Source organism: Verrucomicrobiota bacterium JB022 (assembly GCA_030673845.1).
GTDB lineage: Bacteria > Verrucomicrobiota > Verrucomicrobiia > Opitutales > Oceanipulchritudinaceae > WOUP01.
On sequence record JAUTCQ010000020.1, the window covers coordinates 115,344 to 171,078 of the forward strand.

Consider the following 55,735-nt stretch of genomic DNA (forward strand, 5'->3'; position numbering starts at 1 on the left):
GGAAAGCTCGTATATCCGAACAGCCATGTATTAATTATAAAAGGTCAGCTCTGCGTTTCAGTCAATGGGCGGATGCGCTTAGGCACCCGCGCTGTTGCGGTAGTCGGAGACGATTTGCACCAGCGCCTCGGCGTCTTCCGTCGTAAAGCCGAGTTCTTCGAGGTCGTCCGCTTCGACGCCTTCGAAGGCTTCGGGCGAGGTGAAGCCGTTCTGGACGAGGAAGATCGCCACATCGCGGTTGATGTTGGGCAGTTGCGTCCAGCGGGCGATACCGGCCTCCAGCTTGTCGTCGAAGCCGGCTTCGCGATGTTCTTCCTTCGCGATGTCGAGCTTCCAGCCGAGGAGGCGGTGGGTCAGTCGGGCGTTCTGGCCGTGGCGACCGATCGCGATGGAAAGGTCTTCTTCCGACACTTCAAAGTAGATGCGACTGTGGGCTTCGTCAAGGCGCACGTTTTTCGGGCGGGCGGGCTTGATCGCTTCTTCGAGGAAGCGCACCGGGTCGGCATCCCACTTGATGATGTCGATCTTTTCGCCGCCGAGCTCACGCACGATGCTCTTGACGCGGGCGCCGCGGGCGCCGACGCAGGCGCCGACGGGGTCGACCTTGTCGTCGTTGCTGCGCACGGCGATCTTGGTGCGGTAGCCGGGCTCGCGGGCGATGGATTCGATGACGACGGTGCCGTCGGCGATTTCCGTCACCTCAAGCTCGAAGAGGCGGCGCACAAACTTGGGGCTGGCGCGGCTGAGGATCAACTCGGGGCCACGGTTGGTGGCTTCGATGCTCGCGAGGAGGCAGCGGATGCGTTCGCCGGGGGCGTAGTCTTCCCCCCGCACGCGTTCGCGTGGCGGCAGGATGGCTTCGGCCTTGCCCATGTCGACGATCAGGTTGCCTCGTTCGCGGCGGCGGACGATCCCCGTCACGATGTCGCCCACCATGTCTTTATAGTCGTCGTAAATGCGCTCCTTCTCGAATTGGCGAAGGCGCTGCATGATCGTCTGGCGCGCGGTCTGCGCGGCAATGCGGCCCAACTGCTCCGGGTCCATCTCCTTCTCGATGAAGAGACCGACGTCGGCATTGGGGTTGAGCGCGCGCGCTTTTTCGATGTGGATCTCCCGGCTGGTATCACTCACCGAATCGACTACTTCCATGATCGCCCAGGCCTTGAGACCCCCGGTGCGCGGGTTGATCTCGATCTTGAGTTCCTGGCCGGCATTCACGCCCTTGGAGGCCGCGCTGCGGATAGCATTGGAGATCGCCGCGATCATTTCCTCACGCGGGATCCCCTTCTCTTTCTCCATGTATTCGAGGACGGAAAGTATCTCTTGGCTCATCGGTGTGTGTATCAGATAGACCCCATCAGGGACAAAAAAAGCGGGCGGAAGGCCCACTTTCACGACGGTGACGGGTTGGGAAAGCGAGTATTAAGCGGGATCGCGTGTTACCTGTCAAGCGTCGGCCCGGAAACGGCGCGCAGGATGGTGAAAAATACCGGCCCCTCCCCCCGCGAAAACCCATCAGTCTGGATTGACAGCAGGCTCGACTCACGCATGATTGCCTCCGTTGAATCCAGGTGCAAGGTCAAGGGCGGAAACTGCCGGTTGAAGGAGCTTCAGGGGCGGTTTGAAATCCGGTGCGCGGAAACGACTTGATCCAGACCTATTAGTCAGGGACAGAGTTAGATGAGTATGAAGTTGTTTGTTGGGAACGTCAATTGGGACGCTCCAGTGGAAGAAATCAAAGCGTACCTCGGTCAGTTCGGCGAAATCGAGGACTTCTTTTATCCGTTAGATCGTGAAACCGGTCGCCCCCGTGGCTTCTGCTTTGTCACGTATACCAATGAAGAGGATGCTCAAACTGCCCTCAAGGCTCTCGATGGGGCTGAATTTGCCGGTCGCCCCCTGAAAGCCAACCCTGCTGTGCCGAAGGAAGACCTCGGCGGCGGCGCTCCCCGCGGCCCCCGTGGCGGTGGTGGCGATCGCCCGCGTCGTCCCTTCAACGACGGCCCCCGTGGCGGTGGCGGCGGCGGCTTCCGTCCGCGTAGCGACGCCCCTCGTGGCGGTGGCGAACGTGGCGGCTGGGACCGTGGCGGCGATCGCGGTTTCGACCGTGGCGAGCGCAGCGGTGGTGGCGGCGGTTACGACCGTGGCGCACCCCGTGGCGAGCGTAGCGGTGGCAGCTGGGATCGCGGCGGCGACGACCGTCCGCGCCGTGGCTACCCGACCCGCCCCTCCTCCGGCGGTGGTGAAGATGATGGCGTGCGCATCCGCGTCCCCCGCCGTCGCTACACCGACGACGAATAAGGCGCTTGCCAGCCCACCTTTTTCCTTTTTCGCGCGGAGGCTCTCACCTCCGCGCTTTTTTTGTGCCAGCCCCAAAACAACCGCTATGACCCAATACCCCCATAATACGGTCATACAAACACTCATTACCAGTTGACATTATACGGTAGCAGGCTAAGCGTGGCCACGCCAACTTTAACTATTCTATGTATGAATAAGCTATCTGCCTGTCTCTGTTTTCTGCCCATCTCTTTAACATTTGTCTCGCCTCTAATGGCGCAAACATCCGACGCCACAGAAAGACGGCTCGGGATTGGAGTATCCTACGGAAGCGAAGATCTCTTCGTCTGCACTTTTGATGTGAACGGATGGATGATAGGAGCTTTCGGCAAAAACTGGTCAACGGCCGAAAAGCGGGAAGCTGGGACGAGCAACTACGGTCGCACGAAAATAGGAGAAACCGAATCGGTTTGGGGCTTCGACCTTGGGTATGCCTACCCAGTCTTGAACCGTCTCCGTATCGGCGCTGAAGCTTCCGTAGCGTGGGAAACCACTTACGGTAAGTACCAAGACGGCAGATTCACGGAAGGCTACTACCTTTCAGAGGAAGAAGACAAAACACATGCGGGCGTGGGAGCATTCGCAGCTTTTGCCGTTACTCAAAACCTGGAGCTGACCGTCAACGCAAGCACCATTAAGGGTTATGGCGGAGGCATCATGCTTCGCTTTTAAAGCGAAGCATGCCTTGTCTCGCCCCATGAACAGGAGCGAACAAGTCACACCGGCTCCCGTCATTACCTCTACACCACCGGCAGCGACTTGAAGCTGGCGCCGCCTTTGTCTTCGCTGCGGGGGCGGATGAAGGCGTAGAGGGTGCCGACGATGGTCTTGGTCACGATCTCGCCGAAGATCACTGCTGCGAGCATCTTCCAGCCGAAGATGCCCGCGAAGGCCACGAGGTTGAACACGGCAGAGTCGACGGGGATGCTGACCGCGTTGGAGCCGAGCACGCGCACCATCCAGCTGCGCTCGCGCAGGCGGTGGTAGACCTCCGTGTCCATGCTCTCGGCAATGAGGATCGCCAGCACCGAGGCGGCAAAAACGCGCACTCCACCCTCGCGCAGGTAGCCGAAACCTTCCGCCAGCCACTCGGAGCCGCCGCGCAGGCACAGCTCGATCAGCGGAGCGCCCCAGAGGTATTTGAAGGATACCAGCAGCAGGAGCGTGAGCAGGGCCGTTGTGCCGATCACGGCGTAGACGACTTTGCGGCCGTAGACGTGCATACGGTCGCGCTGCGTAAAGGTGAGGCCGAAAATGAGCGTGCCGACCGCGACCTGCCCGAACAGCGGGAAGGGGATAAAAAGAGTGGCCGTCAGATTCGCCGCCAGCACGGCCAGAATGTAGATTAAGATAGGCATGGGGCGGACGAAAAATAAAGGTAGCTAGTCCCCATGCCTACGGGCGGCAATCGCTAAAATAAAGATTGCCGCGCGAGTTATGGGATTTTTGCTAGCCCTGCGCCATGTTGATTCGCTTTCTCCAACACCTCCAGCCGCTGCCTCTGGCTTCCGTCGCCCGGCAGTATCAACGGTTTGAGCTGAAGGGAGACATGCAGGCCGGCCTCAACACCGCCCTGCTGGCCTTTCCCCAGGGGATCGCCTACGCCTCCATCGCAGGTCTGCCGATCCAGTATGGCATTTTCGGCTCGATTATGGCCGCCTTGGTCGCGCCGTGGTTTTCGGGCTCGCGCTTCATCACGCCGGGGCCGACCAATGCCACTGCCGCCATGGTGCTGGCGACCTTCCCCACCCTCGGCCTCGCGACCGAGGCGGAGCGGGCGTTGGGCCTGCCGCTGGTCCTGCTGATGACGGGCAGCTTTCTGATTTTTGGTGCCATCCTGCAGGTGGCCAACCTGATCCAGTATGTTTCGCGCTCGGTCGTAACGGGCTACATCTCCGCCGCCGCCGTCTACATCATCATCAACCAGATCCCGAAAGTCCTGGGGCTGACGCTGGAGGCACCACCGGGGGCCAACATCCTGACGCTCGTCTGGCACACCGTGCTGAGCCTCGGCACCTTCCAGATCAGCGCAGTCCTGATCAGCGCCCTGACTTTGGTAATTTACCTGACGGTGACGCGCTGGCGGCCCAAGTGGCCGGTGGTGGCGCTCGTGCTGTTTGTAGTCTCGGCCATTACGGCGGGGATGACGGCACTGCACGTGTTCGACTTGCTCGACGGCCCGGTCGCCCACGCCTCGGCGATCAAGCCGGACAACTGGGTCATCTCGCCGCCCCTGAGCCGCGGCAACTGGACCGATTTTGCCACGGTAGCCCTCACGCTGGCCTTCCTCATCGCGCTGGAGTCGATCTCGATCGGCAAGACGCTCGCCGCCCGGAGCGGTCAGCGCCTCGATGCCAACCAGGAGATCCTCGGGCTGGGCCTCGCCAACGTGGTCTGCGGCCTCTACCAGGGCATGCCCGCCGGGGGCTCGCTCACGCGCTCGCAGCTCAACTTCAGCAGCGGGGCCAAGACGGGCTTTTCCAATATCTACAGCGGGCTGATCTGCCTCGTGGGCGCCCTGACGCTCGGCCAGTTGACGGGCTTTATCCCGGTGCCGGTGCTGGGCGTGCTCGTCATTACGATCGGGATCTCGCTCATCAACCGCAAGGTGATCCGCGTGGTGTGGTCGACCACCGTGTCCGACCGGATCGTGTATCTCGTGACGCTCGTCTCCGCCCTGATGCTGCGGCTCGACTTCGCCATTATCCTCGGCACCGCCACCAGCATCCTGCTCTTCCTGCGCAAGGCCGCCCAGCCGGAGCTGATGGAATACGGCGAGGAGGAGGCCAGCCGCTTTGCCCCCAAGGACGGCGCGCCGACAGCCGAGATCGCCATCGTCCACGTGGAGGGCAACCTGTTCTTTGGCGCCGCCGAGCTGTTCCGCGACCAGATGCGCCGGGTGTGCGAGCGCCAGAACCAGAAGATCGTGATCCTGAAGCTGCGCAACGCCCACCACCTCGACGCCACCGCCGTGCTCGCCCTCGAAGAGCTGGTGCGCTACATGCAGGAGACCAGTCGCCGCCTGTTGATCAGCGAAGCGCGCGACGAGACGATGCGCATCTTCCGCAACAGCGGCCTGCTCGCCGTCATCGGGCAGGAAAACGTCTTTGCCGATGATGCGCACAACCCCACCCTCTCCACCTCGTTGGCCCTGCGGCACGCGATGCGCCTGATGGGTGGCCAGGAGGCCGAAGTAAAAATCTTCGTTGGCGGCTCGCATCGGCCGGATGAACCCGGTAAACAAGCTTCGTGATGGACGCTTCCCGCCCTTCCCTTGCCGCAATTCTGGCCCTGGCCGCCTCGCTGATCCTCGTCGTGACGGGCTCGGCCATGGTGCTGCTGTTTCTCTATTCGTTTGCGATGCTCGCCGTGAGCGTCGTGCTGATCGTGATCGGAGCGGCCCTGCTCTGGTGGGGCATGAAGCGCCTCCACACGCAGCAGGAGGCGGCCAACCAGAGCGGGCCAGAGCAGGCCTGAGCGACGGGCGACTTTGGTCGTGGCACTCTTCCAGAGTGCATTCTTGGGCTTGTAAAACCCGGGGTATCGATCCGCTCTTGCGGACCTCAACCCCGCGCTAAGATCTGGCAAGCCTCTGGCTTGCTGGACAATTCAGCATCCCGGAGGGCGTGCTACGGCGACAACTCGCTACAACTCCGTATACTTCAGGCTTTTGCCTTTGGCTTTTTCGACGGGGTATTTGCGGTCGTTCTTCTCGATCTTGGCGCGGATGGCCTCGGCGAGGTCGATGCCGCTGATGTTGGAAAACTCCATCGCGTAGATCACCACGTCGGCCAGCTCCTCGCGAATGGCGGCGGTCTTGGCGGAATCGCGGGCGATTTCGCGGCTCTGCTCGGAGCTGCACCAGAGGAAGTGCTCCATCAGCTCCCCCGCCTCGGCAGCGAGGGCCATGGAGAGGTTTTTGGGGCTGTGAAACTGCTCCCAGTCGCGCGCGTGGGCAAATTCAAATACGGCCTGCTTCAGTTCGGCCACGGTGGTCTCGGCATCGGCCATTGCCAGCAGCCTAGCCCCCGAAACCCCAAACTCAAGCACGGAAAACACTTGCGGCATTCACCAGTTGAGCATAGCTGTAATCGGGTGGCAGGTTTCAAGCCGACAGACGTCCAACTCATTGGGCAAGAGGTAGCAATTCGCTGGTCGGACGGCCGGGAAGACTTCATCCCGATGGAGCGCCTGCGGGCGTGGTCCCCCAGTGCCGAGAATATGGGCGAGCCCGACATCTTCGGGCGCATCCACGGCGCCGACCCGCGCGACTCTTTCCCGGGCGTCACCGTGGTCGGCTGGGAGCTGGTCGGCACCTACGCCATCCGCTTTATTTTCTCCGACCGTCACCAGTCCGGCCTCTACAGCTACGCCTACTTGCGCCGGCTCGGAGATTATGTGGCCGAGGATGCAACCTGAGCTCACTCTGGTCTGTTTACCCTCGCAGGATTGAACATTTGCTTGAATTAAAGGTCCTACTAAACATGCACCACCCTGCCAGCGCGGATCCCTTAACCTGTGCTTAAGAAGCGTTGGGATGTGACGTTGTAGCAAAGGAAGCTCACTCATGAATTTTCGTACCCCGCTCAATCGTTGGATGGCCTCGGGCATGCTGGCCTCCGCTTTCGCCCTCAGTTCACCATCCGCTTTTGGCCTCGAAGTCACCCGCGACACGCGGGAGCGCCTGAAGAAAGAGACGATCTACGCGATCGACATGATTCAGCGCTACCACTACAAGCAAAAGCCTTTTCAGGAGCTGGATGCGGTCGAGCTGATCGACACCTACATGGAAGACCTCGACGGCTCGCGCCTCTTCTTCCTGCGCGAAGATCAGGACTTTGCCCACGCCCGCTTCGGTGACTCCATGAAGCGCGTCTACCTCATCTCGGGCGACCTCTTCCCGGCCTTCGAGATCTACGACACCTACGAAAAGCGCGTGACGGACCGCCTCGCCTGGATCAAGGAGCGTCTGACGAAGCCCCTCGACCTCGAGAGCGACAAGACTTACGAGACCGACCGTAGCGAAGTCGCCTACCCGGCTGACCAAGCCGACGCCGACGACCTGTGGGAGCGCCGCCTGACCTTCGAAGTCGTGAGCGAAATGCTCGAAGACGTCTCCTACGATGAGGCCGTCGAAAAGGTCCAGAAGCGTTACGACCGCTTTTCCAAGCAGATGAAGGAGATGGACGTGCACAGCGTGCAGGAGACTTTCCTGACCTCGCTCGCCCAGCTCTACGATCCCCACAGCAACTTTTTCTCCTGGGACAGCACTCAGGAGTTCAACATCGCGATCAGCAACAGCCTCATCGGCATCGGTGCCCAACTGCGCCAGATCGAAGAGACTTGTGTGATCGAGCGCCTCCTGCCCGGTGGACCCGCCGAAATGAGCGGCGAGCTGCACCCCGGCGACAAGATCGTGGCCGTGGCTCAGGGCACCGGCGTGCCGGTCGACGTGATGGGCATGAAGCTGCGCGACATCGTGAAGATGATCCGCGGCGAAGAAGGCTCTGAAGTCCGCCTGACCATCGAGCCGGCCAACGAAACCGGCCGCAAGGTCATCAGCCTCAACCGCGACAAAGTCGAGCTGACGGCGAACCTCGCGCACGGCGAGATCCACGAAGTGCCGATGGGTGAAGACCAGCTCGTGCCGATCGGCGTGATCAAGCTCTCATCGTTCTACGGCGAAGGCACTTTCGACGAGGCCGACACCAGCACCAGCCGCGACGTGAAGGAGCTGATCACCAAGCTGGAAGAACATGGCGTAAAGGGCCTCGTGCTCGACCTGCGCAACAACGGCGGCGGCCGCCTCGAAGAAGCCGTTGCCCTCGCCGGCCTCTTTATCCCCACCGGCCCCGTAGTGCAAAAGCGCAACTACGACGGTCAGGTGGATACCGATTGGGACAAGGACCCGTCCGTGGCCTACGACGGCCCCCTCGTCGTGCTGACGAGCAAGCAGAGCGCCTCCGCCAGTGAGATTGTGGCCGGTGCGCTCAAGGCCTATGGCCGCGCCCTGATCGTCGGCGACACCACGACCCACGGCAAGGGCACCGTCCAGGCCCCCATCGACCTGCGCAACATGCTGCACCGCCGCGCCGAAAACGGCATCGACGACGTGGGCATGGTCAAGATCACGATCCAGAAGTTTTATCTGCCCGACGGTGCCTCGACCCAGAACAAGGGCGTGCCCGCCGACATCGTGCTGCCCTCCGCCACCGAGTTCCTGCTCGAAGGCGAAGCCCAGCTCGACCACGCGTTGGCGTGGGACACCATCCCGCCCGTCGAATTTGCCCTGCGCAGCAATGCCCAGACGGAGACTGTCGCACTCGACCAGGTCAACGACATCCTGATCAAGGAACTTTCGCAACGCAGCCTCGACCGTCAGCACAATCTGCCCGAATTCCAGTTCTGGCAGCGCAACCTCGACTGGCTCCGCAAGAAGAACGACCAGACCAGCGTAAGCCTCAACCTCGATGCCCGCCGCGTCCAGAAGACCGAAGACGAGACTCTGCGCGACCAGTTCGAAGAAGAGCGTCTCGAGTTCCGCAAGCACCGCTTCCCGATGCAGGAAGTCGACCTCGCCCTGACGGCCAAGAAGGATGAAGAGCACCAGGAAAAGCTGCGCTCCACCCCCCTGCCCGATGGTCGCGACCGTGCCAACCAGTTTTACCAGAAGGTCTTCTACTACTCGCCGGAAAACGACGCCAAGATCCACGAAGTGTGGGTCGAATACCTGAACTACGAAGAAGGCCTCGACCACGCCGAAGAGCTGGCCACGACCCTCTCCGAGACCAGCGGCGAGGAAATCTCCACCGAGCAGATGGAAACGGTGCTCAACGGCCTCAAACACCGCGACCGCACCCAGACCTTCAACCCGCACGCCAACTTCGCCGAGGCGCTGGGCGACGGCTTTACCGCCAAGCAGATCGACGACCTGCTGCCCGTCTTCTTCCGCGAAATGGTCCAATACGACCCCGACGTGCTCGAAGATCGCCCCAACATCGACGTGGAGCTGCGTGAGAGCATGCGCATCCTCAGCGACTGGATCGTCTTGGCCAACCACGAAGAGTCTCCCTTCGAGACCGTCACGGCCAAGGAAGATTCCAAGCATCAGGACGACAAGATGGCCCTGTAGCCGCGAGCCTCACCGCCCGCGAACCCCTTTCAGCCCGCTCCACCCGAGCGGGCTTTTTTGTTGACCGAATCTACCCCTTCCGCGCGAAGACAAAGCGGTCCCGGCCGGAGAGGTCGGGGCGGGACTCGAAGTCGGTGAGGCCGGCGGCGGTGGCGAGCTTCTGGAGCGTGGCGTGTTGGTCGATCCCAGTCTCCAGGGCAAGCAGCCCGCCGGAGTTGAGGCGCTGGGCGGCACCGGCGAGGATCACGCGCAGGTCGTCCAGACCATCGGCCCCTGAAACGAGGGCGCTGCCGGGCTCGTGGTCGACCACTTCGGGCGCGGCGGTCTGCATCTCTTCCTCCGTCAGGTAAGGCGGATTGGATACGATCAGGTCGACGGGGCCGCGCAGGGGCTCGAGCCAGGAGCCAAGACGGAAGCCCACGCGGTCGAGCCCGAGGGCCTTGGCGTTTTCCTGGGCCAGTGTCAGCGCGTCGCGGCTGGCGTCGATGGCCAGCACTTGAGCTTGCGGCCAGGCTTGAGCCAGCGCGAGGGCGATCGCACCCGTACCGGTGCCCAAGTCCACCACCCGTGAGGGCGGCGTATCGCCATAGCGACTCACCAGCAAATCGACCAGCTCTTCGGTCTCCGGGCGAGGGATCAGCGCGCGCGCGTCCACCTTCAGCCGCAGACCGTAAAACTCGACGTGCCCGATGATATATTGCAGGGGCTCACGCTGGGCGCGGCGCTTGACCATCGGGCGCAGGCGTTCGAGCTGCTCCTCCGTCATCGGCTCGTCGTGCCGCAAAAAGAGGTCGAGCCGCCGGCAGTCGAGGATGTGCGCAAAGAGCTGCTGCGCCTCCAGCTTCGGGCGCTCCAGCCCCGCCTTGGCGAAGAAGGCCTCCGTCTTTTGCAGGACTTCGAGCAGCGTCTGCACGGTGCTTAGCGGGAAGCGGGGGTGCCCTGCCCTTCCAGCATGGCCTCGATGCGCTCGGCACGGTCGGCGTCTTGCAGCGGCTGGATGATCGGCTCCAGCGAGCCGTTGAGCGCTTCGAGCAGGCTGTAGAGGGTCAGGTTGATGCGGTGATCGGTGATGCGGCCTTGCGGGAAATTGTAGGTGCGGATGCGCTCGGAGCGGTCGCCGCTGCCGATCTGGCTCTTGCGGTGCGCGGCATACTTTTCGTGCTCTTCGCGCTGCTTGGCCTCGAGGATGCGGGAGTAGAGCACCTTGAGCGCTTTCTGCTTGTTCTTGAGCTGGGAACGCTCGTCGGCGCAATAGACCATGACGCCCGTCGGCTTGTGCACGATCTGCACGGCCGAGTCGGTCGTATTGACGTGCTGGCCGCCGGCACCGCTGGCGCGCATGGTGGTGATTTCAAGGTCGTTGGGCCCGATCTGCACGTCCACTTCTTCAGCTTCCGGCAACACGGCCACGGTGGCGGCGGAGGTGTGGATACGGCCGCTGGCCTCGGTCTCCGGCACGCGCTGCACACGGTGCACGCCGCTCTCGAACTTGAGGTTCTTGTAAACTTCTTCGCCGCTGATGAGGAAGACGACTTCCTTGAAGCCGCCAACTTCCGCCTCGTTGGAGCTCATGCCTTCGACGCGCCAGCCGCGAGTTTCGGCGAAGCGCACATACATGCGGTAGAGGTCGCCGGCGAAGAGAGCCGCCTCGTCGCCACCGGTGCCGGCGCGGATTTCGAGGATGGTGTTGCGCGAGTCGCTCGGGTCGGGCGGGATCATCTCGCCCAGGAGGTTCTGGTATTGCTCCTCCAGAGAGGCCTCCAGCTCGGGAATCTCCTCGCGCGCCATGTCCTTCAGCTCTTCATCGGCGCTCGGGTCGGCAATCAGCTCGCGGTTGTCGTTGAGCTGCTGCTCCGTCGCCTCAAACTTCGCGCCCATCTCGAGCAGGCGGGTGATCTTCTGGTGCTCACGCGAGATGCTGGCGGCGCGGCGGGCATCGCTGAAGAAGTCGGGCGCCTGCATCTGGGCATCGAGGTCGGCGAGGCGCTGGCGGAAGGATTCGAGGTTGGGAAGCTGTGGCATGTGCGCGGTAAAGGCTGCGGGCGCGGTGCGGCCCAAAACGGATACTATTCCATTGCTCGCGGCGGGCTCGCAAGTGTTTTCGCGTAGCGGCGCCAGAAGATCGCCCCGCAGCCCCGCCTTGGCTGGAGGAAACCCTCCGCCGAAATATTTGAGGTAATTTTGTAAAAGATGAAGCGGCCCATGAGTCTCTATTGACGGGCGTAAGGAAATCTGAATGCTGTGAGTTCGCTGAAGGTAGGGTGTAGTTCCTGAGTGACAGTGGAACGAAGCTTGACCCTTTGGTGGGTTCAGTCGGACCGAGGTGACGCCGTAACATTCAACCAACTTATTGAACCACGTCGCCCCGATTTGAGCTCCACGGCCTCAGCAACCTGCATGAACTTACAATATGACCGGATGATTTCCGGTAACCACTACCTGGCGGAAGACGCTGAACTGAACTTCCGCCGGGCTCAGGCTCGAGATCGCCTGGAGCGTTTCAACGCTTGCTCCAAGGCCGATCAATACAAACGTCGTCAACTGCTCGAAGAACTGCTGCAACAGGACGCGTCCGCCATCGAAGCGGAGAACCCCTTTTACTGCAGCTACGGCTACCACATTCGCTTTCAGGGCTCTGCCTTCCTGAACTTCAATGTGACGATGCTGGACGAAGCCCCGATCACCATCGGTGCGCGCTTCCAGGCCGGCCCCAATGCGCAGTTGATCACGGTAGGCCACCCGATCGATGCCGAGCAACGCGCTGCCGGCTGGGAAATCGCCAAGCCCATCGTGATTGGTAATGACGTCTGGATGGGTGCCGGTGCCATCGTGCTCTGCGGTGTGACCATTGGCGACCGCGTCGTAATCGGCGCTGGCTCCGTGGTAACGCACGACATCCCCAGCGACTGCGTGGTGGTCGGTACGCCCGCCCGCATCCTGCGCCACTTGACGCCTCCCGGCGCCGCTCCGGTGACCAACCCTCCCCTGACGGCTTAATCGGTCTCGCCTGATCCATACAGGTTACCCGTATTTCAGCCCCTGCCCTCGCCGGCGGGGGCTTTTCTTTTCAAAAACGTCACCCTTGTGCGCTGCGGGATTGCGCCCGCCGCACCAACCCTTCGATACTCGCCCGCATGTCCAACGAACCCCTTTCTTCCTCCGACCGCAGCCGCCTCCGTGGCCTGGCTCAGGCACTCAAGCCGGCCGTCACCATCGGCAAGGCCGGTCTCACGCCTCCCGTGATCAAGGAGCTTGAATTCAACCTGGAGCGCCATGAGCTGATCAAGGTGCGCCTGCCCGAGCTGGAGCGCGACCAGCGCGCCGAACTGCTCCACCAGCTCTGCGACACCGTCGGCGCCACCCTCTGCGGAGCGGTAGGCCACACCGCCAGCATCTACCGCTACAGCAAGAGCGCCGAACAGCACGTGATGTAGGGCGCCGGACGGCCATTCGTCTTTTTAGAGATACAAATCTGCCTGGATTGTAGAAAGGGTCGATACCTCCCGCTCAGGCCTCCGGTCCATCGGCGTGACCTTCCTGCAGTTGCCAGAATTGGAGCAGCGGGCCGTGGGTGCCGTAGAGCGGATCGGTCTTGGGGGCGGGGACTTGGGGGATGCTTTCGTTCGCCTCCGCCAAGTCGTCAGGGTTGTCGCGCTTCATGTCCTGCTTCTGGCCAGGCGGATAACAGCCCACGACCTCGAAGTCGCCCTCGCTCTCCAACAGACAATGCGCGACGCCGGCCGGGATCACGACCGCATCGCCGGTTTTGAATTCCACCACCGGGCCTTCCGGCCCGCCAAACTGGACGCGGGCTTGCCCTTGGTAGCAGACGAGGGCCTCGTGGGCGCGACTGTGATAGTGGTGAAAATCGTAGATGCCCCAGCGCCAACAGTTGCCCCAGTGGTGGAGGCCCACGCGCTCCTCGATGGCATCGGCTATCTGCTCCCCTCCCTCCGGAAAGAGGCCCTGGTAGTGCAAGAGCGGCAGGCGCTCGTTACCGGGGAAGTTACCCTGCGGGCGAATCAGATACGGTTTGACCTGGGGAGACGGAGTAAGCGATTCCATGCCGCCAGTTTAACCGTTCCCCGAGTGCAATGCCAGCCGGCGGGGTTGAATATCGCGCAGCCCTACCCTTCGCTTTTCAGCTCATCCTGATATTTGCGGTAGAGCCCGCGAAACTGGTGGTAGCTGAGGCCCAACTGGTCGGCGGCTTTGCGCTGGTGGTATTGGCACTCGGCCAAGGCACGTTGCAGGGCCTCGACTTCCAGTTCCCGCACCCGGTCGTTGAGCGGGCGACGGTCGACCGTCGTCGGTTTCACGACCGACGGGGCCGGGCTTTCAACCGCTGACGGCTCCAGCTCGCGCACGCGCTGGGAGGCCTGCTGCTCGGGCGAGAAGGGATCGAAGACGATTTCAGCCGCCTCAATTTTTGGGTCGGGGCTTTGATACACCGCGCGCTCGACCACATTCTTGAGCTGGCGAATATTGCCGGGCCAGGGGTATTGGAGCAACGTCGCCACCGCGTCGTCGGTAAACTCCCAGACGCCGCGCCTCCCCAGCTCCTGCGCCATACGGTTGGCAAAGGAGTGGGCCAGCAGCATGATATCGTCGCGCCGCTCGCGCAGGGGCGGCAGGAAGAGCACGTCGAAGCTCAGGCGGTCGAGCAAGTCGCGCTTGAATTTGCCCTCGTCGGCCAGCGCCGGCAGGTCGGCATTGGTCGCGCCGACCACGCGCACATCGGTCTGAATCGTCTCACTGCTGCCCACCCGCTCGAACTGCCCGTATTCGACTACGCGCAGGATCTTCTCCTGCACCGGCATGGGCAGGAGGCCGATCTCATCGAGAAAGAGCGTGCCGCCCTCCGCCTGCTCGAAGCGGCCCAGCCGGCGACGCGAGGCACCGGTAAACGAGCCCGCTTCGTGGCCAAACAGCTCGCTCTCAAGCACACTGGGAGACAGGGCCGCGCAGTTGAGCGCCACCAGCGGCTGTTGCCACCGCGTGGAGAGGTAGTGCAGGCGGCGCACCGCAAGCTCTTTGCCCGTGCCGCGTTCGCCGATCAAGAGGACGGGCCGGTCGACCCTGGCGACACGCGAAAGGCGCTCCTGGAAGGCAACGAAGGCTTCGGATTCGCCCAGAGCGTCGCGCGGAGTGGAATCGGCGGGAGATGCCATAAGTTCGCGGCGAGATTTACCAACTTGTGGCACACGCTACCAGCCAAAACCGCATTCAAGAAAAACCTGGCGTGCAAGATACTGATAGCCAAAGACAAGCAATATCGCCTCCCCGTTTGGCATCCTCGCTGCAATGAGAAGAAACCTAAAAACGAAACTTAAATCATCATGAGCATCTTTTCCCGCTTCCAAGACATCATCCGCGCCAACCTCAACTCCATGCTGGAGAAGGCCGAAGACCCCGAAAAGCTCATCAAGCTGATGATCCAGGAGATGGAGGACACCCTCGTCGACCTGAAGGCATCCTGCGCCGGAGCCATGGCCCAGCAGGCCCAGGTGATGCGCCTGCGCAACCAGGCCCAGGAGCGTGCTGAGCGTTGGGCCGAGAAGGCGACCCTCGCCCTCGACAAGGGTCGCGAAGACCTCGCCCGCGAGGCGCTGGTCGAAAAGCGCACTTTCCAGGCCGAGGCCGACAACCGCGAGGCCGAGGTGAGCAACTTCGACGAGATCATCGCCAAATACCGCGAAGACATCAATCAGCTGGAAGAGAAGCTGGAATCCGCCCGCAACAAGCATCGCGTGCTGATCCAGCGCGCCTTCCAGGCCAAGCGCCGCCAGGATGCGCAGACGAAGATCCGTTACGCCGATTCGAGCGATGCCGTGGCCCGCTTCGACCACTTCGAAAACCGCATCGAGCGCCTCGAGGCCGAAAACGAGCTGATCAACCCGAAGCGCACGCGCTCCCTCGACGACGAGTTCGCCAAGCTGGAGCACGACGACGCGATCGAGCAGGAGCTGCAGGCCCTGAAGGCCAAGAAGGCGGGAAACCCGTCGAGCGAGGCGTAATTGCCTCGCGTAATCCGCCCTGCCTCGCTACCCTCACACCCGATTACGGCACGTTATCATGGCTGCATTCATTCCCGTTATAGTAGTCTTCATCGTCATCGGGCTGCCCGTCATCTGCTTCACGCTGGTCATGCTCGCCAAGATGAACCGACGCGACGGCCGCTCTTCCGCCACCAGTGAAGAAGCGGCCCTGCTGCAAGAAATGCACGACAGCCTCAACCGCCTCGAAAAGCGCATCGAAGCGCTCGAAACCATCACCACCGACCGCACACCGCGGTCCACCCCTCCCCCTATTCGATGAACCGCTGCAAATTTTCCCGCAACTTCAAGCGCACCTACGGAGACCGCGCCCATCGCAACCGCTCCGAGTCGACCGGCCCGCTCTACCGCGCCCGCGACGGCATGATCTTCGGCGTCTGCAAAGGTCTCGCCAATCGCGCAGAGCTCAACGTCTTCTGGGTCCGCCTGCTCTTCGTGGTGGGCCTCCTGATGACGGGGATCTGGCCGATGCTGATCATCTACCTCCTCGCCGCTATCTTTATGCGCCCCGAACCGATGATCGAGCCCCAGGACGACGAGGCTCGGGACTTTTACAACAGCTACGCGACCGACCGCACCTGGGCCATGCGTCGCCTCCGCAACAAGCTGCGCGATCTCGAAAGCCGCACGACCAGCCTCGAAGGCCGCGTCGTCGACCGCGAATACTCCTGGGAGCAGCGCCTGCGCTCCGGCCAGTAGGCTAACGCCTTGGGCGCAAACCGGGGGCTATACCTAATAGCAGACCCTTCGCCGGGGAATTTTGCTCGACGGTGCGCAGGTGGCGGTCTTAACTAGTGGGCGGACTGACTCGTGTGCCACGCCCAAGCCACAGGGGCGCAAGGATTTATTCGCGAATGGAAATCAGCGCTCACCCCTTCTTCGAAAATATCACGCCGCAGATGGCACAGCCGCTGGTGGACGCATCCCAGATCGTCCAGCTGGCGGACAAGGCCCTGATCTTCGACGAAGGCGACCCTGCCGACAATCTTTACCTGATCCTGCGCGGCAAGGTGGCCTTCCAGAAGCGCCTGCCCAGCGGCGAATGGCTAACCGTCAGCTACTCGCAGGAAGGCGACTATTTTGGCGAGATCGGCGTGTTGACCGACGATCCGCGCTCACTCCGGGCGATTGCCGACGGCGACCTGCACCTGCTCCTGATGCCCGGCAACATCCTTGTGCAATACCTCTCGCAGATGCCCGGCCCGGTCGAGGACCTGTTGCAGAGCGTAATCAAGCACCTGCACGACACCACGCGCCACTACATCCAGGACATGCTCCACCAGGAGCGGATGGCGATCGTGGGCCGGATGACCAACACAATCATCCACGACTTCAAGAACCCGTTTTGCCTGATCAGCCTCAGCTCGCAGCTCATCCTGCAGAAGCATCCCGACCCTGAGACCGCGCGCCTGTGCACCAACATCGAAAATCAGGTGCAGCGTATGCTCGAAATGGTGAGCGAGCTGTCGGCATTCTCGCGCGGCAAGCACACGTTGAAGCGCACCCGCTTCCTCATCAGCGACTTGCTGGCGGAGTTCCAGGATCTCAATTTCCCCTACTTCGAAGACGAGCTCATCACCATCGTGCTCGACGTGCCCGATGTGGAGCTGAATGCCGACCGGGGCAAGCTGCAGCGCGTGTTGCAAAACCTGATCGACAACGCGATGGAAGCGATGGCCGACGAGGGTGGTCTGATCGAGATCAGCGGCCAGATCGACACCGTCAACAGCATGCTGGAGCTGCGCGTGCGCGATACCGGCTGCGGCATCCCCGAGGAGATTCGTGAGACTTTCTTCGAGCCCTTCGTCACCCACGGCAAGAGCGAGGGCACCGGCCTCGGCTCCGCCATCACCAAGTCGATCATCGAGGCCCATGGCGGCCGTATCCGCTTCGAATCCACCCGTGGCGAAGGCACGACCTTCTTTATCTCGCTGCCCTTGGGTTGATGTGGGGGCTAGGCTTGGGGCGGTAGTTCAAAACGGCCGGCCACAACACCGGGGACGGTAATATCTTCGTCCAGCTCTTCCCAGCGCAAAGCGTAACCATTCGCTTCAACCACCACCGCTGCCAATTGCGCATCAGTTGCGTTCTTCAGCCGACGAAAGCGAGCCGCAGGGAATGAAAAGACCCGCTCGTCCGTCAATTCAATAAAGATGCGCCGCCCTTCCGCCCAAGCGTGGACCGCAAGCGCTTCACTGCTGTAGGTTTCGGTGTTCATTGAAGGCACTGAGAAAAAGCTGTTGGTTTTCGAAAATGATCTTTTCGATTTCGCGGATCCGATGCACGGGTACTCCCCGGTTAGAGGCTAGAGATACAGGAACAAGCCAAAACTTGCAATCATTTCCCTCAAACCGCACATGGATATGGGCTGGCTCGTTTCCTTCGTCGGAATAGAAATGAAATCGAAATGGCCCGACCCTCAGAACAGTTGGCATAGCATAAAGTAACCCGCCAGCTCAGGCGGGAGCAAGCATGCGGGGAAATCGCAGCGCAAGAACTTGCATCCAATAGTATCATCTTTAGTTTCCGCTCATGGCCCGCTGTTGGTTGATGAAATCGGAACCCGACGTGTTTTCCCTGGACGACCTGAAGGCAAAGCCGGGCGGCAAGAGCGGCTGGGATGGCGTGCGTAACTACCAGGCCCGCAATTTTATGCGCGACGAGATGAAACAGGGCGATCGGGTGCTCTTCTACCATTCCAGCACCCAGCCCCCGGGCGTAGCCGGGCTGGCCGAAATCGTCAGCAAAGAGGCCTACCCCGACCCGTCGCAGTTTGATGCCAAATCGGATTATCACGACCCGAAGGCCACGCAAGAAAAGCCGCGCTGGATGCAAGTCGATGTGGCCTACCGTGCCCACCTGCCCGAATTCGTGACCTTGGAGCAGATCAAGGCCGACGAGGAGCTGAAGGAGATGCTGGTCGCTCAACGCGGGCAACGCCTCTCGATCCAGCCCGTCGAGCCGGCGCATTTCCAGCGCATCTGCGAAATGGCGGGGCTGAGCGCGGATCAGGTTGAGGCGGTTTATACGCAGTAGGCGCGCCTATTCCTGGCTGACTTCCGCCTTTTCGGTGCGGCGCACTTCGTGGTAGGCGTAGAAACGCTCGCAGCCTTCTTCCCCGAGGTAGTGCTTGAGCACGCGCTCGTTCGTCTTGGTCAGGTCCGTCAGGATGAGGCTGTCGATGCAGTTGTTGAAGTCGGGGTCGACATTGAAGCTCAGCACCGTGGCGTTGAACTTCAGGTATTGGCGCAATAGCACCGGCACGCCCCGCTCCTCATGCTCGATCTCGGAAATAAGGCCGGAAACGTCGTCGATGTCGCGCACGATGGAAGCGAAGGAATTGCGGTCGAGCCGCCCGAAGTGGCGGGAGCGCGGTGGGTTTTTGGCCCGCACCTTGTGCGCGAGGTCGGGATCCAGCGAATGCTCCTTCAAGTACATGACCATCATGTTCTTGGAGAGGCTCTGATATTCTTTGCTGATGCTGACGGGGCCGAAGAGCAGCTTGTATTGCGGGTGGCGCGCGATGTAGGCGCCGATGCCCTTCCAGAGCAGCGCGAGCGACTGCGGGCGGCGCTGGTATTCGGCACGGACGAACGAGCGGCCCAGCTCGATGGCGGGCCCGAAGCCTTCCAGCACACCGGGCTGGTAGCGGAACAAGGTGGTGGTATAGATCCCGGCGGCCCCTTGGCGCGGCAGGATCTTGTCGGTCAGGCCAAGACGGTAGGCGCCGACCATCTCGCCGGCAGAACGGTTCCAGAGAAAGAGGTGCAGGTAGTCCTGGTCGAAGCGGTCGAGGTCGCGCGGGCCATTGGTGCCCTCACCCACTTCGCGGAAGGTCAGCTCGCGCAGGCGGCCAATCTCGTCGATCATCAGCGGGACCTGCTGGGCCTGGGCGTAGTAGATCGCAAAGTCACCCTGCTCCACCAGCAGTTGCTCGGCGGGCAGCGCGGCCACTTCCGCCTGCAAGGCCTCGCGGCTCGGGCCTTCGGGCACCGGCACCACCTTGTCGCGCTTGTTGGGGCGGGCTCGGCGGAAGCTCGTGCGGTCGGCCACCTGACGGTTACGCAGGATGTAGGTCTTGAGGCGCAGGAAGTCCATCAGCTCCTGCTCGTCGGTAAACTTGGAGAGGCGCGCGGCAGAGATGGGCTGACCGAAGCGCACCTCGATATCTTCCCCGCACTTGCTCATGAACTCGCGCACGAGCATGGCCGTGCGAGCCATCGGATGGACCATGCCAGCGAGCTGAAAGGCCAGGCTGTTGCCGCCGGGGAAGTAGGCGGGCACGACGGTGGCCTTGGTCCGCAGGATCAGGCTGGCGAGGTTGCTGGCCCAGCGTGGGTCGGTCACTTGACGACGATCCCAGTGCCAGTGCGAGACGGTGCCGGAGGGCCAGGTGGCGAGCAGACCGCCTTTGCTAAGGTGGCGATGGCTGTTCTTGATGCCGCTGAGGTTACGCTGCTGAGCGCCTTGGCCGCCAAAGGGGTCGACCATAAAGAGCCAGGGGCGCAGGAACTCCACCCGGTTGAGCAGGTAATTGACGAGCAGGCGCGCGTCTGGACGGCGGCGGAGCAAAACGGAGCCCATCACCAACCCGTCGACCGCGCCATACGGGTGGTTGGCTACGATCATCACGGGGCCGGTGGCCGGGATGCGTTCCAGGTCGGCTGCCCGTACCTGCGGGCGGATGTTCAGCTCCTGCAGCGCGCGGTCGAAACCGTTCAGCTCTTCCGGGTTTTGCGAAGCGCGCGCGTAGTGCCGGTTGAGGCGCTGCATGCAGAGCAAAGGCTCCGTCAAAGGCTGCGTCCACCGGTAAAGCGAACGAAGAAAGGGGCTGGGCAATTCCGCCGGCAAATCGGCGAGCACGGGAGTTTCGGAGCGTTCCGGAACCATGGACCTGTCTCAGATAAAGGAAAACCGCCCGAAGTGGGCGGAAATGCTTATCATGAAAATCCGGCCTGTAGTTGCAAGGTAAACCGGAGCGGATGCCCAACGTTTTCCGTTAAGCCAGCACGGGCTCGATCACGTCGTCGGGCACGTGGACTTCGCTGCGGGCCGAGACCTTGAGCGGGTAGCGGTATTCGTCGCCCGCGAAATTGCGCAGGATGATCTCGTCGTCGGTGATCTCCTTCACGTATTCGGGGTTGATCGGCACCTTGCCGCCGCCGCCGGGCGCATCGATCACAAACTGCGGCACGGCATACCCGGTGGTGAAGCCGCGCAGGTTTTTGACGATGTCGATGCCTTTGCGCACGTCGGCCCGGAAGTGGCGCGAGCCGGTGATCAAATCGCACTGGTAGATGTAGTACGGGCGTACGCGCATCATCAGCAGGCGGTGCACGAGGCTGCGCATCGTCTCCACGTCGTCGTTGACGCCCTTGAGCAGCACGCTCTGGTTGCCTAGCGGCACGCCAGCCATGGTCAGGCGCTCGGTGGCCTGGTAGAGCTCATCGGTGCATTCATTGGGGTGGTTGACGTGGATGCTCATCCACACCGGGCCGTGCTTGCGGAAAATCTCCTGCAGCGAGGGCGTGATGCGCTGCGGCAGGAACACGGGGATGCGGGAGCCGATGCGGATAAACTCGACGTGCGGGATGGCGCGCAGGCGGCCGAGCAGGTAATCGAGCTTCTTGTCGTTGAGCAGCAGGGGATCGCCGCCGCTCAGCAGTACGTCGCGCACCTCGGGGTGCTCCTCGATGTACTTGATGCAGTTCTCGAAATTGGGGTGAAAGTCGTAGCCCTGGGCGTTGGATACCAGCCGGCTCCGGGTGCAGTAGCGGCAGTAGGCGGCGCAGACGTTCGTCACCAGAAACAGCACCCGGTCGGGGTAGCGGTGCACGAGGCCGGGCACGCCCATCGAGCCTTCTTCGCCCACCGGGTCGAGCAGTTCCTCGGGCGCGGTAAACATCTCGTCGCCGCGCGGGATCACCTGTTTGCGCACCGGGTCGTTCGGGTCGTCCGGGTTGATGAGGTTGAAGAAATAGGGGGTGATCGCCAGCGCAAGTTTGTTGCCCGCGTGGGAACAGCCCTGTTCCTCCTCCGGGGTAAGCGTCAGGAATTCACGCAGCTGCTCGACCTTTGTCAGGCGATGGCGGAGCTGCCAGCGATAGTCTTGCCAGTCTTCGGCCGGCACATCGGCCCAGTGGCCTTGTCCCTTGAACCAGTTGTCGCGGCGATCTTGTGGAAACATGCAGTAAAAGTTTCGAATGAGGTTGTTGCTATTTCAGTCTTCACGTATTTGAATTTGTCAATAATTGAATCAAACTTTACGTGTGACTGACCGAATGCCAGAACTCTCGCAGGTGAACGACGAGGAGCAACAAGAGCAGCTCGCCCGCCAGCTTTGGACGCTGGGGGACTTGAACCGCTTGCGCATCCTGTCGCGTCTGCCATTGAATCCCGACTGTAAGACGCGCACCAACGTTTCGCAACTGGCAGAGGAACTTGGTTTGAGCCAGCCCACCGTTTCCAACCACTTGGCCCGCCTGCGCACCCTCGGGATCGTGCGCTGCCAGCGCATGTGCCGCGACAGCTATTACTGGATCGACGTGGAGCGGTGCGAAGAGATTACAAAGGCCTTGCAGGAAACCCTGTTGACAGACCGTCGCCACTAAGGGAATCTACCTGAGCTCCATCAGGCAATTCTTTATGTAAAGCAGAGTGATCGCTTAGCCATACAATATGGTTTTGCCCTGCTCGAAGTAAATTCCTTAGGAGTCATTAAAGTCGGTATTGAATAGTCCGACTATCCTGAGTGAGACCAGAACGGCATTAACGATGCTACAGCGAGGCATTCTGTTATTTTGGGCCTTGGCGCTGCTGAATATGGCAGTCGTCAGGCTCGATGCCACCCCACCGGCAGTTCCTGCGCCTGGTTGGGTTGCCCTTGACTATTGGCAGTTGCAAAAGGACGGGCCGCTGGATGGCGACTCATTCTGCGTGGTGCACAACAGCCAGCGCTACGAGTTCCAGCTCTACTTTGTCGATGCGCCCGAGACCACGCGCGACCGCTTGGACTTACTAGGCGAACAGGCCCGCTTCTTCGGCCTCAATATTGAGGAAACCCTTGCGCTCGGCCAGGAGGCCAAGAGCTACACCGAGAGCTTTCTGAAAGGCGGGAGCCGCATCCTCACCCGCTGGGAACGCGTGGGCGACCCCTCGACCCAACCGGTCTTTTATGCCGTGGCGGTGCGTCGCCAGGATTACCTTGCAGAGCAGTTGATCGCTCGCGGGCTGGGGCGTCTCGACGCGTCCGAGCCCGAAACGAGTTGGTACGACGGGCTGGAGAAAAGCGCCTTCTGGGGCCGCCTGCAAGTGGCCGAGCGCATGGCGAAAAACAACCGCGTCGGCCTCTGGCACAACCACCCCGACGATCTACTGACCTTCCTCAGCCCGGAAGAGCTGCCGGCGGGCTACGACAGCAGCCCACACGCCCCCTACAACCATCCCTCCCCGGCCGCCCGCATCAACCTGAATTACGCAACCGAGCGGGAACTGCAGCGTCTGCGCGGCATCGGGCCGGTATTGGCGCACCGCATCGTCGAAGGCCGCCCCTACACCCGCGTGGAGGACCTCCTGCGCGTGCCGGGCATTACCGACAGCACCCTCGAACGCCTCCGGCCCTACGTGGTGGTGGAGCGCTAGCAAGGGCGACGGTACTAAAAACTCTTGCGGGTTGAGAATTCACGGATGGCCTGATCCGTGCCGAAGACGACCAGCTCGTCGCCTTCTTCAAACATCAAGTCGGGCGGCGGCACCCCGATGATGGCGGACTCCTCGCCCCGATTGCGGCGCACCGTGACCAAATTGACGGTGAAGCGACGGCGCAGATCGGCCTCCATCAGGCGCTTGCCCACCAGAAACTCCGGCACACTCAGCTCGACGATGCCGAAGTCGTTGGAAAGGCCGAAGTGCCGGGTCGCTCCCCGGATGCCCATGCGTTTGGCGAGCTGACGGGCGGCCAAGGCTTCCGCCTGGATGATGTTGTCGACCTTCATCAGCCGTAGCAGCCGCTCGTGCACGTGGTTGATCGAGCGGCAGTAAATGTTCTTCACCCCCAGCTCCTGCAAGTGGCCGGTGATGAGCAGGGAGGCCGCAAAATCTTCCCCGATCGTCACGCACACGCGGTCCACCTTGGTCAAGCCCAGCTCGTCGAGCACCTTGATGTCCTTCGCGTCGCCGATGACAGCGTGCGCCACCTTGTCCTTGAGCGAGTCGACCGTCTTTTCGTCCTGGTCGATCACGATGACCTCGTGCTTGTCCTCCGCCAGCGCGAGGGCGAGCTGAAGGCCGAACTGGCCGATACCGATAATGGCAATCTTCATAGGTGGGAAAGCGGTTATTCAATGATGATGCGCTCGCGCGGAAGCCGTGAGTGGCGATCCTTGGGCGGGATCACGAGCAGGGAAAAGAAGAAGTTCATCACCCCCACCCGCCCGACGAACATGGTGGCGATGATCACGAGCTTGGACGCGCCGGAAAGCTCGGGCGTAATGCCGCGCGTCAACCCGACGGTCGAAAACGCACTGACGGTCTCGAACAGAGTGTCCAGTAGCGTAAAACTGGGCTGCAGGAAGAGGATGAGCGTGGTAGCGCCAAAAATCCAGGTCAGCGAAAGCAGCAGCACGGCAAAGGCCCGGTTGCAGAACTCCTCGTCGATCCGGCGGCCAAAGAGTTCCACATCGCCACGGGCCAGCAAGATGCGGCGCAGGTTGAGCATCGCGAGCGCAAAAGTCGTCGTTTTGATGCCACCGGCAAAACCGCCCGGGCTGCCACCGATGAACATGAGCAGGATCATGACCGCCGTCGCCGCACTGGAGAGCGCCGCCATGTCTGTAATGTTGAAGCCCGCCGTGCGCGCGGTAACGGAATTGAACAGCGCCACCCAAGCCTGATGCAACCACGTGTCCGAGGCCGCCCGCCACTCACTCGCCCACAAGGCCAAAGCGCCGCCCACGATCAGGATGGCCGTTGAAAGCAACACCAGGCGGAAGTGCACCGTAAAGCGTCCCTTTGCTGCCGGGCCGAAGATGCGACGAAACAGGCCCAGCGCCTCCAGCAGCACCGGAAAGCCGATGCCGCCGAGCACAATCAACCCCATGATGACGGCTTGCACCGGGTAGTTGAAAGCCGTGCGCGGGTCCGCCAATCCGGTGCTAAAGATCGAGAAGCCTGCGTTGCAGAAGGCCGAAACGGAATGGAAGAGCGAGGCCCACCAGAGGTCGGGGACCGCTTCCCCGCCGCTTTGGCTCCAGAAAAAGTAAAGGGCCGCTGCGCCGGTCAACTCGATGGCCAGGGTACAGAAGATCAGGAAGTAGATCGCGGTGCCGAGGTTACGCAGGTTCTCGAGGTTGAGCACATCGCGCAAAAAGACCCGGCTGGCCACGCTGAAGCCCTGCCCTGTCACGACCGCGAGGAAGAAGGTCAGCGTTACGATCCCAAATGCGCCCATCTGGATCAGCAGCAGGATGATCCCCTGCCCCAGCGGCGTGAAAGCCGTCGCGGTATCCACCACAATGAGCCCGGTGACACAGACCGCGCTGGTGCTGGTAAACAGCGCGTCGAGCCAGCCGAGCTGCCCTACGGTGGCGTTCGGCAGCTTGAGCAGCAGCGTGCCAAACACGATCAGGAGCGCAAAGGTGCCGAAGAGAATGGTACCAGGATTTACCCGCCGCAGCACCGTGCTCTCGAAGGCGGGGATCCACGACGCCAGCCGCATGGCTGCCGCCACCACTTGCTGGAGCGCCGCCAGCGTCAACAGGATCACCCGCGCGGGCAGTTGCTGCACCTCCTGGTGGACCCATTGCGAGATCAGCCCATCGAACAAGGCCCCGAGCAGGATCACCACCGCCAGGAGTGGAAAAGCGTAGCGCCCCCAGGGCGATGCTTCTTCGCGCCGGGGCTGCAGCCACCAGTGCGCCAGAAACAATGCCGCATAGAGACCCGCGACCCAACGCATCGACGCCACCAGCACCTGCTCGGTCTCCAACGTGTGCGGCCAGCCGACCAGGTAGACGACGGCAGCCAGCCCCAACAGGGGCAAAACGGAAACCGTCCAGTCGAGCCCACGGCGCAGCAGGTGCGGACGAGGGCCGGAAACGTCGGTGCCGGTAGGATCGCTCAGCGACATATCGGCGGTCTACTTCGTCAGAACTCCCGCCAACTGCCAAACCTTTTCCTCTCCATAGCCGTCTCGCCACCATCCGAGTTGACACCGCCTCTTATTGTAACATTTAAAGTTACATGAAGCCCGATAGCCGCCTGTCTTCTGTGCTGCATGTGCTCCTGCACATGGCGGAAAACCCGCTACCCGTCACCTCGGAGGTGATGGCCCAGCACATGCAGACCAACCCTGTGGTCGTGCGCCGCACCATGGCGGGTCTGCGTAAAGCCGGGCTAGTCGAGGCGGCCAAAGGGCCGGGTGGCGGTTGGCGGCTAACCTGCGCCCTGGCGGAGACGACGCTGCACGATGTTTACCGCGCGTTGGGCGAGCCCGCGCTGTTCTCGTTTGGCAACCGCAACCCGCAGCCGCGCTGCCTCGTCGAGCAAGCCGTCAATGCCTCGATCGACGAGGCCCGGCAGGCAGCCGAGGCCCAATTGCTCGCCCGACTCACTGAAGTAACATTGGCCGACATCGCCGCCGATTTCCAGACCCGCCTGCGCCACCATCCGCACCACAACCACCCCTCACATCCGCATGAACTTTGACGTCATCATCATCGGCGGCAGCTTCGCCGGTCTCTCCACCGCCCTCTACCTTGCGCGTTCGCGCCGCCGCGTGCTCGTAATCGACGCGGGCGAACCGCGCAACCGCTTCGCCGCCGCCTCCCACAGCTTTCTAGGGCAAGACGGAGTGCCGCCCGGCCAGATTCTCTCAACGGCTCGGGAACAACTTCGGGCCTACCCAGAGGTGACCTTTTGGGTGGACCTCGCAACCCGAGCCCGCCACGAGGCCGATGGCTTTATTGTAGAAACTTGGGGCGGCCAGCGCGCCACGGGCAAGTTTCTTGTGCTAACGACGGGGGTGCGCGACGAGTTGCCCGACATTCCCGGGTTGGCCGAACGCTGGGGCAAGAGCGTTGCCCACTGCCCGTTTTGCCACGGCTACGAGTTTGGCGGAGCCCCGCTCGGGGTGCTGGCGACAGGGTCCAATTCGATCCATCAGGCCCACATCATCCCGCAATGGGGGCCGACGACGTTCTTTACCAACGGCGCGATCACCTTGAGCGACGAAGAGCGTGCCTCACTGGAATCTCGTAGCGTGGTGATCGAGACCGAAGCCGTCGCGGCGCTGGAGGGCGCGGGCGAGGCGCTGGAGCACGTGAGGTTGACCAGTGGACGCGTAGTGCCGGTGCGGGCTCTGTTTCTCGCCCCCAAGCTGCAAATGACTTCGCCCCTGCCCGAGCAGCTCGGCTGCGAGCTAACCGATACCATGGTCGGGCGGCTGCTCTCCGTCGGCCCCGACCAGCAAACGACCGTGCCGGGCGTCTATGCAGCCGGAGACGTCGCCGCACCCACTCACAACGTGGCCTTTGCGGTGGCCGACGGGGCCAAGGTGGCAGGCGCGATCAACTTCAAACTGTTCGCGATCCCGGAATTCAAGCGACCGGCATAACGTTCGTGCTCTGATCACACAAAAGGCGGCTCCCGAGATGGAACCGCCTTTTTCACATTGAAAGTGTGGATCTGGCTACTCAGCCAGCAGCTTGAGCACGATCTCGCGAACCTGCTGCGGGTTGGCCTTACCCTTGGAGGCCTTCATGGCCGGGCCGACAAAGGCATTGATCGCCTTTTCATTGCCCGCGCGCACGTCATCAGCCGCCTTGGGGTTCTTCGCGATGGCCTCGCGCAAGACTGGGATCAGCTCGTCGGAGTTGTCTTCCTGCTCCAGGCCCTTCTCCTTCACGATCTCCAGCGGGCGCTTGCCGGTCTGATACATCTCGGTGAAGACGTCCTTGGCAATCTGCTTGGTGATCTTGCCCTCGTCGATGATACGCACCAGATCGGCGATGTGGCTGGGCGTGATCTGGAGCAGGCTCATCGGCAGCAAGCCCTCTTCCTCCCCGGCGGCACGCTCGCGCTGCAGCTCGTTGGCCACATAGTTGGCGATGGCCTTGGGGTTCTGGTCGTATTCTGCCTGCGCCTGCTCAAAGAAGCGGCTCAGCTCGTGGTCGTAACAGATCACCGAGGTGAGCGTATACGGGAAGTCGAACTGCTCCATGTAACGGCGCTGCTGGTCGAAGACGCCTTCGGGCAGCTCGGAGCGCAGGGCCTCGACCCGGTCGCGCGGCAGACGCACGGGCATCAGGTCGGGGTCGGGGAAATAACGGTAGTCGTGCGCCTCTTCCTTGCTGCGCATGCTGGTGGTGACGCCCGTGTCGGCATCCCAGCGGCGGGTCTCCTGGATCACCGTGCCGCCCTTTTCGTAGACCTTCGACTGGCGACGAATCTCGTAGGCGATGGCGTTGCGCACGCCGGAGATGGAGTTGAGGTTCTTCATCTCGCAGCGCTTGTTGAGGTAATCGGCACCGACGGGGCGAACGCTGACGTTGGCGTCGCAACGCATCTGGCCCTTCTCCATGTCGCAATCGCTGATGCCAGCCGCCATGAGGTGCATGCGCAGGCTCTGGAGCAGCGCCACGGCCTCCTCCGGCGAGCGCAGATCGGGCTCGGTCACGATCTCGAGCAGGGGAGTGCCGGCGCGGTTGTAGTCGACCAGCGAATCGCTCTCGTAGTGGTTGAGCTTGCCGACGTCTTCCTCCAGGTGGGCGTGGTGCAGGCGGATGCGCTTGTGCTCCCCCATCACATTCCGCGAAGGGCCGGGCAGCTCGATCTCGACCTCACCGCCGACACAGATCGGCTGGTGCAGCTGCGTGAGCTGGTAGTTCTTCGGCGAGTCGGGGTAAAAGTAGTTTTTGCGGTCCCAGCGACAGACTTCGGGGATCTCGGAGCCGAAGACGAGGCCCATGCGCACGCTCTGCTCGATCGCGGCGAGGTTGAGCACCGGCAACACCCCGGGCAGTCCCATGATCACGGGATTGGTGAGGGTGTTGGGCTCGTGTCCGAACCCCTGCTCCACCCGGGTAAACATCTTCGTGCGCGTCTTCAACTGCACGTGCACTTCAAGACCGATGACGGCTTCGTATTCCATGAAAAGGGAAAGGCAGATTTTACAGAAGAACGCAAAGAACTCTAAGTCTTAGCTTATAAAAGAAAACCAGACTTAGATTTTGCCTTACTTTGTGCTCTTTGTGTTCTTCTGTTGAAAATTATTAGTTACAGGTTCGGGTGGGTGGTCTTCCAGTCGTGGGCTTGCTCGTAGGCGTGGGCGATCTGGAACAACTCGGCTTCCTTGAAAGGCTGGCCGATGACTTGCAGGCCGATGGGCAGCTTTTCCTTCGTGAAGCCGCAGGGCAGGCTGAGGCCGGGCAGGCCGGCGAGGTTGACCGAGATCGTGTAAATGTCGGCCAGATACATCGCGAGCGGGTCGTCGGACTTCTCCCCAAGCTTGAAGGCTGCCGTGGGCGAAGTCGGGGTCAGGATCGCATCGACCTGCTCGAATGCCTTCATGTAATCGTTGCGGATCAGCGTGCGCACCTTCTGGGCACGCAGGTAATACGCATCGTAATAGCCGCTGGAAAGCACGTAGGTACCGAGCAGGATACGGCGCTTCACTTCGGGGCCGAAGCCTTCGCCACGGGACTTGAAATAGAGGTCGATCGCGTCGGTCGCGCGCTCGCTGCGGTGGCCGTAGCGCACCCCGTCGTAACGCGCGAGGTTGGATGACGCTTCGGCCGGGGCCAGCACGTAATAGACGGGCACGGAAAGCTCGTTGTGCGGCAGCGAAATCTCCACGATCTCGCACCCCTGCTGCTCATACCACTGGATGGCCTGCTCGACGGCGGCCTTTACCTCGGGGTCGAGGCCTTCGCCAAAGAACTCGGTCGGCACGCCCAGACGCCACTTCTTGGGCTCCTGGCGCAAGGCCGCGCGGTAGTCGGGGATGTCGGTGGTGAGCGAGGTCGAGTCAAACGGGTCGTGACCGGCGATGGTTTGGAGCAGCAGCGCGGCGTCTTCCACCGTGCGCGCAAACGGGCCGATCTGGTCGAGCGACGAGGCAAAGGCGGCCAGGCCGTAGCGCGAAACGAGGCCGTAAGTCGGCTTCATGCCCACAATGCCGCAGAGCGAGGCCGGTTGGCGGATCGAGCCGCCGGTATCCGAGCCAAGGCTGAGGGGCACTTCGCCCGCCGCGATACACGCCGCCGCGCCGCCGGACGAGCCGCCGGGGATGCGGGTGGTGTCCCAAGGGTTATAGGTGGGGCCAAACGCGCTGTTTTCGCACGAGCTGCCCATCGCAAACTCGTCGAGGTTGGTCCGCCCGAGGATGACGGCCCCGGCGTTTTTCAGCTTCAGCGTCACCGTCGCATCGTAGGGGCTGACAAAGGGGGCGAGCATCTTGCTCGAAGCTGTCAGCGGCATGCCCTTGGCCGCGATCACGTTCTTGAGGCTCACCGGCACCCCATCGAGCGGGCCCCGCGCCTGCCCCATCAGGCGGCGCTGGTCGGAATCGTGCGCCTGCTCCAGCGCAAACTCGGCATGCGTATCGAGAAAGGCACGCACGCGAGGCTCCACGGCCTCGGCGCGGGCGAGGCAGGCCTCCGTCAGTTCACGCGAGGTAAGGCTTCCCTGCTCCAGCAGGTCGGAAAGGGCGGTGGCGCTGTGCCAGATCAATTCACCGGACATGACCTACAGGTTTGGGCCGTAGCCGCGCAGTTGGCAAGCGTGGATGGCGGCCAATAACTTCCGAAAGTCATTGATCCGCCATTGCAGGGCTCCCCCTACCCCTTCCTCCCGCCGAAGGCGGCGAACACCGCGTGCTTGTGGAGGACTTCACAGCTGGTGAAGCCGACTTGCTCCATCAGGCGGAGTTGGAAGGCGAGGGAACGGGGCGAGTCTTCCTGTGCGATGTAGGCAAAGACTTGCTCGCGGTAGGCGGGGCCTTTGAGGCCTTCGAGATAGCGGCCGTAGGCGTCCCACTGCTGGGCGTCGATCTGCGGGTCGTCGTGGGTGACGAGGTCGGAGATGAAGAGCCAGCCACCGGGGCGCAGCCAGCGGTAGAGACTGGCGAAGACCTCCTGCCATTCGTGCTCTTCGCGCAGGTGGTGGAGCACGGCAGCGGCCACGATGATATCCACCTCTCCTTCCGGCAGGTCGAGCGTGCGCAAATCGCTCTGGTGGAGGTGCAGCTCCCCTGCCCCGGCCTCGCGCAGGCGCTCTTGCGCGCGGTCGAGCATCGGCTGGCTGAGGTCGACGAGGTGGAAGTCGAGTTCGCGACCATAGGCCTGCTGGAGCATGAGGGAGTAATTGCCCGCGCCGCAGCCGAGGTCGAGCACGCCGCGCGCTTGCGGTATGCAGCCACGAGCCGCGGCGGTAATCGTCTCCAGCATCAGGCGACCGTCGAGCGCAGCGACCTGGCCGGTTTCGAGGTTGGAGAAGCGCTCCACGTCGCCATCGAAGCGCGCACGGATTTGCTCGACCGAGGACTTATCGGCCAAGGGTAATGTAGAAAGTAATTTATTCATAAACGGCTAGGCACGTCCATCCGCAGCGGCTTCGACCTTGGCGATGTCGATCTTCACCATGTCCATCATCGCCATCATGGCGCGGCGAGAGCGCTCGGGGTCAGGGTCCTGGATCAGCTCCATCAAGCGGGTCGGAACGATCTGCCAGCTGAGGCCCCAGCGGTCCTTGATCCAGCTACAGGCGATCTCCTTGCCGCCGCTGGCCTTCAGTGCATTCCAGAGTCGGTCGACCTCGGCCTGGTCCTCGCACATGATCTGAAACGAGACGGCATCGGTGAAGTGGACGCCGGGCCCGCCGTTGAGGCCCATGTAGCGCTGACCGGCGAGGGTGAACTCTACCGTGAGGACTGAGCCGGCGGGGCTGCCGGGCGTTTCTACAGGCGAGCGGAAGATTTTGTCGATCCGCGAGTTGGGGAGGAGACTGACGTAAAAGTTGGCGGCATCTTCAGCGTTACCGTCATACCAGAGACAAGTTACGATCTTCGACATGCGCCGATCATGCCGCGAATCCGGCCGCTTGGCGAGCTAATCAAGCGTCCTCGACCACCTTGGGCACCACGACCATGTTCTGGCGTTGGGCGGGGGCGTTGCGCATGGCTTCTTCGGGGGAGAAGGCCGGGCCAGGCTCGTCGGCGCCGAGCACGTTTTCGACCGGGAAGGCGTGCGCCGTCGGCTCGATGCCGCTCACATCCACCGCCTTGAGCTTCTCGAAGTAGCCCAGGATGGCGCTAAACTGGTTCGCGAAGCGCTCCTTCTCCTCGGGCGTCAACTCAATGCGGGCCAGGTTGGCCACGTAATCCAGATCCATTGCCGGCGTTTGCTCTGCCATAAGTCAAAAGCCGTAGACCGACGCCGCCGGGGTGGCAAGTGTGGAATAGCGCACACAACAAAGGGAGGCTCCGGCGTGGGACCTCCCTTGTGCGTTAAAAACGTTGTGCTGATGGATCAGGACCGCAGCTCGTAGCCGGTGCCCTTGGTCATCTGGTGCTGGATCTGGGTGAAGGCAGCGTTGACCTCCTTCTCCGTCAGCGTGCGGTCGGCGCTGCGGAAGGTGAGGCTGAAGGCGAGGCTCTTCTTGCCGTCGGGCAGGCCTTGACCGAGGTAGACGTCGAAGACTTCCACCTGCTCAAGGTCGAAATCCTTACCCGTGGCTTTGCGGCCAATGCCTTCCAGCTTGTTGCGCACCTTGCCGGAGGGCTCGGAGGCGTCGACCAGCAGGGCGAGGTCGCGCGTGGCGGTCGGGAACTGGCTGAAGCTGGAGTAGCGGGCGCGCTTGGCCGGGCGCTGCAGGAAGTCGGGCGTGAGCACGATTTCACCTGCCAGCACCCCACCCTCGATATCGGCATCGTGGGTCAGCTTGACGTCGAGCAGGCCGAATTGGGCCTCGAAGCCCATCTGCAGGCGTCCGAAGCCGGCACTGTGGCCGCCTTGCCAGACGCCGGTGCCTTCCACCGGGCCAAAGCGGTCGGGCGTAACGCTGACGCCGCAGCCTTTGAGCACCTCCTGAATCAGGGCCGAAGCGGTGTAGAAGTCGGGCTGCTGGCGCTGGCTCCATTGCGAGGGCGCTTTTTGGCTGAGCACGAAGGCCACGGCGGTCAACTCATGGACTTGGCCCTTGAACTCACGGAACACGCGACCGGTCTCAAACAGGCGCTGCGGTTCGTTACCCCGGGCCTGGTTGAGTGCTAAACAGTCGAGCAGGCCGGGCAAGAGCGAGGGGCGCAGGTGGCTGGCGTCGCTGGCGAGCGGGTTTTGCAGCGCCAGATTGGTCGGGTTGGCCCCGGCGGCCCAGGTGCTCAGCTCGCTCTCGGGGCGCAGCGTGTAGTGCATCGCCTCGTTAAAGCCTTTGCCTAGGAGCAGTTGCGAAACGCGGCGCGTCAGGCGGGCAGAAGGGGCGTCCTCCGCCAGCAGGCTCGGGAAGCGACTGGTCGTGGCCGGGATCTTTTCGCAGCCGTAGATGCGCAGAATCTCTTCCACGAGGTCGATCGGGCGGTAAAGATCGAGGCGGAAGCTGGGGATGCCGACGCGGAGGGTCGTCTGGCCGTTGCTTTCTTCGCGGCGCACGTCCAGCTCCAGATAGCGCAGGCAGTCGACCACTTCGTTTTCCTCAATGGTGAAGCCGAGGCGGTCGTAGACGAACTGGAGCGGCAAGTCGATCGACTGCTCGATCAGCGGTGGTTCGCCCGCGCTAAGGGGCGGCCCCATCAGGTCGCCTCCCGTCACTTGCACGATCAGGTCGATGGCACGCATGGCGGCGTATTCGGCGCCCTTCGGGTCGATACCGCGCTCGTAGCGATAAGAGCTGTCGGAGGAAAGGCCGTATTGGCGGGAAGTGCGGCGAATGAACGACGCGCGGAAGTAGGCGACTTCGAGGAAAATATCCGTCGTGGTCTCGTCGACTTCGGCTTCGACCGAGCCCATGACGCCGGCGATGACCAGCGGGCGCTCAGCGTCGGCAATCACGAGTGTATCAGCCGTGAGGGTACGTTCCTTGTGGTCGAGGGTCGTGATCTTTTCGCCTTCGTTGGCCAGGCGGACGACGACGACGCTGCCCGCGATCTTCTTCACGTCGAAGGCGTGCATCGGGTGGCCCAGCTCATGCAACACGTAGTTGGTGATGTCGACGACGTTGTTGATCGGGCGCAGGCCGATGGCCTGGAGGGCGCGCTTGAGCCACTTGGGGCTCTCCTGCACCTTCACATTGCGGATCGAGTAGCCAAGGTAGTGCGGGCAGCGCTCGTCGGCCTCTACGCGAAGGCCCCCGACCAGTGAGCCGCGATGGGCGTTCGTGGGGTCGAGGCGGATCTCGGGGTAGCTCAGCTCGCGGCGGAACCAGGCTGACATTTCGCGCGCGATGCCGATGTGGCTCAGCGCGTCGGGGCGATTGGGCGTGATCTCGACGTCGAAGATCGTATCGTTGTCGGAGAACACCACGTTGATCGGCGTGCCGACTTCGGGGCGCTCTTCGAGAATCGCGATGCCGTCGGACTCTTCGGCCAGACCAAGCTCGGACTCGCTGCAGAGCATACCATTGCTTTGCACACCCCGCATCTTGCGCGGCTCGATGCGGAAGTCGCCCGGCAGCACGGCACCCGGGAGGGCGGCGATTACGCGGTCGTTCTGCTTGAAGTTCTTGGCACCGCAGATGATCTGCTGCGGCTCGCCCTGCCCCACGTCGACCTGACAGACGGAGAGCTTGTCCGCATCGGGGTGCGGCTCGTAGGAAAGGATCTCACCCACCACGACGTGATCGAGCTGGGGTAACCCGGTCTGCTCGATGCCTTCGACTTCAAAGCCGACCATCGTCAGGGCATGGGCGATCGCCTCGTTGCTCTGATCGGCGAGGTCCACGTAGCGCTGGAGCCAGTTACGGGAGATTTTCATCGGTAAAAAACGGAAAAAGGGATGTTTGGGCAACGGCGGGGGCGCGTGCGGGCACGGGCTCCCCACCCCGGCGGCCTAGGCAAACTGGCGCAGCAGGCGCAGGTCGTTCTGGTAGAGGTAGCGGATGTCGTCGACACCGTAGAGCGTCATGGCGATGCGCTCGATGCCGAGGCCGAAGGCGTAGCCGCTCCACTCGTTGGGGTCGAGGCCCACTTCTTCGAACACCGCAGGGTCGACCATGCCGCAGCCCATGATCTCGATCCAGTCGCTGCCGACCTTGCCGAGGTGGCTGGCCTTGAAGTCGACCTCGAAGCTGGGCTCGGTGTAGCCAAAGTAGTGCGGGCGGAAGCGGATCTGCGCCTCGCTGCCGAGCAGGCTCTTGAAGAGGTAGTCCAGGTCCGCCTTCAGGTCGGTCACCGTCACGCCGCAGTCGACGTAGAGGGCTTCGATCTGGTGGAAATTGGCGCTATGGGTGGCGTCTGCCGTGTCGCGACGGAAGCAGCGGCCCGGGCAGAGAATGCGCAGCGGCGGCTTTTCGCTCAGCAAGGTGCGGATCTGCACGCTGGAGGTGTGCGTGCGCAGGAGGTAGCGCTCGGCAGCCTTACGCGAGACGTTGCCCACCTTGGCTTCGGGGTGCACGTAGTAGGTGTCCTGCGCGTCGCGGGCCGGGTGGTCGGCGGGGGTATTGAGCGCGTCGAAGCAGTAATACTCCGTCTCGATTTCCGGGCCGTCGGCCACGGTAAAGCCGATCTTGCGCATCACGCGGCAGATTTCTTCGCGCACCTGGGTGATGAGGTGCAGGCTGCCGGGCTGGGCGTCGGGGCTGGGCAGCGTCACGTCGACGGCGGGGCCCACGCGCTCTTGCAAGGCGGCGGCTTCGAGCGCGGCAAACTTGGCATCGTAGAGCTCCTGCAGGCGCGTCTTGTATTGGTTGATCAGCTTGCCGGCCTGGGGACGTTCGGCGGGCGAGAGCTTGCCGATGGTCTTGGTGACGGCCGTAAAGCTGCCGTTGGGCCCGCTAATCGTCGCCCGGTACTGCTCAAAGGCGGCCGGGGTCTGGACTGAGGGAAGGTCGCGCTCTACTTGCGCGATGATCGCTTGCAATTCCGCTTCCATGGGTTGGGTTGTCCAAGCCACACCATTGGCCTGCCTTTGGCAAGGCGAGAAACGAATCGGCCGGGGCTCGATCTGCTTGAAGTTGAGGAATAGCTCGCAAGCCTCCCACACAGACAAAAAAATCGGCGGTCGCGTGATTGCGACCGCCGAATGTTTTCTCAAGTTCTCGGTTACACTGTAAAGCTCTAGAGGTGGCTGCCCGCTTTGGCCTCGTCTTTGCCCGGGTTCCAGGCAGAGAGGCATTTGAAGCGGCTGGCCTTGAAGCAGCGGTCGTCGAAGGCGAGGCGGAGGCGTTCGAGCGCTTCCCATTCCTTCGAGCCCAGCATCTGCTGCATACCGGCGACCGATTCACGGTCGTCAAAATTGTCTTCGGCCACATCGCCTGCGGTGGCGGTTTCCAGCTCGCCCAGGTCGTGGTGGCTTTCCCAGCCGATCTCGTCGAGCTCCCACAGCAACAGGATCGCCTCCGCCATCGCGTCGGACTCTACCAGAAAGGCGTCCGCCGGCTCCTGCACTTCGGCTTCAACCGGGTTGGCAGACAGTGCGAAGGGAAGTGCCAGCAGGGCACCCAAGGTCAGGATTGTTTGCGGGATCAGCTGCACGATACGGGGCGAGTAAAGCGGTGGGAGAGCGGGGCTTTGCTTTGACAGTGGCAAACATACCAGATTCACCCCGCTACGGGTAAAGTTTGGGACGGGCGGTAGATACGCTCCATCGAAGGTAGCCCAAGGTCGAGCCTCCTGCAACCGCAGGTGCCTTACGGGCGTAAAAAAGCCCGTGGCCGGGGGGCGCACGGGCGAGGAAAAAGTCACAGGGTCCGAAGCCTTAAGCGGCTTGCTGAACGGCTTCCTTGGCCTTGACGATCAGGGCCTTGAAAGCGGCCTCGTCGTGGATGGCCAGCTCGGAGAGGGCCTTGCGGTCCAGCTCGATGTTCAGGATGCGCAGACCGGCCATGAAACGGGAGTAGTTGATCCCTTCTTCGCGGCAGGCGGCGTTGATACGGACGATCCAGAGGCTACGGAACTCGCGCTTCTTGACGCGACGGTCGCGATAGGAAAACTGACCGGCGCGGTCGACCGCTTGCTTGGCATAACGGTAGAGGCGGCTGGCGTTTCCGAAGTAGCCCTTGGCTTGCTTCAGCTTGCGCTGGTGCCGCTTGCGGGTGGCGGCAACATTACGTGATTTCGGCATGTTTTGTTATTTTGGTAGCGTGGCTGGAGGGTCGCCGAGCGGTGCTCACCCTCTCGAGCCGGATGATTCTTCAGTCAGTTCGAGGGCGGGCTTTAGAACATGCCCGGGCAGGCAATCTTCACAAAGCGGGTCACGCCGTTGCTGCATTGCTGGTCCTGGCGCATCTTGCGCTTCTGCTTCACGGTCTTGTTCCGCAGAAAGTGCCGGTGCCCAGCCTTGCGACGCATGACCTTGCCGGAAGCCGTAACCTTGAACTTCTTGGCGATGGATTTGCGGGTTTTGATCATGAGAAAGGGGAGATAGAGCCAAAACTGGGGCACCCGGTAAAGAAAAAAATTATTTTCGAGCATTTTCCTTCAGTTGAGCGTCCATTCTTGCAGGTGGGAAAGTCTAGACACTTGACATTTCCGATACGCGACGGTGACAGGTTGTAGTATCGACAAGGCTACCACACCCCATGGCCCACCATCAGCCTCACTACTAGTCCATTTGATTGACAACCCCAATAAACTCCTAGAACGTCGGCAGCCATGGCTGCACGCAAGCGCACGCCCCTGCGAGCCCCGACGTGCCCCGGACAGCGAACCCCCTGCGGCGTCCTCAACAGTTGATACCGTACGGCCCGCCACCGGAACCTCCTTACGAACCAACCCTGACAAAGTTCACCACCCTATTATGAAGAAGACGACCCGCTTTGGCCTGTGTGCAGTCGCTTTGTGCGCGACGTCACTTGCCGCGCAACAAAACACTGCGGCCGTAAAGCAAGAAATCGACAGCACCCGCAACTCGATTTCGGAATACGTCCGCGTGCGGCAAGATATTGCAAAAGCGCGCAACGAATGGCAGGCAGAGAAGGAAATCATCCAGCGCCGGATCGACCTGTTCGAACAGGAAAAGGCCGACCTGCAGGAGCGCATCGCCACGGCTCAAGAGAGGGCGTCCTCCGCTCAGCAGGTGATTTCGGAAAAGCGCAGCCAGATCAGCCAGCTGACCTCCGCCACCAACGTGGTGCGTGACAAGCTGCCCGACTACGAAGCGCAGATCGCCGCCATGATCGACTACCTCCCCGCCCCGCTCAAGCGGGACGTCGAGAAGCTCACCCCCTCACTGGGCAAGGGCCCGGTCTCCAACCGCATGGCGGTGGTGATCGGCATCCTCAACCAGATCGAGCGCTTCAACTCCCAGTTCATCATCACGACCGACCTGAAGCAAACGGCCGACGGCCAGAGCAAGTCGGTCGATGTGCTCTACCTCGGGCTCGCCCAAGCCTACTATGTGGACCAGGAAGGCACGATCGCCGGGATCGGCACGCCCGCCAAGGGCGGCTGGCAGTGGACCGAGCGCAACGACCTCGCCCCGCAGATCCAGAAGGCGTTCATCTACTACCGTGGCGACGTGAAGCCGGCCGAGTTCGTCGAACTGCCGATCAACGTAACCGACGTCCGCCCCTCCCGCTAACATCTGGCTGCACATCGCACCCTTAGAGAGCACACTATGAAAAAGGCTTTATCCCTCCTTTTGCTCGCCGGCACGACCCTGAGCCTCAGCGCCCAGAACTTTGACCAGGCACAAGGCCAGATCAGCGATCGGCTTGAGCAAGCGACCCAGGAATTCGCTGCCCTGCAGCAAGAAATCAATGCCGAGAAGCCCGACCTGGCGGCCCGCCTCGACATTCTGGAGCAGGAAGTCGCGAACCTGCGCTCCGAGTTCCAGAACTCCCAGCGCGTGACGCAGACCCTCGACGTCGAGACCAGCCAGCTCGACCGCACGATCAGCCAATCGCAGCAGGCCAACCAATACCTGCAGAACACGCTGTTCAACGACTACTTCAACCGCCTGCAGACCTCGCTGAACCCGGCCGAAATCCCGGTCTACTTCAGCACGCTCAATGGCGCGATCGAAGCCGCCCAGGCCGAGAGCGACCTCTCCGACAGCGAGATTTTCAACCGCCAGCTCCAAGTCCTCGACACCGCCGTCAACCGCTCGTGGGAGCTGATCGGCGGCAAGACCTTCGAAGGCAAGGCACAAGTGCGCGGCTCCGGCACGATCCTCGACGGCTCGTTCGTCCAGGCCGGCCCCGTCTCCTACTTCGTTTCGGCTGACGGCAGCACGGTGGGCCTGACCCGCCAGGAAATCGACAACCGCGCCGAAGTCTTCCCCCTGCCCCAGTTCCAGCAAAGCATTGCCGCTGCCGTTCAGGGCGAAGGCACCCTCCCGATCGACACCACCGGCGGTGAAGCCGTCGAAAACGTGGTGCAGAGCCTGAGCCTCGTGCAAGAGTTCGAAGCTGGTGGCTTTGCGATGTGGCCGATCCTCGGCTTCTTCATCGCCGCCATGATCGTGGCCGTCTTCAAGCTCATCGAGCTGATGAGCGTGCGCAAGGCCAAGGCCTCCGACCTGGAGAAGATCCTCGGCCACCTCCGCAATGGCGACCAGAGCGCGGCGCTGGCCCACGCCAAGAGCGTCGGCGGCCCCGCCGGTCGCATGCTCACCGTGGCAGTGGAAAACGCCGACCAGGACAAGGAAGTGATCGACGAAGTGCTCTACGAGCAAATCATCGCCACCCAGCCCAAGCTGGAGCGTTTCCTCGCCTTCATCGCCGTGACGGCCGCCGTGGCCCCGCTGCTCGGTCTGCTCGGCACCGTGACGGGTATGATCAAGACCTTCAAGCTGATCACCATCGTGGGTACCGGCGACGCCAAGAGCCTCTCCTCCGGTATTTCCGAAGCGCTGATCACCACCAAGTGGGGTCTGATCGTGGCCATCCCGACGCTCGTCATTCACGCGATGCTCAGCCGCAAGGCCAAGGGCGTGATCGGCTCGCTCGAACAGACGGCCGTCGGCTTCGTGAACGGGATCGTCGAGATGCGCGTCGAAGAAGCCAACCGCTCCGCCTAACCCCCACCCCACCGAATGATGCCATTCATGCACCTGCTCGCCCAAGCAACCGCCGATAGCGATCAGTCGCTATCCGCGGCGGAGCAGGCTCGGCTGGTGGGCGGCCCCGAGAGCCTGTTCTCCGCAGAGGGCTTAGATTTCATCGTAGGTATCTGGAGGGAGGGCGGCTGGCTGATGATCCCGCTCGCCATCCTCGCCATCTTCATCTACTTCGAAGCCATAGCCGTTATTCTGCGCCTCAAACGCGCCAAGCTGAAGAAAACGCCCAAGAAGACCTGGGAACCGTGGCTCGACCAGCCCGGCCAAGGCACTGGGCACGTCGGCCAGGTCGTGCGCTTCGTGCGCGGCGACCACGACACCTTCGGTGAGGAAAACCTCCTTCGCGTCGAGGCCGTGCGCGCCCGGATCGTCCCGGACATCAATGCGCGCATTACCGTAATCAGCACCCTGGTGACGATTGCCCCCCTCATGGGCCTCCTTGGCACCGTGATCGGCATGCTCGACACCTTCCGTGGCCTCTCCAGCGCGTCTGGACAAGCGGCGGAACTGGTGGCGGAAGGTATCCGCGTCGCCCTCATCACGACCCAGACGGGCCTGATGATCGCGATTCCCGGCTACCTCTTCCTCGCCTGGGTCGTGCGTGAGCGTAACCGCTACCTTGCGTTCCTCGCCCAGCTCGAGACCGCCGTGGTGCAGCGCATCCACCGCCAACACAACCAAGCTGCCTAAACGCCATGGCCAAACGAGGAACTCTCAACCAGGAAGCGGAAGTCAGCGATATCAACATCTCTCCGATGATTGATATGGTGTTCATCCTGCTGATCTTCTTCATCGTGACGACGGTCTTCACGCAGGAGCCGGGGGTGGAAGTCGTGCGGGAAACCGCCACGACGGAATTCCAGCTCGAGCGCAACGCGATCCTGATCGCCGTCACCGACCAAGGTGAAGTGTGGTACGGTGGCCAGCCCATCGGCGTCACCGGCGTTCGCCCCGTCGTCGTCCGCAACGTGTCGGAAAACTCGCGCATGCCGGTGATTATCCAGCCGGACCGCGCCGCGCCATCCGACATCGTCATCCGCGTCGTCAACGAAGCGAAGTACGCCTCCGCCACCACGCCGGTCTACTTCTCGACCATCAACGACTAACCCCTGCCTCCCATGAGCAAGAGCCATATTCCACCGAATTTGAAGCCGGAGGTGCCGTTTTCCCTCATCACCGGGCTCATCCTTGCGCTCGTCGTGATGCTGCTCCTCCCCATCAGCCAGTACATCACTGGCATGACGGACAATGACAAGCAGGAGGTCGACATCGTTGATTACCAGCCGCCGCAGATGGACGACATCACCCCGCCGCCCCCGGAAGAACCCGAGGAGCAGGAAATTGAGGAAATGGAGCAGGAATTCGAGCCGCCGTCGATCGAGCAGCTTGAGCTTTCCCTCAATTCCGACCTTTCCGGCCTCGCCGGTGGCGACTTCACGATGCCGTCTCTCGACCTGGGCCAGCAGATGAGCGAAATCATCTACGAGCTCAGCGACCTCACCCAAAAGCCCAACATGGTGGGGCGCCCCAACATCCAATACCCCCTCGAGCTGAAGAACCAGCGCGTGGAGGGCGAGGTGATTGTGCGCTTCGTCGTAAAGGCTGACGGTTCGGTCGGTGAAATCCGCGTCGAAAAGTCGGACCACCCCCTCTTTGAAGAAGCCGTGGTGCGCGCCCTGCGCCGTCTGCGTTTCGAACCAGGACAAAAGGACGGCAAGGCCGTGAACGTCTGGGTTCGTCAACCCTTCCCCTTCAATTTAAGATAGTTTGATACGCCTTCATTCCTACGTCATGAAGAAACGCTTTTCCTTCCTTGCCCTGTTTGCGACCGTGACCTCCCTCGTCACGGCCCAGGGCGTTCAACCCCGCCCCGCCCCTGTGCAACCGCTTCAGACCGCGGCTGGTATCTATCAAACGCCGGTCTGGCAAAATGCGATGGCCGGGCTCCTCACGATCAATCTCGCGATCGAGCCCGATATCCCCCGCGACGACCAGCCCGCCATGGCGGCGCTCGGCCAACTGCGGACCATCCTGGGCCAGCAGACGGGCGAAGCCAACGTGCAGGCCAACAATCAGGCGCTGGCTGCGCTGGAGACCTATATCAACTCCAGCCCCAAGCCCTCGCCCCTGATCCTGCAGATCGCCGGTGCGCTGCGCATGCAGAATGCCGATCTGACCAACAACAAGGCTGGCTACAGCCAGGCAGAGAACTACTTCAAGCGCGCCGTGGATCCCAACACCGGGATGCCCAACTTCCTGCGCGCCCACAAGAACCTCGCCCACATCTACTTCAAGACGGATCGCCCGCAGCTCGCCGCCCAATCGTTCGTCAAGGCCCTGCAACTGGGCGACAACGACCCGGTGACCTTCGGCCTCCTCGGCTCGATCTACTTCGACCAAGGGCAGCTGATCCCGGCCGAAAACGCGTTGCGTGGCGCGATGATGCTCAACCCGGGCATCACCGAGTTCAAGCAACTGCTCGGTAACGTGCTGCTCCAGCAGGAGCGCTACGCCGAAGCCGCCGCCCTCTTTGGCGACTTGCTGCTCGAAAAGCCGAACAACGTCCAGTACTGGAACGCCCAGGCCAACAGCTACATCGGCATGGACATGATCGACGAGGCCGCCAAGAACCTCGAGATCGTGCGCTTCCTCGGCAAGGCCGATGCCCCCATGCTCATGCTGCTGGGCGACATCTACCTGAACAAGGAAATGGTGCGCGACGCCGCAGATGCCTACCTTGCCGCCGTGCAAAAGTCGGCTGAGGCTCGCTCGTTCACCCAATACTACCAGGCCGCCCAGTACCTGAACCGTTACGAAGCTTTCGACGAAAGCACGCAGCTGCTCGACGCCATCGAGCAGAACATGAGCGAGCTGACGACCAAGCAGAAGAACGACATCCTGACCCTGCGCTCGGAAATCAACCTGACCCAGGGCAAGACCGAAGAGGCCGTCGCCAACCTCGAAGAGATCCTCAAGACCGATCCCTTCAATGGCCGCGCCCTCATCGTGCTGGGCCGTTACTACTCCTCGGCCGAGCCGGATGTAGCGCAGGACAATGCCAACTACCAGCAGCGCAAGATCGCCCTGCAACAGCAGGCCATCACTTACTTTGAGCGCGCTGAAGAGCTGGAAGACATCGACACGGTGGTCGAAGCCCTCGTGGCCCACGCCCAGCTCCGCGTGAAGCGCAGCGAGCTGCCCCGCGCAGCCGACCTGCTGACCCGCGCCCAACAGCTGAAGCGTCAGGAATACATCCAGAGCTACCTGGATCAGATCAACGCCGCGATCCAGTCCCGCTAAGAGACCTGACACGGTCCATCCTTTCACGCCGCTTCCACTTTGGGAGCGGCGTTTTTTTGTGCCCATTTTCTGAGGTTATCTACGCATATTATCGTGACAAGGGAGGTCAAACCGAGTTATAGTTCCACCGCTCCCGCGATCCATCCCCTTCCCCGCCGGAGCTTATTTTCTCCTTAGCCCCATCTACTCCATGAGCGACTCGAACATGCCCCCGAACCTCAAGCCCGAGGTCCCCCTCTCGCTGGCCAGCTGCGTTACCCTGGCCTTTGCGGTGATGCTGCTCCTCCCCATCAGCCAATGGATCACCGCGCAGGTCCAGCCCGCCGACACGGGCATCGACCCGACTCAGATCAAGCCACCGGTCGTCGACCCGGTGACCATCGTCGAGCCGCCAAAGGTGGAGCAGCAGATCGAACTCAAGGAGCCCAAGCCCGATCTGCAACCGCCGCCCCTCGACGTGATGGAAGGTATCGCCGAAGGATCGGGCGGCATCCCCGTGCAGTTCGATTATGGCATCATCATTCCAGATGACATCTACGATGGATTCATCGCCTTCGAGGACCTGACGGAAAAGCCGCGCCCGACCGGTCGCCTGGATATTCAATATCCGCTGGCGCAAAAGCAGATCCGCGCCAGCGGCCATGTGGTGGCGATTTTTGAGGTCAAGTCCGACGGCACGGTGGGCAAGATCACGATCGAAAAATCGTCGCATCCCGACTTCAGCGAATCGGTGATCCGCGCGCTGACGCGAGCCCGTTTCGAGCCGGGCAAGCAGGATGGGCGCGCGGTGAATACCCGCGTACGCCAGGAATTCCCTTTCCAGCTAAACTAGCAGTATCTCTCGATTCCCGCTCTCTGCGCGCCGCTCCTCCACGAGCGGCGCTTTTTTATCCACTGTGAGGTTGCAACCCGAAGCGTTCTCAGACGTTTTTAGATGACATGAAGCAGTCCAGAGCTTTCCGTCATCGGCCCCGCGGCGGTTTTACCATCACCGAGATGCTTATCGTCTTTGCGCTCATCACCTTTGTGATGGGCCTTGTCGTGGGCAACCTCGCCGGCATTTTCGGGCAGGGCCAGGAGAAAACAGCCGAGATGTTTGCCACCAGTTCGATCGAAGCCCCGCTCACGCAGTACCGCATCGACGTGGGCAACTACCCCTCGACCGAAGAGGGCCTCGCCGCGCTCTGGAGCGCCCCCGCCGGCAAGGAAGGGCGCTGGAACGGTCCTTATATCGACTCGCAGGACGACCTGATCGACCCTTGGGGCAACCCGTATCAATATCGTTATCCCGGGACGAAAAACCCGCACGGCGCGAAGAAATACGACGTCTGGTCTATGGCCAACGACACAGGCAGCGACAGTGACGATATTGGAAACTGGTAAGCAACGTTATCGTAACTTTGCATCAAGGGCCGGCCGTCAACGCCGGCCTTTTTTGTTTTCTCCTGACAAGCGTTATAGAAAAGGGTTGCGACGCAACTAAGGCTGGGCCATTGCGTTTAACCGACCGTGTGCTTCCTGTGCTCCAGCTTCTCGCGCTCCCCACGCAAGGCCTTTACGATCATTGAGATCATGATCGTGCTTGGCCTGATGGCAGCCTTGAGCGGCGTGATCGCTTTTTCCGTGACCCCGATGCTGGGCCGCAAAGATCCACGTTCGTTGGAGGAATCGCTGGTCTATGCCGTGCAGGAGGCCCGTTTTTACGCCGCCCAGCGCAAGGAAGTGACCCAGCTCTTCTTCCAGCCCGAGCAGGCGCAGTTTGAGATCCGCAGCGCCGACGGCTCCACGCTGCAGACCGTCACCACCCGCTACAGCAAGGTGAAGGACGACATCGAGTGGCAGTGGTTTATCCAGATGCCCGCCGAGGGCTTTCGGGTCGACGATCGCCCACAGCGTCGCGAAGTCGACCGGGTGCAGTTTGCGCCCGACCGCAGCGAATCGCCCTTTACCGCCGAGTGGGAACTCGACATCCAGGACCGCGGCAGCGTCACTATCGACCCCTTTTCAGGGCGTCCATTCCCCCAGGAGACCCGCTGATGCCGCGCCTTCGCTCCCAACGCAGCGGCTTCAGCCTGGTGGAGGTGATCGTGGCCATGGCCATCGCCTTCATGTCCATTGCGGTGCTGACGCAGGCTTTTATCGCCGCGCTCAACGCCTTGCCGACCGAGCGGGTCGACCACGCGGCGCAGCGGGAAGACCTCCGCTGGGTGCGTGCCCAGATCTTCGCCATCGGCGACTACATGGAGCTGGAGGACGGCGGCGAATTCACGACCCCCTTGCTGGGCGAGATCGACTGGGAGGCCGAGCTGGAGGAAACCGACCTGCCCGACCTTTTTTACGTGACGCTCGAATACCGCTGGCGCAACGGCGACAGCCTTCAGGACAGCCGCTTCGAGGAAACGCTGCTCGTCTACAACAAGAACTGGTCGGACCCGACGGATCGGGGCCGGCTGGTGGACGACACACAGGATGCGATTGAAAGGGTCGCGGACCGCCGTGACTGGTAAGCGCTCTTTGCATCGGCGCGGCTTCACCCTGGTGGAGATGCTCGTGGTGATCGTGCTCGCCGGAGGGCTGCTCACGGTCATGTCGTTCCACATCTTTACGATCAGCCAGACGTGGCTGAACCGGAATCAGGGCCTCTTCCTGCCCAACCATGCCGACGGGGTGGCCTTTTACCTGCGCGAGACCCTCGCCGCCGCCGACGCCTTTGCCGATGAAGACCGCCTGGGCGAGCCGGAAGGCGTCGAAGAGTTGCCGAGCGAGGCCCTTCAGTTTGCCCTGCCTCCGCACTGGAACGGCAGCCCGAACCGCCCGCTGCTGGCCATCTACCAATACCAGACCGGCCCGCTCCTGCAGGTCGACGAGCGCACGTCGCCCGAAGCGCAGAGCTACCTTTATTTCGACGATCAGCAGCGCCAGCTTTCCCTGATCTGGTTTGGCATGCTGCAGCCGGAAGTGCGCTACGAGCGCGACCTGCGCACAACATTGCTGAGCCCCTACGTGCGAAACGTCGAATACGTCTACTACGAGGAAGACATCGACGAGTGGGAAGTCGAGGACGAGCCGCGCGAAGAAGACGGCGAGTTCCCCTTGCCCCGTTACCTCAAGCTGACGTTTACCCTCGGCGAGCAAATAACCGAGCGCTACGTGCCCCTCCCCCTTTCCACCCGTGACCCTGCGTATTAGACAACGCCCGAGCCTTCGCTCTCGCCGCGGCAGCATCCTCGTCTTGGTGCTGGCGCTGGTGATGCTGCTCTCGATCATCGTGGTGGCGTTTATGGATGAGGCGCTCCAGCAACTGCGCTACAGCTCCCTTTACCAGAACCAGGACGATTTGCGACACGAGGCCTACGCTTCGCTCGAAGCCACCGTGGCCACCTTGGCCGCCTTCCAGGAGGTGGAAGAGCACCTGTGGGGGCCCGCGCAAGGCTGGTCCAAGCCGCTGGAATTCGCGCACTACGAGCCCAAGAATGGGGTTACCATCGAGGTGCGGCTGGTCGAGGAATCGTCGCGCCTCCCCCTCAACTCGCTGGATTACGACCAACTCGTCGCGCTCTTTACCTATCTCGGCATTCCGGACTACCTGGCCAACGACGCCGCCGACAGCCTGCTCGACTGGGGCGACGACGACGACCTCAAGCGCCTCAACGGCTTTGACGGCGAGGACTACAAGCGCCTCGACCCGCCGATCCGCGCCGCCAATCGCAAGCCGCGCGAGTGGGCCGAGCTGGAGCTGATCCCGGCCATGCGCGAGGCGTTCTGGATGGATGAGGAACGCATTTCCCCCGCCTGGGCGCAGCTCAAGCGCATGGCGTCCCTGCGCTACGAGGGCCCCGTAAACATCAATACCGCTCCCGCCGAGGTGCTCTATGCGCTGGAAGAGCTGCAAGTGCTCGACGCCCGCGAAATTGTGGACTACCGAGACGGCTGGGACGACGATGATACCGAAGACGACCGCTATTACCGCGACATCGGCAATGCCTCCGTTACCGAAACTTCGATGGCGTCCATCGAGGTGGGCCAGCTGTGGGTGGAGGTTATCGCCACGCGCGGAGACGCCCAGTTTGCCCTCACCACCCTGCTGCAAATCGGCTCCAGCTCCGGCAACAACAACTCCAACCGGAACGGCGACGGCGAAAACGGCGGCGACGGTGGAGAAGATGTGGGCCGAGGGGGCGATGGCGATCGCCAAGGGCAGGATGGCCAACAAGGGGACGACCAGCAGGGCGGGCAACAAGGCCGTCAGGGCCAGGAAGGTCGCCAGGATACAGAGGGCGAAAGCGACCGCTCGACGCAGAATACCAGCCAGCAGCAGAGCGAGCGCTTCCCCTTTCAGATCATCCGCCTGCGGGAGAACACAAAAATTGGTTGGACAGCCGAAACAGCTGGGAACTTTAATGACAGACTTGAATGAAGCTCGCTGCGCTTAGCCCCGAAACGGCAGAGGTTGCCGAACATACTCCGATCCAGTGGATCCCCGGTCATCTCTGTTTTGCCCAGCTCGCCGAGTTGCCACCGGAGTTGCCTCCGGAAGAATATGCGGCGTTTGCCGAGTTGACGCTGGAAGGCTCGTCCCCGTTCCCCGTGGAGCAACTGTGCTGGGGCTACTGGACCGATGCCGAGCGTCACCAGCTGCTGCTCGTCGCCGTGCCGCGCTTCCGCCTCGAACAGGCCGGGCTGAAGCTGGATGAAAAGGCCGCGCACGTCTTCCCGGGCTTTCTCACCGCCGTCACCCGCGTGGAGGCCCCCGTGGTGGTGCGCTTTGTCGAAGCCTCCGGCAGCATGACGGCCCTGCGGCTGGAAAAGGGCAAGCCCCTGCCCCAGGCTGTGCGCTCCGTCCCCTTGCCCGAAGAAGCCGACGAGACGGCCTACGCGTTTGCCCGCGAACAGGCGTTGCGCGCCTTACCCGGCGTGGCCGATGCCCAGGTCGAAGAGGGCTACTGGACGGTGGGCCTCGTCACGCATTCCAAGGATCGCGGCTGGCACTGGACGATCCGCCACGGGGACGATCAACAGGTCGTCTACCCCCAATGGGGCGCAGCCGATTGGTGGACGCTGGACCTGCGCGATGCCGAGGCCAAGACGCGCCTGCAGCGTGAACAGCGCTTCGCAGGTTACCTGACGATCGCCGCTTTGGCCGCAGCGGGCACCTTTATCTTGCTGCTGCTCCTGCAGCTCGCGCTCTTCGGCCTCTCTGCCTGGAACGGTGCCCGCGCCGCCAAGGAGGCCGAGCAGATGGCCCGTGTCGATACCATTACGCAACAGCAGTTGCTGACCGAGCGCCTGCAGTCCAGCTCCCGCGCCGGGCTGCGCCCGTTCCGCATGCTGGAGCTGATCAACATGGTGCGCCCTCCCGAGGTCTACTTCGAACGCGTGACTTCCAATGGGCTCGATACGATCGAGATCACGGGCAAGGCCACTGCCGTGGGGCCCGTCAACAACTATGTGGACTTGCTGCGCGAACTTCCTTTCATCACGACGGCCACCGTCGAACAGACTTCGGAGACCCGCGGCGCCGAATACCGCCTCAAAGTCACTTTCTCCGACGTGCCCAACCTGGCCGACGAACAACGCTCTGCCCTGGCTTCCCAACCTTAAACCGCCATGCAGCAAAAGATCTTTCATTGGTTAAGACGGCTCTCCATCCGCGAACGCTTGCTGGCGCTGGCCTTCGTCTGGGTGATCCTGCTGGTATGGCTCTTCGCCGTGCTGGGGGACTTCGGGCCCGAGATCCGTCACTTCAAGCGCACCGGCCAAAACCTCGCCGCGCAGGAGCGCAAGCTGGCCCAGGCCGAGCAGGCTCAGCTTGATTACGAGCACGCCATTACCGACATCGAGCCGGAGCGCACGCTCAACGCCAGCCAGCTCTTCGGCAAGATCGACGCCATGGCGCGCGATAACGCCTTGCAGGACTTTGTGATCAACCGTGCGCCCACGGAATCCTCGGAACTCTTCAACTTTTACCGGGTTCGACTCAATATCGACCGGGCTTCCCTTCCCGACTTGATGGCCTTCGACGAAAAGCTGAAGGCCGAAAGCCCTTACCTGACCCTCACCGGCTTTACGCTGCGCGCGATCCCGAAAGACCCGCGCACCCTCGATGCGACCTTTGAGATTGCGTCGTTCCAGCTCAAGAGTGAGGCCCTCCAATCTTCCAACTAAACGCGCCCGACTTTCCCCGATGCGAATTCCTGCTTCCGCTTCCAGCGTCACCCGCCCCACCGCCTGGCAACGCGCCAGCACGCTGAGCCTGCTGCTGCTGGGCTCCACGCTGGCTTGGGCTCAGCCCACCACGCCTCCTCGGGGGACGCCGCCGCCCCCGCCGACCACTCCGCCGCCTTTTGGGCCTCCCCCCAGCGCCCCGTCTTCGCTGCCCTCCTCGCTCCGCACGCCCGGCAGCGGCACCACCGTCGTCAACCGCTCGGCGACCGGCGATGAATCCCAAGCGCCCGCCAGCGTGGCCGACACCATGGCGCCGGACCGCATGCAAGACCCGGTGGGCGTGATCCGCATCTCCCAAATGGGCACGCAAGACGTGCTCCAGATGCTGGAAAACTACACCAGCAAGCCTATTCTCCGCCAGCAGGGCCTGCCCGAGGTAAAGGTGAGCTTCTACAGCCAGGGCCAGATGAACCGTGGCGAGGCGATCCGTGCGATCGAGAGCTTGCTCGCCCTCAACGGCATCGCGATCCTCCCTCTGGGCGACGAATTCCTCAAGGCGGTCCACACCGGCATCGCGGTCAACCAGACCCCGCCGCTCTGGGAGGGCTCGACCCTCAATGCCAAGTCTTCGCAGCAAATTTACCAGAAGCTCTTCCACCTCAGCTATTTGACGACTGATGAGGCGGTACCCGCCATCCAGCCGCTGATGTCGCAAGGCGCCCCGCTCGTCTACCACAAGTCGAGCGCCGTGCTGGTGACAGACCCGCTGGTCAACCTCCAGCGGATCGAGCGCCTCCTCACGATCATCGACTCGCCCGCGCAGCCCAACATCAAGATGCTGTTCATCCCCTTGAACAACATCAGCTCGCGCGACGCCCTGCAGCGCATGCAGCAGCTCCAGGCCGGCCCGCTGCGCCGCCAACTGGAGTTCAACACCAGTTTTGACGCCGACGAGCGGACCAACCAGGTCATCGCCTTTACCCACCCGGGCAACGAACAGCTCATCCGCCAGCTGGTCGAGCAACTCGACGTGGATGTGGCGCCGATGACGCGCACCAAGGTCTACCCGATCCGCTATGCCACGGCCGAAGACGTCGTGAGCCTGATCGAGCAGGTGGTAACCGGACAGAAGGACGCCCGCGACAACCGTTCGGGCGAGCAACCGACTGTCGCCCAGCAACGGGCCGCCGCCGAACGCGCTCGCAGCAACCAGGCCGCCGCAGCCCTCCGCGCCGACGCTTCCAACCTGCAGTTCAGCGACTTCATGACGATCGTCTCCGACGAGCGCGCGAACCGCGTCGTCGCCTCCGGGACGGAAAACGACCTGCGCTACCTCGAACAGCTGATCTCCGAGATCGACGTGCTGCTGGCCCAGGTGCGCATCGAGGTGGTGATTACCGACGTGACGCTCGGAGACAATGATGTTTCGGGGCTCGGGGCCTTCGGGATTTCCTACAACAACAACTTTGGCAGCAGTGCCAAGTCGACGGATACCTCTACCACCACCGATAGCGATGGAAACACCACCACGACTGGTACCGGGAAGCCGACGACCAGCGATGGCTGGATCCTAGACCCGTTCAGTGCCCCTTGGGGCGTCGGCTTTAATGCGCCGCTCTACTTCGGCCCCGACTCCAGCTTCGGCCTGGATATCGTTTTCCAAACCGTGCAGACGAACCGAAACGCTTCGGTGCTTTCTGCGCCCACGATCGTGACCACGCACAATCGCGAGGCCAGCATTTCGGTTGGTGAACAGCGCCCGGTGTTGACCAGTAGCACCACCAATCTGAATACCAACAACAACGCCATCACTAATCAGATTCAGTTCAAGGACATCAACCTGGAGCTGAATGTGACACCATTGATCGGCGACGATGGCGTCATCCAGTTGGAGATCGAGCAGACCGTCGATAACGTGATCGGCGAAGTTAATATCGGTGAACAGAATCAGCCGATTATCGGCACGCGGCGGGCCAACTCCTTTGTCAGCGTCGAGAATGGCGGCATGGTCGTGCTGGGGGGGTTGCAGCGCAACGACACTGCCGAAACAGAGTCCAGCAACCCGATTCTCGGCAAGATCCCGCTCCTCAACAAGCTGTTCAATCGCACGACCAAGAGCAATACACGGACGGAACTGCTCATCTTTATCCGCCCGACTATCTTGCGCACCCCTGGCGAAATCTCGGAAGACGCCGGCGTGATGCTCGACCGGATGGAAAAGGGCGCCCAAGTGCGTGATTACCTCGAGACCGGCACATTCCGCCCCCGCGGCGAGCCTCCTCTGAATGACGAGGGGCTCAGACTGAACGAAGATGGAGACGACCAGGTGCCCGTAACCGACGAGCCGCTGGAAGACACTTCCCGCAACAGCGTACCGCGCCGCTACAACCGCTAGATGCCGCTGCCTCCTGCGCCTGCTTGGGCGGGAGGCAAACCCGATTCCCCGGTCTTCACCGCAACGCCATGATTTCTCCAACGATCGATTACCTTGAGCAACTGACGGCAAACCTGCCCGACGAGCAGAAGCAGATGTTTGCCGAGGCTCCGCGTGGGCAGAAGATGCCGTTGCTGGCCCGCTTTCGGCGCGAGGGCGAAAAGGAACTCGCGCAAAAATTGGCCGAGCAAGCCGGTTACCCGTATCTGGAGAGCTTTGAGCTGGTCCAGAACGTGACCGAACAGCTCCCGCTGCGCCTACTCAACGCCTTCCAGTGTCTGCCGATCGCGCACAAGCTGCCCGAGGGCGACACGCGCCTGCCGCTGATCACCCCGTGGTTCCCCACCCCGGAGATGGACGACTGGGTCTATACCAGCAGCGGGCGTTTCCCGGCCTGGTTTATCGGGCCCGCCCGTGCGATTGGCGACATGCTGACGCAGCGTTTCGGGGTCGGCGCCGAGTCCCTCAGCGAGTCCGACATCGCGACCGACGACGTTTCGCGCCTCCAGGATGTGGAGGAAGACGCCAATGCTGCGATCATCCGCTTCGTCAACGAAGTCATCGCCAAGGCCGTCGAAGACCGCGCGACCGACATCCACTTCGAACCGCTGAAGGAGAGCCTGCAGATCCGCTACCGGATCGACGGCGAGCTGGTACCCGTGCGTGTGCCGGACAACCTGGTCGACTTCGAGAGCGCCATCATCGCGCGTCTCAAGATCATGGCCAAGCTGAACATCTCCGAGAAGCGCCGCCCGCAGGACGGTCGTATCGTCTACCGCCAGAGCGGCACGGAGCTGGACATCCGTATTTCGACCATGCCCACGATGTATGGCGAAAGTATCTCGCTGCGCCTCCTCAATCAAAAGAGCCAGCCGCTCTCGATGGAAGAGCTGGGCATGTCGGCCGAGGATCAGGAGCGCATCCGCAAGGTGCTCGGCCTGCCCTACGGCATCATCCTCGTCACCGGCCCCACCGGTAGCGGTAAGTCGACCTCGCTCAACGCTTTTATCCGCGACATCAACACCCCGGGCCGTCGCATCATCACGGTCGAAGACCCGGTGGAATACGAAGTCGAAGGCGTCAACCAGACGCAGGTGCACAAGGAGATCGGCTTTACCTTCGCCGCCGCACTGCGCCACATCCTGCGTCAAGACCCCGACGTGATCATGGTCGGTGAAATCCGGGACGGCGAGACGGCCGACATCGCGATCCGCGCGGCGCTCACCGGTCACTTGGTGTTCTCGACCCTGCACACCAACGACGCCCCCGGAGCGCTGACCCGCTTGATCGACATGGATATCGAGCCGTTCCTCGTCGCCTCTGCCGTGGAGCTGATCCTGGCCCAACGCCTGGTGCGCCGCCTGTGCTCGAAGTGCGCCAAGCCCGTCCAGCACTCCCGCGCATATCTCACCGAGTGCCTGCGCGCGCTGAAGCTGCCGGTGACGGAGGAAAACCTGAACACCACCCTTTACGAACCCGCCGGCTGCGAGCATTGCCATGGGCTCGGCTATCGCGGGCGCGTAGGCCTGTTTGAAATCCTGCGCGTAGACGACCACTTGCACGAGCTGATCGTGAAGAAGGCCTCCGCCCACGAAATCCGCATTGAAGCGCTCAAGCACGGGATGACGACGCTGCAGCAGAGCGGCTGGATCCAGGCGACCCGTGGACGCACGAGCATCAAGGAAATCATGCGCTTCAGCCGCTCCGACGAATAAGACATGCCCCTCTTTTCCTACAAGGCCATCGACGTCACCGGACGCAGCCAAAGCGGTCAACTGGAAGCGGCAGACCGCCGCAACCTGATCTCGAAGCTGCAGGCCCGTCAACTGCGCCCGCTGAGCGTCAGCGTGATTCAGGAGCCCGGCAAGGCTGCCCAGCAGACGCCCGACGAGATGGCGGCAGACCTGAACTTCTACGCCTCCGACCGCCGCAAGCCGCTCTTCAAGCGCACCAACAAGCATCAGTTGGGCCTTGAGTTCTGCAAGCGACTGCTCGTGCTGTTGCAAGCCGGGATGCCCCCGGGCGACGCCGTGCGCCTGCTGAGCCAGCGCGTAAGCGACCCGACGCTGAAGGACCTCTGCCAGGCCGTGTGGCGCGAGCTGAGCGAGGGCCGGACGCTCGCCCACGCCTTGAGCCAGCAAACCCAGCTTTTCAACACCGCCACGCTGCACCTGATCGAAGCCGGTGAGGCGAGCGGCAATCTGGCCCCCGTCCTGGCCCGCACGGTCTCTTACCTTGAAGAGCGTGCGGCGATTCGGAAGGACTTGGGCGCCAAGATCGCCTACCCCGCCTTTATCGTCACGATGGCGCTGGGGGTGATGATCATGCTGATCGTCTTCCTCATCCCGCAGATCGAGGATATGCTGACGAAGCTGGGAGGTGAGCTGCCGCTGGTGACGAAGCTCATGATCGGCGGCACGGATTTCACCACCCGCTGGGGTTGGCTGGTCGCCCTTATCGTGGTGGCCATCGGCTTTGGCATCGCGGCTGCCCGCCGCTCGGCCAAGGGGCGCTGGTATACCGACATCATCGCGCTGAAGCTGCCGCTGCTGGGCAAGATCGCACTCTACAACACGGTCTATACCGTCACCCACCTGCTCGGCACCTTGCTGCGCAGCGGCGTGAACACGACCGAGGCCTTGCGCCTGGTGGAGAAGGTGATCGGCAACGGCGTAATGCGGGCCAAGTTTACGATGGCGCGCCGCCAGATCCAGGAGGGTGTGTCGCTCGCCACTGCATTCGAGCGGGTCCACTTCCTGCCCGACGTGGCGATGGACATCCTGAAGGTGGGCGAAAACACGGGCGATGTGGTCAACAGCCTTGAGGACATCAACCGGATCTACCGCGACGAGCTTTCCGGCCAGTTACGCCTCTTGACGACGGTTACAGCGTCCGTCGCCTTGGGTGGAGCGATCACGATGGTTGCGATTATCGCCAGCGCTGTCGTGCTCAGTGTGCTCTCGATGGGCAACAGCCTGTCGCTGTAGGCCGATGAAAAAGCCCGCTCTCTGGCAAGAGCGGGCCCTGCAGGTGAAGCAGTTGCTCACCACGAAAAAGGGTTAGGCCAAGGCGGGCTGGAGGCTGCGGTTGAGCAGGTCGACCATATACTGGCCGGGCTGGTAGTGCCCCATGATCACGATCGTCTCGCCGTCTTTGTGCATGCGTACCTCGGGCAGGCGGACTTCGGGCGTCTTGTGCGGGGCGTATAGCACGTCGTCGTGGCTGGCGTGTTCGCGCTCCTTGAAAAGGTCGGGCGTGATGTGGCCGCCAAGGTGGTCATCGCGACCGGTGGCGATGTGGATCGTGCCCAGGATCTTCTCGTCCTGAATGTCGCGACCGCTGAAGGGCAGCACCTGCGTGCCAAAACCCAACTCGCCGAGCGCACCGACCATCGGGTCGTATTTCAGTTTCTCGTTGTGCTCCTCGATCAGGGCGTAGTCGCCGTAGATCAGGCGGCTGGAGACGATCTTGCCGTCTTTCACCGTCAGGAGGCCCAACGTTTCCTCGTCGTATTTGAAGGGGAATTTGCCTTCGGCACCCTGCGGCACGAAATAGACCTCGCCGGCGGGCAGGTTGGCCACATCGGGCGCGCCGCGCGGGCAGAGGCCGTGGCTTTTCTGGGCTTCCTGGCCATTGGTGTAGAGGCGCAAAGTGGTCTTCTGGCCTTCTACCTCGAAGTCGATCTCGAACCAATCGGCCTTGGTCAGGCCCAAACGCAGCTTTTCGGCGTTTTCGCTGACCATGTTGTAGTCTACGCTGAGGCCGGTATCGACGATGATCTGGTTGAGGCCGTGGAGGGTGGCACCGCGGAAGCCAAACTGCTTGCACTTGGCGGTGAGGGGCGCGGTAGCCGAAAAAGTCGAGACGGTCAGGATGACGTCGTAATGGGGGTAAATGTCACGGTCGAGGCTCAGCTTCTTGCCTTGGGTGTCGTAAGCCTCGTCTTCGAGGTCGAGGTTGCTGCCGCCGGTTTCCCGATAGGCATACAATTCGCCGCCGGTGTAGTTCATCTCCTTGAGACCACCGTTCTGGAAGCCCTTGTAAAAGACTTCGTAGCCGTAGTTCTGGATTGAGAGACGAGGGTTGTCGAGAAATGCAAAAT

58 protein-coding genes and 1 pseudogene (2 of these 59 only partly in view) are annotated in these 55,735 nt (G+C 62.2%); 34 read left to right on the forward strand and 25 right to left on the reverse strand.

The genetic code is table 11. From position 1 onward, the window contains the following. Both infB and nusA read right to left on the reverse strand, forming a co-directional pair. Positions 1–27, reverse strand: partial view of a translation initiation factor IF-2 gene (infB, locus tag Q7P63_15925; protein MDP0501581.1) — the start only. Its footprint begins 2,652 nt before the window's first position; the window shows 27 of its 2,679 coding nt (coding positions 1–27); the start codon lies at positions 25–27; its stop codon lies off the left edge, out of view. 51 nt (positions 28–78) lie between these two features. After that, positions 79–1,332 (reverse strand): transcription termination factor NusA, encoded by a 1,254-nt coding sequence (gene nusA / locus Q7P63_15930; GenBank protein ID MDP0501582.1) that lies wholly within the window; start codon positions 1,330–1,332, stop codon positions 79–81. Between the two features lie 354 nt (positions 1,333–1,686). Here nusA and Q7P63_15935 point away from each other — a divergent pair, with 354 nt between their 5' ends. Both Q7P63_15935 and Q7P63_15940 read left to right on the forward strand, forming a co-directional pair. After that, positions 1,687–2,301, forward strand: coding sequence for an RNA-binding protein (locus tag Q7P63_15935; GenBank protein ID MDP0501583.1), 615 nt, complete (start codon positions 1,687–1,689; stop codon positions 2,299–2,301). A gap of 189 nt (positions 2,302–2,490) precedes the next feature. Next, positions 2,491–3,012, forward strand: coding sequence for a hypothetical protein (locus tag Q7P63_15940; protein MDP0501584.1), 522 nt, complete (start codon positions 2,491–2,493; stop codon positions 3,010–3,012). 68 nt (positions 3,013–3,080) lie between these two features. On the opposite strand, the gene Q7P63_15945 is transcribed toward Q7P63_15940, so the two are convergent. After that, positions 3,081–3,698 (reverse strand): queuosine precursor transporter, encoded by a 618-nt coding sequence (locus tag Q7P63_15945; GenBank protein ID MDP0501585.1) that lies wholly within the window; start codon positions 3,696–3,698, stop codon positions 3,081–3,083. 104 nt (positions 3,699–3,802) lie between these two features. On the opposite strand from Q7P63_15945, the gene Q7P63_15950 reads away from it, so the two are divergent. Both Q7P63_15950 and Q7P63_15955 read left to right on the forward strand, forming a co-directional pair. Next, complete coding sequence (locus tag Q7P63_15950; GenBank protein ID MDP0501586.1) at positions 3,803–5,593, forward strand: SulP family inorganic anion transporter; 1,791 nt, start codon at positions 3,803–3,805, stop codon at positions 5,591–5,593. Beyond that, complete coding sequence (locus Q7P63_15955) at positions 5,593–5,817, forward strand: hypothetical protein (GenBank protein MDP0501587.1); 225 nt, start codon at positions 5,593–5,595, stop codon at positions 5,815–5,817. The genes Q7P63_15950 and Q7P63_15955 overlap by 1 nt, the downstream gene beginning before the upstream one ends. A gap of 168 nt (positions 5,818–5,985) precedes the next feature. Here Q7P63_15955 and Q7P63_15960 read toward each other — a convergent pair whose 3' ends face one another. After that, entirely contained in the window at positions 5,986–6,351 is a 366-nt protein-coding gene (locus tag Q7P63_15960) for a nucleotide pyrophosphohydrolase (GenBank protein MDP0501588.1), read from the reverse strand. A gap of 84 nt (positions 6,352–6,435) precedes the next feature. On the opposite strand from Q7P63_15960, the gene Q7P63_15965 reads away from it, so the two are divergent. Both Q7P63_15965 and Q7P63_15970 read left to right on the forward strand, forming a co-directional pair. After that, positions 6,436–6,759 carry a DUF971 domain-containing protein gene (locus tag Q7P63_15965; protein ID MDP0501589.1) on the forward strand — a complete coding sequence of 108 codons (324 nt, stop codon included), beginning with the start codon at positions 6,436–6,438 and terminating at the stop codon, positions 6,757–6,759. Between the two features lie 148 nt (positions 6,760–6,907). Further along, positions 6,908–9,472, forward strand: coding sequence for a carboxy terminal-processing peptidase (locus Q7P63_15970; GenBank protein MDP0501590.1), 2,565 nt, complete (start codon positions 6,908–6,910; stop codon positions 9,470–9,472). Between the two features lie 70 nt (positions 9,473–9,542). Here Q7P63_15970 and prmC read toward each other — a convergent pair whose 3' ends face one another. Both prmC and prfA read right to left on the reverse strand, forming a co-directional pair. Further along, on the reverse strand, positions 9,543–10,385 hold the full coding sequence (gene prmC, locus Q7P63_15975; GenBank protein MDP0501591.1) for a peptide chain release factor N(5)-glutamine methyltransferase: 843 nt from the start codon (positions 10,383–10,385) through the stop codon (positions 9,543–9,545). Between the two features lie 5 nt (positions 10,386–10,390). After that, complete coding sequence (prfA, locus tag Q7P63_15980) at positions 10,391–11,494, reverse strand: peptide chain release factor 1 (GenBank protein ID MDP0501592.1); 1,104 nt, start codon at positions 11,492–11,494, stop codon at positions 10,391–10,393. Between the two features lie 375 nt (positions 11,495–11,869). Here prfA and Q7P63_15985 point away from each other — a divergent pair, with 375 nt between their 5' ends. Together Q7P63_15985 and Q7P63_15990 are read left to right on the forward strand one after the other, a co-directional pair. After that, complete coding sequence (locus Q7P63_15985) at positions 11,870–12,469, forward strand: sugar O-acetyltransferase (protein MDP0501593.1); 600 nt, start codon at positions 11,870–11,872, stop codon at positions 12,467–12,469. Positions 12,470–12,606: 137 nt separating this feature from the next. Next, the gene (locus tag Q7P63_15990; protein ID MDP0501594.1) at positions 12,607–12,906 is read left to right on the forward strand and encodes a YhbY family RNA-binding protein; all 300 of its coding nucleotides are present in this window, start codon (positions 12,607–12,609) and stop codon (positions 12,904–12,906) included. Between the two features lie 73 nt (positions 12,907–12,979). Here the strand turns inward: Q7P63_15990 and Q7P63_15995 are convergent, their stop codons facing one another. Both Q7P63_15995 and pspF read right to left on the reverse strand, forming a co-directional pair. Then, complete coding sequence (locus Q7P63_15995) at positions 12,980–13,537, reverse strand: cupin domain-containing protein (GenBank protein MDP0501595.1); 558 nt, start codon at positions 13,535–13,537, stop codon at positions 12,980–12,982. Between the two features lie 62 nt (positions 13,538–13,599). Further along, a complete protein-coding gene (pspF, locus tag Q7P63_16000) occupies positions 13,600–14,643 on the reverse strand; it encodes a phage shock protein operon transcriptional activator (GenBank protein ID MDP0501596.1) in 1,044 nt (347 codons plus the stop codon). A gap of 168 nt (positions 14,644–14,811) precedes the next feature. Between pspF and pspA the strand changes: the two genes are divergently transcribed. The 4 genes from pspA to Q7P63_16020 all read left to right on the forward strand — a co-directional run bounded on the left by pspA (position 14,812) and on the right by Q7P63_16020 (position 17,474). After that, a complete protein-coding gene (gene pspA, locus Q7P63_16005) occupies positions 14,812–15,489 on the forward strand; it encodes a phage shock protein PspA (protein ID MDP0501597.1) in 678 nt (225 codons plus the stop codon). A gap of 58 nt (positions 15,490–15,547) precedes the next feature. Next, the gene (gene pspB, locus Q7P63_16010) at positions 15,548–15,790 is read left to right on the forward strand and encodes an envelope stress response membrane protein PspB (GenBank protein MDP0501598.1); all 243 of its coding nucleotides are present in this window, start codon (positions 15,548–15,550) and stop codon (positions 15,788–15,790) included. Next, entirely contained in the window at positions 15,787–16,227 is a 441-nt protein-coding gene (locus tag Q7P63_16015) for a PspC domain-containing protein (GenBank protein MDP0501599.1), read from the forward strand. The genes pspB and Q7P63_16015 overlap by 4 nt, the downstream gene beginning before the upstream one ends. A gap of 155 nt (positions 16,228–16,382) precedes the next feature. Continuing rightward, complete coding sequence (locus Q7P63_16020) at positions 16,383–17,474, forward strand: ATP-binding protein (protein MDP0501600.1); 1,092 nt, start codon at positions 16,383–16,385, stop codon at positions 17,472–17,474. Between the two features lie 8 nt (positions 17,475–17,482). On the opposite strand, the gene Q7P63_16025 is transcribed toward Q7P63_16020, so the two are convergent. After that, a complete protein-coding gene (locus Q7P63_16025; GenBank protein MDP0501601.1) occupies positions 17,483–17,746 on the reverse strand; it encodes a DUF2442 domain-containing protein in 264 nt (87 codons plus the stop codon). Continuing rightward, positions 17,721–17,963 carry a DUF4160 domain-containing protein gene (locus tag Q7P63_16030; GenBank protein MDP0501602.1) on the reverse strand — a complete coding sequence of 81 codons (243 nt, stop codon included), beginning with the start codon at positions 17,961–17,963 and terminating at the stop codon, positions 17,721–17,723. The genes Q7P63_16025 and Q7P63_16030 overlap by 26 nt, the downstream gene beginning before the upstream one ends. Before the next feature lie 115 nt (positions 17,964–18,078). On the opposite strand from Q7P63_16030, the gene Q7P63_16035 reads away from it, so the two are divergent. Continuing rightward, positions 18,079–18,564 carry an EVE domain-containing protein gene (locus tag Q7P63_16035; GenBank protein MDP0501603.1) on the forward strand — a complete coding sequence of 162 codons (486 nt, stop codon included), beginning with the start codon at positions 18,079–18,081 and terminating at the stop codon, positions 18,562–18,564. Positions 18,565–18,570: 6 nt separating this feature from the next. On the opposite strand, the gene Q7P63_16040 is transcribed toward Q7P63_16035, so the two are convergent. Continuing rightward, positions 18,571–20,418 carry a lysophospholipid acyltransferase family protein gene (locus Q7P63_16040; GenBank protein MDP0501604.1) on the reverse strand — a complete coding sequence of 616 codons (1,848 nt, stop codon included), beginning with the start codon at positions 20,416–20,418 and terminating at the stop codon, positions 18,571–18,573. Between the two features lie 109 nt (positions 20,419–20,527). Next, positions 20,528–21,715, reverse strand: a complete 1,188-nt coding sequence (locus Q7P63_16045; protein ID MDP0501605.1) for a KamA family radical SAM protein — start codon at positions 21,713–21,715, stop codon at positions 20,528–20,530. 94 nt (positions 21,716–21,809) lie between these two features. On the opposite strand from Q7P63_16045, the gene Q7P63_16050 reads away from it, so the two are divergent. Continuing rightward, the gene (locus Q7P63_16050; protein ID MDP0501606.1) at positions 21,810–22,139 is read left to right on the forward strand and encodes a metalloregulator ArsR/SmtB family transcription factor; all 330 of its coding nucleotides are present in this window, start codon (positions 21,810–21,812) and stop codon (positions 22,137–22,139) included. Between the two features lie 832 nt (positions 22,140–22,971). After that, positions 22,972–23,169: pseudogene (locus tag Q7P63_16055) on the forward strand (helix-hairpin-helix domain-containing protein). A 14-nt stretch (positions 23,170–23,183) separates the two neighbouring features. On the opposite strand, the gene Q7P63_16060 reads toward Q7P63_16055, so the two are convergent. Together Q7P63_16060 and Q7P63_16065 are read right to left on the reverse strand one after the other, a co-directional pair. Then, a complete protein-coding gene (locus Q7P63_16060) occupies positions 23,184–23,849 on the reverse strand; it encodes a TrkA family potassium uptake protein (GenBank protein ID MDP0501607.1) in 666 nt (221 codons plus the stop codon). Positions 23,850–23,863: 14 nt separating this feature from the next. Continuing rightward, on the reverse strand, positions 23,864–25,654 hold the full coding sequence (locus Q7P63_16065) for a potassium transporter TrkG (protein MDP0501608.1): 1,791 nt from the start codon (positions 25,652–25,654) through the stop codon (positions 23,864–23,866). Positions 25,655–25,767: 113 nt separating this feature from the next. Here Q7P63_16065 and Q7P63_16070 point away from each other — a divergent pair, with 113 nt between their 5' ends. Beyond that, entirely contained in the window at positions 25,768–26,232 is a 465-nt protein-coding gene (locus Q7P63_16070) for an Rrf2 family transcriptional regulator (protein MDP0501609.1), read from the forward strand. Next, positions 26,222–27,139, forward strand: coding sequence for an NAD(P)/FAD-dependent oxidoreductase (locus Q7P63_16075; GenBank protein ID MDP0501610.1), 918 nt, complete (start codon positions 26,222–26,224; stop codon positions 27,137–27,139). Before Q7P63_16070 ends, Q7P63_16075 begins: the two co-directional genes overlap by 11 nt. 75 nt (positions 27,140–27,214) lie before the next feature. On the opposite strand, the gene gatB is transcribed toward Q7P63_16075, so the two are convergent. From gatB to rpmI, 10 genes are all read right to left on the reverse strand, one after another. Beyond that, positions 27,215–28,675, reverse strand: a complete 1,461-nt coding sequence (gene gatB, locus Q7P63_16080; GenBank protein ID MDP0501611.1) for an Asp-tRNA(Asn)/Glu-tRNA(Gln) amidotransferase subunit GatB — start codon at positions 28,673–28,675, stop codon at positions 27,215–27,217. A gap of 125 nt (positions 28,676–28,800) precedes the next feature. Continuing rightward, positions 28,801–30,267 carry an Asp-tRNA(Asn)/Glu-tRNA(Gln) amidotransferase subunit GatA gene (gene gatA, locus Q7P63_16085; GenBank protein MDP0501612.1) on the reverse strand — a complete coding sequence of 489 codons (1,467 nt, stop codon included), beginning with the start codon at positions 30,265–30,267 and terminating at the stop codon, positions 28,801–28,803. A 95-nt stretch (positions 30,268–30,362) separates the two neighbouring features. Beyond that, entirely contained in the window at positions 30,363–31,079 is a 717-nt protein-coding gene (locus tag Q7P63_16090; GenBank protein MDP0501613.1) for a class I SAM-dependent methyltransferase, read from the reverse strand. Between the two features lie 33 nt (positions 31,080–31,112). After that, the gene (locus Q7P63_16095; GenBank protein ID MDP0501614.1) at positions 31,113–31,595 is read right to left on the reverse strand and encodes a VOC family protein; all 483 of its coding nucleotides are present in this window, start codon (positions 31,593–31,595) and stop codon (positions 31,113–31,115) included. A 40-nt stretch (positions 31,596–31,635) separates the two neighbouring features. Next, the gene (gene gatC / locus Q7P63_16100) at positions 31,636–31,935 is read right to left on the reverse strand and encodes an Asp-tRNA(Asn)/Glu-tRNA(Gln) amidotransferase subunit GatC (GenBank protein MDP0501615.1); all 300 of its coding nucleotides are present in this window, start codon (positions 31,933–31,935) and stop codon (positions 31,636–31,638) included. 116 nt (positions 31,936–32,051) lie between these two features. Next, positions 32,052–34,490, reverse strand: a complete 2,439-nt coding sequence (gene pheT / locus Q7P63_16105; GenBank protein ID MDP0501616.1) for a phenylalanine--tRNA ligase subunit beta — start codon at positions 34,488–34,490, stop codon at positions 32,052–32,054. A gap of 75 nt (positions 34,491–34,565) precedes the next feature. Then, entirely contained in the window at positions 34,566–35,606 is a 1,041-nt protein-coding gene (pheS, locus tag Q7P63_16110) for a phenylalanine--tRNA ligase subunit alpha (protein ID MDP0501617.1), read from the reverse strand. A gap of 185 nt (positions 35,607–35,791) precedes the next feature. Continuing rightward, complete coding sequence (locus Q7P63_16115) at positions 35,792–36,208, reverse strand: hypothetical protein (protein MDP0501618.1); 417 nt, start codon at positions 36,206–36,208, stop codon at positions 35,792–35,794. 223 nt (positions 36,209–36,431) lie between these two features. Then, entirely contained in the window at positions 36,432–36,797 is a 366-nt protein-coding gene (gene rplT / locus Q7P63_16120; protein ID MDP0501619.1) for a 50S ribosomal protein L20, read from the reverse strand. A gap of 92 nt (positions 36,798–36,889) precedes the next feature. Beyond that, the gene (rpmI, locus tag Q7P63_16125; protein ID MDP0501620.1) at positions 36,890–37,084 is read right to left on the reverse strand and encodes a 50S ribosomal protein L35; all 195 of its coding nucleotides are present in this window, start codon (positions 37,082–37,084) and stop codon (positions 36,890–36,892) included. 388 nt (positions 37,085–37,472) lie between these two features. Between rpmI and Q7P63_16130 the strand changes: the two genes are divergently transcribed. The 17 genes from Q7P63_16130 (at position 37,473) to Q7P63_16210 (ending at position 54,620) form a co-directional block, all read left to right on the forward strand. After that, positions 37,473–38,255, forward strand: coding sequence for a DUF3450 family protein (locus Q7P63_16130; protein ID MDP0501621.1), 783 nt, complete (start codon positions 37,473–37,475; stop codon positions 38,253–38,255). A 36-nt stretch (positions 38,256–38,291) separates the two neighbouring features. Continuing rightward, positions 38,292–39,695 (forward strand): MotA/TolQ/ExbB proton channel family protein, encoded by a 1,404-nt coding sequence (locus tag Q7P63_16135; protein ID MDP0501622.1) that lies wholly within the window; start codon positions 38,292–38,294, stop codon positions 39,693–39,695. Between the two features lie 15 nt (positions 39,696–39,710). Beyond that, entirely contained in the window at positions 39,711–40,424 is a 714-nt protein-coding gene (locus tag Q7P63_16140) for a MotA/TolQ/ExbB proton channel family protein (GenBank protein ID MDP0501623.1), read from the forward strand. Positions 40,425–40,429: 5 nt separating this feature from the next. Beyond that, positions 40,430–40,840, forward strand: a complete 411-nt coding sequence (locus Q7P63_16145) for a biopolymer transporter ExbD (GenBank protein MDP0501624.1) — start codon at positions 40,430–40,432, stop codon at positions 40,838–40,840. A 12-nt stretch (positions 40,841–40,852) separates the two neighbouring features. Then, positions 40,853–41,500, forward strand: a complete 648-nt coding sequence (locus Q7P63_16150; protein MDP0501625.1) for an energy transducer TonB — start codon at positions 40,853–40,855, stop codon at positions 41,498–41,500. 25 nt (positions 41,501–41,525) lie between these two features. Beyond that, complete coding sequence (locus tag Q7P63_16155; protein ID MDP0501626.1) at positions 41,526–43,034, forward strand: tetratricopeptide repeat protein; 1,509 nt, start codon at positions 41,526–41,528, stop codon at positions 43,032–43,034. Positions 43,035–43,224: 190 nt separating this feature from the next. Next, positions 43,225–43,866: a TonB family protein gene (locus Q7P63_16160; protein ID MDP0501627.1), complete on the forward strand. Its 642-nt coding sequence runs from the start codon at positions 43,225–43,227 to the stop codon at positions 43,864–43,866. A gap of 107 nt (positions 43,867–43,973) precedes the next feature. Beyond that, on the forward strand, positions 43,974–44,417 hold the full coding sequence (locus Q7P63_16165; GenBank protein MDP0501628.1) for a type II secretion system protein GspG: 444 nt from the start codon (positions 43,974–43,976) through the stop codon (positions 44,415–44,417). A 126-nt stretch (positions 44,418–44,543) separates the two neighbouring features. Further along, the gene (locus tag Q7P63_16170; protein MDP0501629.1) at positions 44,544–45,071 is read left to right on the forward strand and encodes a prepilin-type N-terminal cleavage/methylation domain-containing protein; all 528 of its coding nucleotides are present in this window, start codon (positions 44,544–44,546) and stop codon (positions 45,069–45,071) included. Next, positions 45,071–45,541 carry a prepilin-type N-terminal cleavage/methylation domain-containing protein gene (locus Q7P63_16175; GenBank protein MDP0501630.1) on the forward strand — a complete coding sequence of 157 codons (471 nt, stop codon included), beginning with the start codon at positions 45,071–45,073 and terminating at the stop codon, positions 45,539–45,541. Before Q7P63_16170 ends, Q7P63_16175 begins: the two co-directional genes overlap by 1 nt. Next, positions 45,531–46,223 carry a prepilin-type N-terminal cleavage/methylation domain-containing protein gene (locus Q7P63_16180; protein MDP0501631.1) on the forward strand — a complete coding sequence of 231 codons (693 nt, stop codon included), beginning with the start codon at positions 45,531–45,533 and terminating at the stop codon, positions 46,221–46,223. The genes Q7P63_16175 and Q7P63_16180 overlap by 11 nt, the downstream gene beginning before the upstream one ends. Continuing rightward, positions 46,207–47,451 carry a type II secretion system protein GspK gene (locus tag Q7P63_16185; protein ID MDP0501632.1) on the forward strand — a complete coding sequence of 415 codons (1,245 nt, stop codon included), beginning with the start codon at positions 46,207–46,209 and terminating at the stop codon, positions 47,449–47,451. Before Q7P63_16180 ends, Q7P63_16185 begins: the two co-directional genes overlap by 17 nt. Further along, the gene (locus tag Q7P63_16190) at positions 47,448–48,635 is read left to right on the forward strand and encodes a PilN domain-containing protein (protein ID MDP0501633.1); all 1,188 of its coding nucleotides are present in this window, start codon (positions 47,448–47,450) and stop codon (positions 48,633–48,635) included. The genes Q7P63_16185 and Q7P63_16190 overlap by 4 nt, the downstream gene beginning before the upstream one ends. Positions 48,636–48,641: 6 nt before the next feature. Beyond that, positions 48,642–49,199, forward strand: coding sequence for a hypothetical protein (locus Q7P63_16195; GenBank protein ID MDP0501634.1), 558 nt, complete (start codon positions 48,642–48,644; stop codon positions 49,197–49,199). Between the two features lie 19 nt (positions 49,200–49,218). Then, entirely contained in the window at positions 49,219–51,594 is a 2,376-nt protein-coding gene (locus Q7P63_16200) for a secretin N-terminal domain-containing protein (GenBank protein ID MDP0501635.1), read from the forward strand. 68 nt (positions 51,595–51,662) lie between these two features. After that, positions 51,663–53,348: an ATPase, T2SS/T4P/T4SS family gene (locus tag Q7P63_16205; protein ID MDP0501636.1), complete on the forward strand. Its 1,686-nt coding sequence runs from the start codon at positions 51,663–51,665 to the stop codon at positions 53,346–53,348. Positions 53,349–53,351: 3 nt separating this feature from the next. Beyond that, positions 53,352–54,620, forward strand: a complete 1,269-nt coding sequence (locus Q7P63_16210) for a type II secretion system F family protein (GenBank protein ID MDP0501637.1) — start codon at positions 53,352–53,354, stop codon at positions 54,618–54,620. A gap of 72 nt (positions 54,621–54,692) precedes the next feature. Here Q7P63_16210 and Q7P63_16215 read toward each other — a convergent pair whose 3' ends face one another. After that, positions 54,693–55,735: the 3' portion of a hypothetical protein gene (locus tag Q7P63_16215; protein ID MDP0501638.1), read on the reverse strand. Its footprint extends 133 nt past the window's final position; 1,043 of the gene's 1,176 nt are visible here — the last part of the coding sequence; its start codon lies beyond the right edge, outside the window; its stop codon occupies positions 54,693–54,695.

Bases quoted from the DNA above. Each gene is read 5' to 3' on its own strand.
- Q7P63_15955 (MDP0501587.1), top strand. From the start codon at position 5,593: ATGGACGCTTCCCGCCCTTCCCTTGCCGCAATTCTGGCCCTGGCCGCC.
- gatA (MDP0501612.1), bottom strand. From the start codon at position 30,267: ATGTCCGGTGAATTGATCTGGCACAGCGCCACCGCCCTTTCCGACCTG.
- rplT (MDP0501619.1), bottom strand. From the start codon at position 36,797: ATGCCGAAATCACGTAATGTTGCCGCCACCCGCAAGCGGCACCAGCGC.
- pspB (MDP0501598.1), top strand. From the start codon at position 15,548: ATGGCTGCATTCATTCCCGTTATAGTAGTCTTCATCGTCATCGGGCTG.
- Q7P63_15935 (MDP0501583.1), top strand. From the start codon at position 1,687: ATGAAGTTGTTTGTTGGGAACGTCAATTGGGACGCTCCAGTGGAAGAA.
- Q7P63_16065 (MDP0501608.1), bottom strand. From the start codon at position 25,654: ATGTCGCTGAGCGATCCTACCGGCACCGACGTTTCCGGCCCTCGTCCG.
- Q7P63_16075 (MDP0501610.1), top strand. From the start codon at position 26,222: ATGAACTTTGACGTCATCATCATCGGCGGCAGCTTCGCCGGTCTCTCC.
- Q7P63_15940 (MDP0501584.1), top strand. From the start codon at position 2,491: ATGAATAAGCTATCTGCCTGTCTCTGTTTTCTGCCCATCTCTTTAACA.
- Q7P63_16035 (MDP0501603.1), top strand. From the start codon at position 18,079: ATGAAATCGGAACCCGACGTGTTTTCCCTGGACGACCTGAAGGCAAAG.
- nusA (MDP0501582.1), bottom strand. From the start codon at position 1,332: ATGAGCCAAGAGATACTTTCCGTCCTCGAATACATGGAGAAAGAGAAG.
- gatC (MDP0501615.1), bottom strand. From the start codon at position 31,935: ATGGCAGAGCAAACGCCGGCAATGGATCTGGATTACGTGGCCAACCTG.
- Q7P63_16195 (MDP0501634.1), top strand. From the start codon at position 48,642: ATGCAGCAAAAGATCTTTCATTGGTTAAGACGGCTCTCCATCCGCGAA.
- Q7P63_16145 (MDP0501624.1), top strand. From the start codon at position 40,430: ATGGCCAAACGAGGAACTCTCAACCAGGAAGCGGAAGTCAGCGATATC.
- pheT (MDP0501616.1), bottom strand. From the start codon at position 34,490: ATGAAAATCTCCCGTAACTGGCTCCAGCGCTACGTGGACCTCGCCGAT.
- Q7P63_16020 (MDP0501600.1), top strand. From the start codon at position 16,383: ATGGAAATCAGCGCTCACCCCTTCTTCGAAAATATCACGCCGCAGATG.
- Q7P63_15960 (MDP0501588.1), bottom strand. From the start codon at position 6,351: ATGGCCGATGCCGAGACCACCGTGGCCGAACTGAAGCAGGCCGTATTT.
- Q7P63_15995 (MDP0501595.1), bottom strand. From the start codon at position 13,537: ATGGAATCGCTTACTCCGTCTCCCCAGGTCAAACCGTATCTGATTCGC.
- Q7P63_16160 (MDP0501627.1), top strand. From the start codon at position 43,225: ATGAGCGACTCGAACATGCCCCCGAACCTCAAGCCCGAGGTCCCCCTC.
- Q7P63_16155 (MDP0501626.1), top strand. From the start codon at position 41,526: ATGAAGAAACGCTTTTCCTTCCTTGCCCTGTTTGCGACCGTGACCTCC.
- Q7P63_16025 (MDP0501601.1), bottom strand. From the start codon at position 17,746: ATGAACACCGAAACCTACAGCAGTGAAGCGCTTGCGGTCCACGCTTGG.
- Q7P63_16040 (MDP0501604.1), bottom strand. From the start codon at position 20,418: ATGGTTCCGGAACGCTCCGAAACTCCCGTGCTCGCCGATTTGCCGGCG.
- prfA (MDP0501592.1), bottom strand. From the start codon at position 11,494: ATGCCACAGCTTCCCAACCTCGAATCCTTCCGCCAGCGCCTCGCCGAC.
- Q7P63_16045 (MDP0501605.1), bottom strand. From the start codon at position 21,715: ATGTTTCCACAAGATCGCCGCGACAACTGGTTCAAGGGACAAGGCCAC.
- Q7P63_15990 (MDP0501594.1), top strand. From the start codon at position 12,607: ATGTCCAACGAACCCCTTTCTTCCTCCGACCGCAGCCGCCTCCGTGGC.
- Q7P63_16095 (MDP0501614.1), bottom strand. From the start codon at position 31,595: ATGTCGAAGATCGTAACTTGTCTCTGGTATGACGGTAACGCTGAAGAT.
- Q7P63_15950 (MDP0501586.1), top strand. From the start codon at position 3,803: ATGTTGATTCGCTTTCTCCAACACCTCCAGCCGCTGCCTCTGGCTTCC.
- gatB (MDP0501611.1), bottom strand. From the start codon at position 28,675: ATGGAATACGAAGCCGTCATCGGTCTTGAAGTGCACGTGCAGTTGAAG.
- Q7P63_16140 (MDP0501623.1), top strand. From the start codon at position 39,711: ATGATGCCATTCATGCACCTGCTCGCCCAAGCAACCGCCGATAGCGAT.
- Q7P63_16210 (MDP0501637.1), top strand. From the start codon at position 53,352: ATGCCCCTCTTTTCCTACAAGGCCATCGACGTCACCGGACGCAGCCAA.
- rpmI (MDP0501620.1), bottom strand. From the start codon at position 37,084: ATGATCAAAACCCGCAAATCCATCGCCAAGAAGTTCAAGGTTACGGCT.
- Q7P63_16130 (MDP0501621.1), top strand. From the start codon at position 37,473: ATGAAGAAGACGACCCGCTTTGGCCTGTGTGCAGTCGCTTTGTGCGCG.
- Q7P63_16175 (MDP0501630.1), top strand. From the start codon at position 45,071: ATGCCGCGCCTTCGCTCCCAACGCAGCGGCTTCAGCCTGGTGGAGGTG.
- Q7P63_16015 (MDP0501599.1), top strand. From the start codon at position 15,787: ATGAACCGCTGCAAATTTTCCCGCAACTTCAAGCGCACCTACGGAGAC.
- Q7P63_15985 (MDP0501593.1), top strand. From the start codon at position 11,870: ATGAACTTACAATATGACCGGATGATTTCCGGTAACCACTACCTGGCG.
- Q7P63_16200 (MDP0501635.1), top strand. From the start codon at position 49,219: ATGCGAATTCCTGCTTCCGCTTCCAGCGTCACCCGCCCCACCGCCTGG.
- Q7P63_16135 (MDP0501622.1), top strand. From the start codon at position 38,292: ATGAAAAAGGCTTTATCCCTCCTTTTGCTCGCCGGCACGACCCTGAGC.
- Q7P63_16165 (MDP0501628.1), top strand. From the start codon at position 43,974: ATGAAGCAGTCCAGAGCTTTCCGTCATCGGCCCCGCGGCGGTTTTACC.
- pspF (MDP0501596.1), bottom strand. From the start codon at position 14,643: ATGGCATCTCCCGCCGATTCCACTCCGCGCGACGCTCTGGGCGAATCC.
- Q7P63_16060 (MDP0501607.1), bottom strand. From the start codon at position 23,849: ATGAAGATTGCCATTATCGGTATCGGCCAGTTCGGCCTTCAGCTCGCC.
- Q7P63_15945 (MDP0501585.1), bottom strand. From the start codon at position 3,698: ATGCCTATCTTAATCTACATTCTGGCCGTGCTGGCGGCGAATCTGACG.
- Q7P63_16030 (MDP0501602.1), bottom strand. From the start codon at position 17,963: ATGCCAACTGTTCTGAGGGTCGGGCCATTTCGATTTCATTTCTATTCC.
- Q7P63_16050 (MDP0501606.1), top strand. From the start codon at position 21,810: ATGCCAGAACTCTCGCAGGTGAACGACGAGGAGCAACAAGAGCAGCTC.
- pspA (MDP0501597.1), top strand. From the start codon at position 14,812: ATGAGCATCTTTTCCCGCTTCCAAGACATCATCCGCGCCAACCTCAAC.
- Q7P63_15970 (MDP0501590.1), top strand. From the start codon at position 6,908: ATGAATTTTCGTACCCCGCTCAATCGTTGGATGGCCTCGGGCATGCTG.
- Q7P63_16205 (MDP0501636.1), top strand. From the start codon at position 51,663: ATGATTTCTCCAACGATCGATTACCTTGAGCAACTGACGGCAAACCTG.
- pheS (MDP0501617.1), bottom strand. From the start codon at position 35,606: ATGGAAGCGGAATTGCAAGCGATCATCGCGCAAGTAGAGCGCGACCTT.
- Q7P63_16150 (MDP0501625.1), top strand. From the start codon at position 40,853: ATGAGCAAGAGCCATATTCCACCGAATTTGAAGCCGGAGGTGCCGTTT.
- Q7P63_16190 (MDP0501633.1), top strand. From the start codon at position 47,448: ATGAAGCTCGCTGCGCTTAGCCCCGAAACGGCAGAGGTTGCCGAACAT.
- Q7P63_16070 (MDP0501609.1), top strand. From the start codon at position 25,768: ATGAAGCCCGATAGCCGCCTGTCTTCTGTGCTGCATGTGCTCCTGCAC.